Source organism: Dysgonomonas sp. 511 (assembly GCF_010501105.1).
Classification (GTDB): Bacteria; Bacteroidota; Bacteroidia; order Bacteroidales; family Dysgonomonadaceae; genus Dysgonomonas.
On record NZ_QVMQ01000003.1, the window covers coordinates 57,672 to 115,342 of the forward strand.

At 42.2% G+C, this 57,671-nt stretch carries 55 protein-coding genes and 2 tRNA genes (2 of these 57 cut by a window edge); 19 read left to right on the forward strand and 38 right to left on the reverse strand.

What is annotated here, in order from left to right; all coding sequences use genetic code 11:
* The 5 genes from recJ to D0T57_RS02075 all read left to right on the forward strand — a co-directional run.
* Positions 1 to 1,402: the 3' portion of a single-stranded-DNA-specific exonuclease RecJ gene (recJ, locus tag D0T57_RS02055; protein WP_163270380.1), read on the forward strand. It extends 326 nt beyond the left edge of the window; the window shows 1,402 of its 1,728 coding nt (coding positions 327-1,728); the start codon falls outside the window, past its left edge; its stop codon occupies positions 1,400 to 1,402.
* Positions 1,403 to 1,592: 190 nt separating this feature from the next.
* Positions 1,593 to 3,506, forward strand: a complete 1,914-nt coding sequence (locus tag D0T57_RS02060; protein WP_163270382.1) for an ATP-dependent DNA helicase RecQ — start codon at positions 1,593 to 1,595, stop codon at positions 3,504 to 3,506.
* Between the two features lie 108 nt (positions 3,507 to 3,614).
* The gene (locus tag D0T57_RS02065) at positions 3,615 to 4,958 is read left to right on the forward strand and encodes a hemolysin family protein (protein ID WP_163270384.1); all 1,344 of its coding nucleotides are present in this window, start codon (positions 3,615 to 3,617) and stop codon (positions 4,956 to 4,958) included.
* A gap of 10 nt (positions 4,959 to 4,968) precedes the next feature.
* On the forward strand, positions 4,969 to 6,099 hold the full coding sequence (gene tgt / locus D0T57_RS02070) for a tRNA guanosine(34) transglycosylase Tgt (protein ID WP_163270386.1): 1,131 nt from the start codon (positions 4,969 to 4,971) through the stop codon (positions 6,097 to 6,099).
* Positions 6,100 to 6,133: 34 nt separating this feature from the next.
* Positions 6,134 to 7,231: an LptF/LptG family permease gene (locus tag D0T57_RS02075; RefSeq protein WP_163270388.1), complete on the forward strand. Its 1,098-nt coding sequence runs from the start codon at positions 6,134 to 6,136 to the stop codon at positions 7,229 to 7,231.
* 192 nt (positions 7,232 to 7,423) lie between these two features.
* Here the strand turns inward: D0T57_RS02075 and D0T57_RS02080 are convergent, their stop codons facing one another.
* Positions 7,424 to 10,429, reverse strand: coding sequence for a VIT domain-containing protein (locus D0T57_RS02080; RefSeq protein ID WP_163270390.1), 3,006 nt, complete (start codon positions 10,427 to 10,429; stop codon positions 7,424 to 7,426).
* A 722-nt stretch (positions 10,430 to 11,151) separates the two neighbouring features.
* Here D0T57_RS02080 and D0T57_RS02085 point away from each other — a divergent pair.
* Entirely contained in the window at positions 11,152 to 12,150 is a 999-nt protein-coding gene (locus tag D0T57_RS02085) for a malate dehydrogenase (protein ID WP_163270392.1), read from the forward strand.
* 210 nt (positions 12,151 to 12,360) lie between these two features.
* On the opposite strand, the gene D0T57_RS02090 is transcribed toward D0T57_RS02085, so the two are convergent.
* From D0T57_RS02090 to D0T57_RS02200, 23 genes are all read right to left on the reverse strand, one after another.
* On the reverse strand, positions 12,361 to 12,906 hold the full coding sequence (locus D0T57_RS02090) for a 2-oxoacid:acceptor oxidoreductase family protein (protein ID WP_163270394.1): 546 nt from the start codon (positions 12,904 to 12,906) through the stop codon (positions 12,361 to 12,363).
* A gap of 94 nt (positions 12,907 to 13,000) precedes the next feature.
* Positions 13,001 to 13,759 carry a thiamine pyrophosphate-dependent enzyme gene (locus D0T57_RS02095; RefSeq protein ID WP_163270397.1) on the reverse strand — a complete coding sequence of 253 codons (759 nt, stop codon included), beginning with the start codon at positions 13,757 to 13,759 and terminating at the stop codon, positions 13,001 to 13,003.
* Positions 13,760 to 13,799: 40 nt separating this feature from the next.
* On the reverse strand, positions 13,800 to 14,882 hold the full coding sequence (locus D0T57_RS02100; RefSeq protein ID WP_163270398.1) for a 3-methyl-2-oxobutanoate dehydrogenase subunit VorB: 1,083 nt from the start codon (positions 14,880 to 14,882) through the stop codon (positions 13,800 to 13,802).
* Positions 14,883 to 14,957: 75 nt separating this feature from the next.
* Positions 14,958 to 15,188, reverse strand: a complete 231-nt coding sequence (locus D0T57_RS02105; protein ID WP_163270400.1) for a ferredoxin family protein — start codon at positions 15,186 to 15,188, stop codon at positions 14,958 to 14,960.
* 348 nt (positions 15,189 to 15,536) lie between these two features.
* Entirely contained in the window at positions 15,537 to 16,280 is a 744-nt protein-coding gene (locus D0T57_RS02110; protein ID WP_163270402.1) for a GH25 family lysozyme, read from the reverse strand.
* Positions 16,281 to 16,325: 45 nt separating this feature from the next.
* Complete coding sequence (locus D0T57_RS02115) at positions 16,326 to 17,447, reverse strand: aspartate aminotransferase family protein (RefSeq protein WP_163270404.1); 1,122 nt, start codon at positions 17,445 to 17,447, stop codon at positions 16,326 to 16,328.
* Between the two features lie 8 nt (positions 17,448 to 17,455).
* The gene (locus D0T57_RS02120; protein ID WP_163270406.1) at positions 17,456 to 18,796 is read right to left on the reverse strand and encodes a hypothetical protein; all 1,341 of its coding nucleotides are present in this window, start codon (positions 18,794 to 18,796) and stop codon (positions 17,456 to 17,458) included.
* 96 nt (positions 18,797 to 18,892) lie between these two features.
* Positions 18,893 to 19,861, reverse strand: a complete 969-nt coding sequence (gene argC / locus D0T57_RS02125; protein WP_163270408.1) for an N-acetyl-gamma-glutamyl-phosphate reductase — start codon at positions 19,859 to 19,861, stop codon at positions 18,893 to 18,895.
* Positions 19,862 to 19,913: 52 nt separating this feature from the next.
* Complete coding sequence (locus D0T57_RS02130; RefSeq protein ID WP_163270410.1) at positions 19,914 to 20,288, reverse strand: GxxExxY protein; 375 nt, start codon at positions 20,286 to 20,288, stop codon at positions 19,914 to 19,916.
* Between the two features lie 39 nt (positions 20,289 to 20,327).
* Complete coding sequence (argG, locus tag D0T57_RS02135) at positions 20,328 to 21,536, reverse strand: argininosuccinate synthase (RefSeq protein ID WP_163270411.1); 1,209 nt, start codon at positions 21,534 to 21,536, stop codon at positions 20,328 to 20,330.
* Positions 21,533 to 22,132 (reverse strand): GNAT family N-acetyltransferase, encoded by a 600-nt coding sequence (locus D0T57_RS02140; protein WP_221412271.1) that lies wholly within the window; start codon positions 22,130 to 22,132, stop codon positions 21,533 to 21,535. Before D0T57_RS02140 ends, argG begins: the two co-directional genes overlap by 4 nt.
* Before the next feature lie 46 nt (positions 22,133 to 22,178).
* Positions 22,179 to 22,637, reverse strand: coding sequence for an arginine repressor (locus tag D0T57_RS02145; RefSeq protein WP_255490458.1), 459 nt, complete (start codon positions 22,635 to 22,637; stop codon positions 22,179 to 22,181).
* 376 nt (positions 22,638 to 23,013) lie between these two features.
* Complete coding sequence (locus D0T57_RS02150) at positions 23,014 to 23,610, reverse strand: TetR/AcrR family transcriptional regulator (protein ID WP_221412272.1); 597 nt, start codon at positions 23,608 to 23,610, stop codon at positions 23,014 to 23,016.
* A 380-nt stretch (positions 23,611 to 23,990) separates the two neighbouring features.
* On the reverse strand, positions 23,991 to 24,242 hold the full coding sequence (rpsT, locus tag D0T57_RS02155; RefSeq protein ID WP_163270419.1) for a 30S ribosomal protein S20: 252 nt from the start codon (positions 24,240 to 24,242) through the stop codon (positions 23,991 to 23,993).
* Positions 24,243 to 24,285: 43 nt separating this feature from the next.
* A tRNA-Glu gene (locus tag D0T57_RS02160) sits at positions 24,286 to 24,357 on the reverse strand.
* Between the two features lie 234 nt (positions 24,358 to 24,591).
* On the reverse strand, positions 24,592 to 25,851 hold the full coding sequence (locus tag D0T57_RS02165; protein ID WP_163270420.1) for a DUF5103 domain-containing protein: 1,260 nt from the start codon (positions 25,849 to 25,851) through the stop codon (positions 24,592 to 24,594).
* A 455-nt stretch (positions 25,852 to 26,306) separates the two neighbouring features.
* Positions 26,307 to 28,598 (reverse strand): DUF5682 family protein, encoded by a 2,292-nt coding sequence (locus D0T57_RS02170; RefSeq protein ID WP_163270421.1) that lies wholly within the window; start codon positions 28,596 to 28,598, stop codon positions 26,307 to 26,309.
* Positions 28,595 to 29,113, reverse strand: coding sequence for a transposase (locus D0T57_RS02175; protein ID WP_163270422.1), 519 nt, complete (start codon positions 29,111 to 29,113; stop codon positions 28,595 to 28,597). Before D0T57_RS02175 ends, D0T57_RS02170 begins: the two co-directional genes overlap by 4 nt.
* A 12-nt stretch (positions 29,114 to 29,125) precedes the next feature.
* Positions 29,126 to 30,223 carry an AAA family ATPase gene (locus D0T57_RS02180; RefSeq protein WP_163270423.1) on the reverse strand — a complete coding sequence of 366 codons (1,098 nt, stop codon included), beginning with the start codon at positions 30,221 to 30,223 and terminating at the stop codon, positions 29,126 to 29,128.
* 30 nt (positions 30,224 to 30,253) lie between these two features.
* Complete coding sequence (locus D0T57_RS02185; protein WP_163270424.1) at positions 30,254 to 32,095, reverse strand: HEAT repeat domain-containing protein; 1,842 nt, start codon at positions 32,093 to 32,095, stop codon at positions 30,254 to 30,256.
* Between the two features lie 18 nt (positions 32,096 to 32,113).
* A complete protein-coding gene (locus D0T57_RS02190; protein WP_163270425.1) occupies positions 32,114 to 33,556 on the reverse strand; it encodes an SWIM zinc finger family protein in 1,443 nt (480 codons plus the stop codon).
* 240 nt (positions 33,557 to 33,796) lie between these two features.
* Positions 33,797 to 34,228 carry a hypothetical protein gene (locus D0T57_RS02195; RefSeq protein ID WP_163270426.1) on the reverse strand — a complete coding sequence of 144 codons (432 nt, stop codon included), beginning with the start codon at positions 34,226 to 34,228 and terminating at the stop codon, positions 33,797 to 33,799.
* 230 nt (positions 34,229 to 34,458) lie between these two features.
* On the reverse strand, positions 34,459 to 34,974 hold the full coding sequence (locus tag D0T57_RS02200; protein ID WP_163270441.1) for an ECF transporter S component: 516 nt from the start codon (positions 34,972 to 34,974) through the stop codon (positions 34,459 to 34,461).
* 213 nt (positions 34,975 to 35,187) lie between these two features.
* On the opposite strand from D0T57_RS02200, the gene kdsA reads away from it, so the two are divergent.
* The 5 genes from kdsA to D0T57_RS02225 are packed head-to-tail and all read left to right on the forward strand — an operon-like array spanning position 35,188 to position 38,200.
* Complete coding sequence (kdsA, locus tag D0T57_RS02205; protein WP_163270443.1) at positions 35,188 to 35,982, forward strand: 3-deoxy-8-phosphooctulonate synthase; 795 nt, start codon at positions 35,188 to 35,190, stop codon at positions 35,980 to 35,982.
* Complete coding sequence (locus D0T57_RS02210; RefSeq protein ID WP_163270445.1) at positions 35,982 to 36,701, forward strand: 2-phosphosulfolactate phosphatase; 720 nt, start codon at positions 35,982 to 35,984, stop codon at positions 36,699 to 36,701. Before kdsA ends, D0T57_RS02210 begins: the two co-directional genes overlap by 1 nt.
* A gap of 3 nt (positions 36,702 to 36,704) precedes the next feature.
* Entirely contained in the window at positions 36,705 to 37,070 is a 366-nt protein-coding gene (locus D0T57_RS02215) for a YraN family protein (protein WP_163270447.1), read from the forward strand.
* 6 nt (positions 37,071 to 37,076) lie between these two features.
* Positions 37,077 to 37,448 carry an MmcQ/YjbR family DNA-binding protein gene (locus D0T57_RS02220; RefSeq protein ID WP_163270449.1) on the forward strand — a complete coding sequence of 124 codons (372 nt, stop codon included), beginning with the start codon at positions 37,077 to 37,079 and terminating at the stop codon, positions 37,446 to 37,448.
* Entirely contained in the window at positions 37,445 to 38,200 is a 756-nt protein-coding gene (locus tag D0T57_RS02225; RefSeq protein ID WP_163270451.1) for a biotin--[acetyl-CoA-carboxylase] ligase, read from the forward strand. The genes D0T57_RS02220 and D0T57_RS02225 overlap by 4 nt, the downstream gene beginning before the upstream one ends.
* 63 nt (positions 38,201 to 38,263) lie before the next feature.
* Here D0T57_RS02225 and D0T57_RS02230 read toward each other — a convergent pair whose 3' ends face one another.
* The 14 genes from D0T57_RS02230 to D0T57_RS02295 all read right to left on the reverse strand — a co-directional run bounded on the left by D0T57_RS02230 (position 38,264) and on the right by D0T57_RS02295 (position 51,635).
* On the reverse strand, positions 38,264 to 39,652 hold the full coding sequence (locus D0T57_RS02230) for an NADH-quinone oxidoreductase subunit N (protein WP_163270453.1): 1,389 nt from the start codon (positions 39,650 to 39,652) through the stop codon (positions 38,264 to 38,266).
* An 18-nt stretch (positions 39,653 to 39,670) separates the two neighbouring features.
* Positions 39,671 to 41,107, reverse strand: coding sequence for a NuoM family protein (locus D0T57_RS02235; protein ID WP_163270454.1), 1,437 nt, complete (start codon positions 41,105 to 41,107; stop codon positions 39,671 to 39,673).
* A 14-nt stretch (positions 41,108 to 41,121) separates the two neighbouring features.
* Positions 41,122 to 43,011, reverse strand: coding sequence for an NADH-quinone oxidoreductase subunit L (gene nuoL, locus D0T57_RS02240; RefSeq protein WP_163270456.1), 1,890 nt, complete (start codon positions 43,009 to 43,011; stop codon positions 41,122 to 41,124).
* 6 nt (positions 43,012 to 43,017) lie between these two features.
* Positions 43,018 to 43,341 carry an NADH-quinone oxidoreductase subunit NuoK gene (nuoK, locus tag D0T57_RS02245; protein WP_163270457.1) on the reverse strand — a complete coding sequence of 108 codons (324 nt, stop codon included), beginning with the start codon at positions 43,339 to 43,341 and terminating at the stop codon, positions 43,018 to 43,020.
* Between the two features lie 4 nt (positions 43,342 to 43,345).
* Positions 43,346 to 43,849, reverse strand: a complete 504-nt coding sequence (locus tag D0T57_RS02250) for an NADH-quinone oxidoreductase subunit J (RefSeq protein WP_163270458.1) — start codon at positions 43,847 to 43,849, stop codon at positions 43,346 to 43,348.
* A gap of 70 nt (positions 43,850 to 43,919) precedes the next feature.
* A complete protein-coding gene (locus tag D0T57_RS02255) occupies positions 43,920 to 44,453 on the reverse strand; it encodes an NADH-quinone oxidoreductase subunit I (RefSeq protein ID WP_163270459.1) in 534 nt (177 codons plus the stop codon).
* A gap of 9 nt (positions 44,454 to 44,462) precedes the next feature.
* Positions 44,463 to 45,521 carry an NADH-quinone oxidoreductase subunit NuoH gene (nuoH, locus tag D0T57_RS02260; RefSeq protein WP_163270461.1) on the reverse strand — a complete coding sequence of 353 codons (1,059 nt, stop codon included), beginning with the start codon at positions 45,519 to 45,521 and terminating at the stop codon, positions 44,463 to 44,465.
* Between the two features lie 87 nt (positions 45,522 to 45,608).
* Complete coding sequence (locus D0T57_RS02265; RefSeq protein WP_163270463.1) at positions 45,609 to 46,652, reverse strand: 2Fe-2S iron-sulfur cluster-binding protein; 1,044 nt, start codon at positions 46,650 to 46,652, stop codon at positions 45,609 to 45,611.
* A 166-nt stretch (positions 46,653 to 46,818) separates the two neighbouring features.
* Positions 46,819 to 48,174, reverse strand: coding sequence for an NADH-quinone oxidoreductase subunit NuoF (gene nuoF, locus D0T57_RS02270; protein ID WP_163270465.1), 1,356 nt, complete (start codon positions 48,172 to 48,174; stop codon positions 46,819 to 46,821).
* A gap of 115 nt (positions 48,175 to 48,289) precedes the next feature.
* The gene (nuoE, locus tag D0T57_RS02275; RefSeq protein WP_163270467.1) at positions 48,290 to 48,808 is read right to left on the reverse strand and encodes an NAD(P)H-dependent oxidoreductase subunit E; all 519 of its coding nucleotides are present in this window, start codon (positions 48,806 to 48,808) and stop codon (positions 48,290 to 48,292) included.
* A 96-nt stretch (positions 48,809 to 48,904) separates the two neighbouring features.
* Complete coding sequence (nuoD, locus tag D0T57_RS02280; protein WP_163270469.1) at positions 48,905 to 50,140, reverse strand: NADH dehydrogenase (quinone) subunit D; 1,236 nt, start codon at positions 50,138 to 50,140, stop codon at positions 48,905 to 48,907.
* A gap of 15 nt (positions 50,141 to 50,155) precedes the next feature.
* Positions 50,156 to 50,689 carry an NADH-quinone oxidoreductase subunit C gene (locus D0T57_RS02285; protein WP_163270471.1) on the reverse strand — a complete coding sequence of 178 codons (534 nt, stop codon included), beginning with the start codon at positions 50,687 to 50,689 and terminating at the stop codon, positions 50,156 to 50,158.
* A gap of 7 nt (positions 50,690 to 50,696) precedes the next feature.
* Positions 50,697 to 51,248 carry an NADH-quinone oxidoreductase subunit B gene (locus D0T57_RS02290; protein ID WP_163270473.1) on the reverse strand — a complete coding sequence of 184 codons (552 nt, stop codon included), beginning with the start codon at positions 51,246 to 51,248 and terminating at the stop codon, positions 50,697 to 50,699.
* An 18-nt stretch (positions 51,249 to 51,266) separates the two neighbouring features.
* Positions 51,267 to 51,635, reverse strand: a complete 369-nt coding sequence (locus tag D0T57_RS02295; protein WP_163270475.1) for an NADH-quinone oxidoreductase subunit A — start codon at positions 51,633 to 51,635, stop codon at positions 51,267 to 51,269.
* 476 nt (positions 51,636 to 52,111) lie between these two features.
* Between D0T57_RS02295 and D0T57_RS02300 the strand changes: the two genes are divergently transcribed.
* The 8 genes from D0T57_RS02300 to D0T57_RS02335 form a co-directional block, all read left to right on the forward strand.
* Positions 52,112 to 52,188, forward strand: a tRNA-Asp gene (locus tag D0T57_RS02300).
* A 188-nt stretch (positions 52,189 to 52,376) separates the two neighbouring features.
* A complete protein-coding gene (locus tag D0T57_RS02305) occupies positions 52,377 to 53,072 on the forward strand; it encodes a hypothetical protein (RefSeq protein WP_163270477.1) in 696 nt (231 codons plus the stop codon).
* A gap of 173 nt (positions 53,073 to 53,245) precedes the next feature.
* Entirely contained in the window at positions 53,246 to 53,530 is a 285-nt protein-coding gene (locus D0T57_RS02310; RefSeq protein WP_163270479.1) for a hypothetical protein, read from the forward strand.
* A gap of 5 nt (positions 53,531 to 53,535) precedes the next feature.
* Positions 53,536 to 54,744 (forward strand): VapE domain-containing protein, encoded by a 1,209-nt coding sequence (locus D0T57_RS02315; RefSeq protein WP_163270481.1) that lies wholly within the window; start codon positions 53,536 to 53,538, stop codon positions 54,742 to 54,744.
* Positions 54,745 to 54,980: 236 nt separating this feature from the next.
* The gene (locus D0T57_RS02320) at positions 54,981 to 55,904 is read left to right on the forward strand and encodes a toprim domain-containing protein (protein WP_255490461.1); all 924 of its coding nucleotides are present in this window, start codon (positions 54,981 to 54,983) and stop codon (positions 55,902 to 55,904) included.
* 140 nt (positions 55,905 to 56,044) lie between these two features.
* Entirely contained in the window at positions 56,045 to 56,344 is a 300-nt protein-coding gene (locus D0T57_RS02325; protein ID WP_163270483.1) for a hypothetical protein, read from the forward strand.
* Positions 56,345 to 56,348: 4 nt separating this feature from the next.
* Complete coding sequence (locus D0T57_RS02330; RefSeq protein WP_163270484.1) at positions 56,349 to 57,287, forward strand: relaxase/mobilization nuclease domain-containing protein; 939 nt, start codon at positions 56,349 to 56,351, stop codon at positions 57,285 to 57,287.
* On the forward strand, positions 57,271 to 57,671 hold the 5' portion of the coding sequence (locus D0T57_RS02335) for a hypothetical protein (protein WP_163270486.1). The gene runs 19 nt beyond the window's last position; the window shows 401 of its 420 coding nt (coding positions 1-401); its start codon is at positions 57,271 to 57,273; the stop codon falls past the right edge of the window. The genes D0T57_RS02330 and D0T57_RS02335 overlap by 17 nt, the downstream gene beginning before the upstream one ends.

Sequence of the window (57,671 nt, forward strand, 5' to 3'; positions counted from 1 at the left end):
AAACCTCGATTACTATATCCCCGACCGTTACGACGAAGGTTATGGTATCTCCGAGCAGGGAATAGACTACGCCGAACAGACAGGTGTAAAACTCATCATAGCCCTCGATTGCGGAATAAAGGCCATCGAAAAAGTAGCATATGCTAAAAGCAAAGGAATAGATTTTATTATTGGCGACCACCATATGCCCGATGATACTCTGCCCGATGCTATAGCGGTAATAGATGCCAAACGTACCGATTCTACCTATCCCTACGAACACCTTTCCGGTTGCGGAGTAGGCTTCAAACTGGCGCAGGCATTGGCGCAAAACAACAAAATAGCATTCTCGGAACTGACCGACCTGCTCGACCTTGTCGCCGTAAGCGTTGCATCCGACATTGTGCCCATTACAGGTGAAAACCGTGTGCTGACCTACTACGGATTGAAACAGATAAACTCCAATCCCAGCTTGGGGCTCAAAGGCATTATCGAAATATGTGGGCTTACATACAAGAATATCACTATCAACGACATCATATTTAAAATAGGCCCGCGCATAAATGCTTCGGGACGGATGATGAAAGGGAAAGAAGCTGTCGACCTGCTTCTTGCCAGTTCGATAGAAGATGCCCGCAAAAAGAGCACCAATGTAGACCATTACAACGACTTTCGCCGCGAACTGGATAAACGTATTACCGACGAGGCTATACACTTCATAGACGAAACATTGGATATGAAGAAAAAGAAAAGCATTGTAGTCTACAACGAAACATGGCATAAGGGTGTTATAGGCATAGTGGCCTCGCGCCTTACCGAGAAATATCTACGGCCGGCGGTAGTGCTCACCAAATCGAACGATCTTATTACAGGTTCGGCACGTTCTGTTATGGGCTTCGATGTCTACAAAGCTATAGAGGCATGTAAAGATATCCTCGAAAACTTTGGAGGCCATACGTATGCAGCAGGCTTATCGCTGAAGGAAGAAAACCTTGCGGAATTTAAACGCCGTTTCGATGCCATGTCGATGGATATGATTGCTCCGGAAATGATGCGTCCGCAAATCACGATAGATGCCGGACTGACATTCAAAGATGTAACTCCTAAATTTATCGACGACCTGAAAAGTTTTGCTCCATTCGGGCCCGAAAACCTCAATCCTATTTTCGTATCGTGCAATGTGATGGATTATGGTACAAGCAAACTTGTGGGCAAGAATAATGTACACATTAAGCTGGAAATGATAGACCGCAGCAGTGCGCACCCTGTCAATGGCATAGCTTTCCGTCAGAACGACAGTTACGAACGCGTGAAAAGCGGAGAGCCGTTCGATATATGCTACACACTGGAAGAGAATGTGCACAATGGCAAAACGAACATCCAACTCTATGTAAAAGATATAGATACCGGACAAATGTCATAAACCAATAGATTCTTCAAAAATGAAACAGGTAGAATCTGACAAAGACACGAGAGGAAAAGCCTTGGATGGTGTTGATATGAAAATAGAAGTACAGCCGATAAAGAATTAATTAGTTAATATGCCAATGTGCCAATTGTTTAATCAAATCTTATTGGCATATTGGCACATTAATTAATCAGCATATTAAACGATGGATACCTTTCACAAAATATTGAAGCAATATTGGGGCTACGATGAGTTCCGCCCTTTGCAGGAAGATATTATCCATTCGGTAAGCAACAAAAAAGATACACTGGGGCTGATGCCCACAGGAGGCGGCAAATCATTGACCTTCCAGGTGCCAGCAATGGCTATGGAGGGTCTTTGCATTGTAGTTACCCCCCTTATAGCCCTGATGAAAGATCAGGTGGACAATCTACGCGAAAGGGGGATAAAAGCCCTTGCCGTATATTCGGGTATGACGCGGCAGGAAATTATCACCACGTTGGAAAACGCTATTTTCGGCGACTTCAAATTCCTGTATGTATCGCCCGAACGGCTTGCCACCCAACTATTCCTGAGCAAGTTGAAAGATATGAATGTCTGCCTGCTTGTGGTAGACGAAGCGCATTGTATCTCGCAATGGGGTTACGATTTCCGCCCCTTATACCTTAAGATATCCGAAATACGGCAGCATATCCCCGAAGTACCCGTACTGGCACTCACAGCCACAGCTACGCCCGAGGTAATAGACGATATACAAGCCAAACTTCATTTTGCAAAAAAAAATGTTTTCCAAAAAAGTTTCGAGCGGAGAAACCTCACATATACTGTCAGAAATACGGAAGACAAACCGGGCGAGCTAGTCAAGATATTAGAAAAAGTAAAAGGCTCGACAATAATCTATGTACGGAGCCGGCAAAAGACTAAAGAAATTTCGGACTACCTGATACAAAACGGTTTCTCGTCCGACTTCTACCATGCAGGGCTTAGCAATGCTGAGAAAACCAGGAAACAAAACGCATGGAAGACCGGAGAGACCCGTATTATAGTGTCCACCAATGCGTTTGGAATGGGTATAGACAAACCTGATGTACGCCTTGTGGTACATATGGATTTGCCAAATTCCATTGAAGAATATTTTCAGGAAGCCGGACGTGGCGGACGTGACGGAAACAGATCCTTTGCAGTCATATTATACCACAAGAATGATACGGCAAAACTGGAAAAACGTGTCCGTGACGAATTTCCCGACAAAGAATTTATTCACCATGTGTACGATTCATTGGCATACTTCTTTCAGGTGGCAGAAGGCTATGGAGTGGGTATGATTCACGATTTCAGTATCAGGCAGTTTTGTGCCGTTTACAAGCTTCCCCTTCTGCCAACCCACAACGCATTGAAAATACTCGATCTGGCAGGGTATATAGAATATACCGATGAGGTAGACAATCGTTCGCGGCTGATGTTTACCATATATCGCGACGAACTTTACCATTACAACTTTGAGAAGGAGGTAGAAATGGTTATCAATACCACTTTGCGCCTCTATACAGGCTTGTTTGCCAATTATGCCACAATAGACGAAGAAGAAATAGCACGGCGTACCGACAGTACACGGAGAGATGTATATGAGATACTAAAGCAACTTTCGAAAAAGAACATTATAGATTATATTCCCCATAAGAAAACGCCCCTGATAGCCTATACCCGTCCGCGCATGGAAAGCAGGCACTTGATGATTCCGCGTATAGTAAACGAAGAACGGAAAAACCGTTTCGAAAAACGTATCGAAGCAATGAATCACTACGCCGGACAAACAGATATTTGCCGCAGCCGCCTTCTTTTAACATATTTCGGCGAAAAGGAAACAAAAAACTGCGGATTTTGCGATACCTGTAAAAGCAAAAATGCAGATAAGCTGTCAGATGCGGCATTCAACGAAATAGTACTAGAATTGAAAAAATTGCTGGAAGACAAGGCTATTCCTATAAAAACTATAATTTCAAGCTTATCCCAATATCAGGAAAAACATATTATTGCAGTTATCCGTTTTATGATAGACAAGCGGGAATTGAAAATGGACGGGGAACGCATTTCCCTTACAAGCCATGAAAATAAGTAATAGTCCCTGCCTTATATTTTTTCTCTAAAATAAGATAGTTTAAATAGTTTTTTGTTAAAGGAATACACATTTATATTATCTTTGCATCATTATCATTCATATCTAAATATGGACATTTTTTTATCGGTATTAGTTACTTTTCTTTTCGTATTTTTTAATGGTTTCTTTGTTGCCGCCGAGTTTGCAATAGTAAAAGTGAGGTCTTCGCAACTGGAATTGAAAGCCCAGGCAGGCAGTAAAACTGCAATATTATCTAAACACATAGTAAGCCATCTGGATGCCTATCTGGCAGCTACACAGTTTGGCATCACTCTATCCAGCCTTGCATTGGGATGGATAGGAGAACCTGTGGTTTCCAAAATAATAAAGCAACTTATAGAAATCTTCAATATTACACTACCCGATAGTACATTGTCGTGGATATCTCTGGGAACAGCTTTTGCCATTATTACCATACTTCACATCGTATTAGGAGAGCTTGCTCCAAAATCGTTGGCAATCCAGCGTTCGGAGCAAACAACACTTGCCATAGCATATCCTCTTCATGCTTTCTATTGGATTTGCCGCCCGTTTATATGGGTGCTGAACGGTATAGCCAACCTTGTGATTAAGGCAGTAGGGCTGCACGTTGTCTCCGAACAGGAGGTATATAGCAGCGATGAATTACGCTACCTTGTCGATCAGGCAAAAGAAAGCGGAAAAGTAGACGATACAGAGTTCGACATCATACAAAATGCCTTTGATTTTTCGGAACGCACCGCCCGTCAGGTGATGGTTCCGCGCACACAAGTAGTTTCTATAGATGCAAACGACTATAATGAAAAGACGCTGGAGTTCGTTATCGAAGAAGGCTATTCGCGCATACCTTGTTACGAAGACAGTATTGACAATATCATCGGAGTAGTACACTTGAAGGACATCTTAAAGAAAATGCGCATCAATGGCTCTGTAGATATCCGTTCTATCGTACGCCCAGTATCATTTACTCCGGAGACTAAACGCATTGGCCAACTCCTCAAAGAATTTCAGGTAAAACACCAACAAATAGCAATCGTTCTTAACGAATATGGAGGCGTAGAAGGTATCATCACGATGGAAGATATCCTCGAAGAACTTGTTGGCGAAATACAAGATGAGTACGACAACGAAATCCCATTTGTAGAGCAGACTGGCGAATACACCTATTCGGTAATAGCCACAGCAGCCATATCGGATATAAACGACGAGCTTCCCCACCCTATCGACAAAGACAAGCAATACGACAGCCTTGCCGGATACCTGATAGACAAATTCGGAAGGATACCAAATACACACGACAAGTTGGTAGACGATGATTATGAGTTTACCGTACTCAAGAAAAATAAAACATCCATTGTCGTTGTTCAGATGAAAGACCTTATAAAGAAAGAAGAAAACGAAGAATCCGAACAACCGAAGACAGCACAGATTTGAGGATTAAATAATGGATTTTAAACTACAATATACCGACAGCCAATCTAAGGCCAGAGCCGGACTTATCACTACCGATCACGGACAAATAGAAACCCCCATCTTTATGCCGGTTGGCACACAGGGTGCAGTGAAGGCTGTGCATATGACGGAACTGAAAGAAGACATCAAAGCCCAGATTATTCTGGGTAATACATATCATTTGTACCTGCGTCCAGGACTGGAAATATTAAGGCAGGCCGGAGGACTTCATAAATTTAACAGTTGGGACAAACCTATACTGACTGATAGCGGTGGTTTTCAAGTCTTTTCGTTAGCCGAAAACCGTAAACTGACAGAAGAAGGTGCTGTGTTCCGTTCCCATATCGACGGGTCGAAGCACATATTTACACCTGAGTCTGTGATGGATATCCAACGCATAATAGGAGCAGACATTATAATGGCATTCGACGAATGCACCCCAGGCGATGCCGATTATGCATATGCAAAAAAATCGCTCGGGCTGACAGAACGCTGGCTCGACCGCTGTATTACCCGCTTCGATGAAACGGAATGCGAATATGGCTATAAGCAAGCCTTATTCCCTATTGTTCAGGGGTGTGTATATCCCGACCTCCGCCGTCAGGCAGCCGAAAATGTAGCTTCGAAAGGTGCTGACGGTAATGCGATTGGTGGACTGGCAGTTGGCGAACCGACTGAAAAAATGTACGAAATGATAGAGGTAGTAAACGAAATACTGCCCGAGGATAAGCCTCGCTACCTGATGGGCGTAGGCACTCCTGCCAACCTGTTGGAAGCAATAGAACGTGGCGTGGATATGTTCGACTGCATAATGCCTACCCGCAACGGGCGCAATGGACAGATATTTACCCGCAATGGCATAATGAATATGCGGAACAGGAAATGGGCTGATGATTTTTCTCCGATAGAAGAAAACGGAGCCTCATTTGTTGATACTTTGTACACAAAAGCATATCTTCGTCACTTGTTTATTACAGATGAAATATTAGCTTTGCAGATAGCTTCCATACACAATCTGGCATTTTACCTGTGGCTGGTTGGCGAAGCACGGAAACATATTATTGCAGGAGATTTCTCTGTTTGGAAAAAATCTATTATCGATGATGTGTCCAGACGGATATAACGACAGGCTATAGAATAAAGCATTTTATTGAAACATGAAATTATTATCAATACTCGATAAGTATATTATTAAAAAGTTTTTGGGAACATATATATTCTCAATAGCCCTTATTATATCCATAGCCGTAGTATTCGATATAAATGAAAAGCTTGACAAATTTCTCGATAAGAAAGCTCCGCTGACTGCAATCGTTTTCGATTATTATTTCAATTTCATACCATATTATACAAACCTGTTCAGCGCGTTGTTTGTTTTCATCGCTGTTATATTCTTCACATCGAAACTTGCTGACAATTCCGAAATTATAGCTATGCTATCCAATGGAATGAGTTTCAAGCGGTTGATGAAGCCATATATGATATCGGCAGGAGTAATTGCCATTTTTTCTTTTACTTTAAGCAGTTTTATCATTCCACCGGCAAATGTAACCCGCATTGATTTCCAGAATAAATATGTAAAGGATAAAAGTGTGGAATACGCCACCAATATACAACTGCAAGTGGATAGTGGGGTGATACTCTACATCGACAACTTCGACAATAAGACGCGCAAAGGAACAAACCTTGCCTTAGATAAATTTGAAGATAAAGAATTAAAATCGAGGCTGATAGCCAAACGTGTGGAATACGATACTGCCTACAACTGGAAGTTGAGCAACTATTCTATCCGCGATTTTGAAGGTATGAGGGAAATTATTACCACAGGAACACAAATGGATACAACGATAAATGTGGTTCCGAATGATTTCCTTGTGTCAGAAAACGATTTCGAACAAATGACAACTCCCCAGCTATATCATTATATAAACCGACAGAAAGCCAGGGGGATAGCCAGTGTAGGAGAAGTAAGTATAACTCAGTTTGAAATAGAATTTCATAAACGTTTTGCATCCATATTTTCCGCATTTATACTTACCATAATAGGCGCATCCCTATCGGCGCGGAAAGTGAAAGGTGGAATGGGACTGAATATCGGTATCGGACTGGCTCTCAGTGTGTCTTATATTATGTTCCAGACTGTGAGCTCCTCGTTTGCTGTATCGGGAGTAATGACACCTATGATGGCTGTATGGATACCCAATATTGTGTTTATATTCATTGCGGCATATCTATATACAAAAGCTCCGAATTAGGATTAGTCTACTCAATCCTGTAAGGACAAGGCTGTTAAGCAAAACAATTGAAAGAGCTATTCTGTAAATAATAAAAAGGGTTATTTTATGTAACGCTATTTCAGGACGAGACAAATAGACAAAAACAAGAGGGTGCCAAAACAAGAAGTGAAGCGCACTCTCTTGTTTTTGTCTATTTTGCTATCATCCTGTTTATTCCCAGATCAATTCTCCTACATCAAACATATTCCCTTTAGTAGTATTCGGATGCACGGCAACTATTGTCCGTTGCTGTTGTGGCGTACCAAAGTTCTTATAAACCTCTACCATAATCATAGCCGGACCAGCTATTTTCTGTATATTATCGCCCCAATAATTGGTTTGTATCCTATATGTTCCTGCCACTCCCTTGCGCTGTATAAATTCGCGAGGGCCATATCCGCCGGCAAAGTCTGTCGAAAACTGTCCGCCTGTGGTAGTAGTCATATGGCGGTAGTCGCAGCGTTCGTTGTTCGGGTCGGTCATATGCAGGTCGATATACGAATCGGCCAGGTTCCAGCTAAGTATCACGCGCACATTGGCATCCACAGGCTTAATATATTGTTTGAACCGCTCGTCTACTTTCAGGTTCGGGTAGCGTGCTACAATTCCGTTTATATCAGTAAAGAATATTTCCTGCACGCCGTTGAACAAGCCCGGGATATTAGCTGCATACTTACGGGTGATACCCTCTATCAGCATATCCAGCCCCTCCTGATGCTTGCCTTCGTCTACAAGCGAAAGCCCATAGTCGCGATATGGCTGAGGCTCCATCGGACGCCATGTAAGCACCTTCTTGAACGCATAGCTTGCGGCATGATGTTGTCCCATTGCTTTTAGCTTATATCCCAGTCCCTTGTAAAGTTCGTAGTTCTCCTGATCGAGTTCGGCAATATTAGAAAGTATTCGTAAGGCAAGCACCATCTCGTTCCTGTCGGCAAAGAACTGTGCTACATCGAAGTAGAACTTGGTAGATGTATTATACTCCTTCCTGCATTCGAGATATGCCTTGTAGCTGTCATCGGCATTCTCTATGATGGAGATATATTTCTTTTCGCCGGCAACATGGGGTTTGAAACCGCTGGTAGGAGCATTATTCTCCATTATCTGAGGCTGAACAGTATTCTCTGTTTGTATCTCTTTCGATACGGATTTGTCTGCGTTGGTAACAGCAACACCAGCCACTTTTCCTTCTAAAGCACTACTTAATTGCGAACCGGAAACCGATGCTACACTACCTGTCATTACTTGTTTCTTCTGAATGCCATAGCCCATCACTACCACCTCCTCGAGTACTGCATTATTATCTTCCATTACAAAAGAGGCCTCCGAAACTTCACTATCTGCTACAATTACAGGCGGTGCCGACGATTTTACTTTATTATTGGATATCCTTTCTCTTTCTATAACAGGAGCTTTCCAATTATACCATTTTTCCAGGCGTCCCGGCAAATAGCTTAGATTGAAAGTTGACTGCTCTATATTGGTATTTCTATTAGGCGTCCGGCCTCTCAACCGGTCGTATTCGGCCTGTAGTTCTGCCGGAGGGTCAATATTGTAGCGTATATAGTCGCTTACCAATTCGAGTACCATCAACGATGTATTGCGGGTTACAATGCCATGTCTCCTGCCTAGTTCTTCTATTTCTTTTTTGTTTTTGTCATAATCCAAATCCAGCTCTTCTATCTTTTTAGCTGCCCATATCCTGGCGAGGTTTATCTTGTCGTTCGACTTGCCTTTGACCTCTATCACACGCTCTACAGTTACTTCATTGTTGTACCCGAATTGAAGGGTGATTTGCTGCCCGTAATTGCCTACACATCCTGCAAGCAGCAGATTGTTGGATACAATAGTAGGAATGGACGGATAAAACTCATTTGCATTTTTGGCAAGCAAAGAAACAGTTGAATTTCCATTGCTATCCACCTCTTTTACTCCTAAAAATTTGAAAACCTGGTTGCTCAATATCTCAAGAGCCTGCTTTGTATCCAGTGTATTAAGGTTGATAAACTCGCCTTTACTTTTCAGCGCAATGCTTTTCAATGCCGTAAAGTTGCTTTTGGGTGTAGATGCTATAGTATAGACTACTGTTTTGCCCGTTTTCAGTTCTTCGCCTACAAAGTTGGCAAGTCCATCGCTGAAAAGGATAAATTCGTCAGTCTTATATTTTTTTAGGTTTAATGGTGCATAATTAGTAGCACCATCGTAGGTAGTTTCCTGAAGGCGTTTTTTCAGATCGTCCCAGTTTCCTCCACTTGTACTATAAGTTTTATCCTCCACTATATCGTTGCTGAAAGCTATGAGGCGTACACCCTCGGGGCGCATATTTGTTATATACGAGTCGAGAAGTTCAAGTTCTTTTTCCAGATTGCGGTTTTCGCAACTGAGCGACTGATCCCAAAGGATGGTAATATGCCGTGGGTTGGGCTTCACTCTTTTCTGGCCTTCTATCATTACATTTGCCAGAAAATAATAATTGTTGTTTTCCTTTTGTATGATTACTTCGGGTATCTCCCTGTTTTTAGGGATAACTACATTGATAGGGCTGCCGGGTGTATAGTCTTTAAAAGTCTTGCTCAGGCTATAGGTCTGTTCTGCTTTGTCGAAAGTAAGCTGATTGTTATTTAATACTTTGGGTGGCAATGCGCTTTCTATAACATCTATATTGATGGTAAATTCTTTTAGCATTTCTTTGAAGGCAAGTGGTATATTCATTTTCAGCATGTTGCCTTCCATTGCCAACTCCTCGTTGAACCCGATGGAAACCGTGCGTGTGCTTCTTCCATTTATCGGGTACACGCGTGTACGGAAACTGTTCCCTTCCACCTTTTCCAGTATTCCAGGGTCTACTCTCCTACGTGATATGTCTTCGAAGACGGTGGTTGCTTTTGCTTTTTCTACAGGAACCGCATTACGCATCTTTCCGTTTATGTCGATGGCATAGTTATCTACGGCAATACCTTCGCCCAACGGGAAAGTAAGGTTGCCTTCCATTGTGGTGTACGACTTGTTTTCGAAAGTCATTGTCCACGTCGACGAAGCTACGTTGCCTACTATTTTGACATCTATCCTCAGTTTTTGGAATACTACTGCATTATCGGTGCTGGTTATCGAGGGCATTTGTGCAAACAAAGGGTTTGCGCAAATAAGAACCAGTAAATACATCAGGTACTTTTTCATGGCTATTATTGTTTGTGTGAATAATTTATTAATAAAGAGCAAATAATTATATAAATTCCATAATTCCGGCAGTTTCGCTTTTGCCTTTTACCTTAAGACAACAGTGAATTGTGTTACCCCCAAAAAGGTATGGATTTTTTTTAGAGCCTGCTTCATTGTTACTTTTCGCCATACAATTAACATCCGAACCTTCACAAACCGCATAAAATTAACCCAAATTCACAATATATAGTTAAAAAGTAACATAGGTAACACGTTTTAGCCATTTTTTCAATGTTACTTTTTCTTGTCTTGGCTTCGCCTTAAAAGTCCCCCGTAGGCAGGGCGGTTAAGTTCTGATTTTTTATTACACTGAGAAACATTGAGTATAACAGTGAGGTTCACTGAGATTTTTTCTCTCTCAGTGTTTCTCAGTGGCTTCTTCGTGTATCTCAGTGTCATGTTTTATCCTTTTAAAGTATTATTTCGTTTAGAACTTAACAGTCCTACCCGTGGGGATTGAGGAGGCTCCTTATATAGATAAACTTTTCTGTTGCCGATTGGCATAAACGATAACGATGAAGCCGTCTCTGCTTTTTATTTAACCACGGAGTGAAAAGGAGTTCGCCCCTGTAGTTAAAAGTCAAGAGAAATCCTATGAATAAAATGTACGATTTTTCATTATTCCTCTAAACTATACATCATAAGGTTTGTTTCATATATATTACCAATAACAAAACAATATGAAATTTTTAACATCAGAAAAGCTCACAATAATAGGGGCAGCCGGTATGATCGGCTCTAATATGGCACAATCGGCAATACTTATGGGATTATCTTCCAATATTTGTCTGTACGACCCTTACAGCAAAGGACTGGAAGGTGTTGCCGAAGAATTGCTGCAATGCGGTTTCAACGGCGTAAATATTAGCTATACCGACAATCTCGAAGAAGCATTGAAAGGAAGCAAATATATTGTCAACTCAGGTGGGGCTGCCCGCAAAGAGGGAATGACCAGGGAAGACCTGCTGAAAGGGAATGCCGAAATTGCAATCCAGTTCGGAAAAGACGTAAAACAATATTGCCCCGATGCGAAACATATAGTCGTCATATTCAATCCGGCTGACATTACAGGGCTGTTGGTTCTTCTATATTCAGGTCTAAAACCATCGCAAGTGACTACCCTTGCAGCATTGGATAGCACAAGGCTACGGAACGAATTGTCGAAGCATTTTGGTATTGTTCCCGACAAAGTAGCAAATTGCAGGACGTATGGTGGACATGGCGAGCAAATGGCAGTATTTTCGTCGACAGCAAAGATAGATGGCAAACCGCTGAATGAACTTATTGGTTCGTCTGCCCTTACCCTTGAGCAATGGGAAGCCCTGAAGCAAAGAGTAATACAGGGAGGCAAGACGATTATCGAATTGCGTGGACGTTCTTCGTTTCAAAGTCCCTCATATCTCTCTCTGGAAATGATAAGGGCTGCAATGGGCGGCGAGAATTTCGACTGGCCTGTAGGTACTTATATATCTGATGGTGAATTTAGCCATATCATGATGGCAATGGAAACAACGCTGAATAAAGAGGGTGTCCATTATAAAAATATAGAAGGAACGAAAGAAGAGAATAATGCCTTGAAACAAAGCTACAAACATTTATGCGATTTAAGGGACGAACTAATCAATTCGGGAGTTATCCCGCCAATCAGCGAATGGAAAAAGATTAATAGCAATCTATAAAAAAGACCTGAGCCCTCAGAATATTAATAATCCGAAATAGCTTCGAACAGGTCGAAGCTATTTCGGATTATTGATTAGGTTTGTTGCGATGTTTTTTGCTATTATCTTCAAGCAAAGCATATTCTGGATAATGAGCCTCAAAACTTATAGCAAATTCATTATATAAATAAAAAACATCTGTAATCTCACAAACACATACTCTAAAAAAGCTTAACCCACCTTTTCTATTATTTCCATTCCTTTAAGTATGGCTTGCTCGTTCATCGGCAGCAATTTGTGGTGACGTTCCGGCAGTGATTTCTTCAGCCCCAGCATCACATTTTCCAGTTTTACCATAGGAATCACTTTTAGCAATCCACCCAGTACAATCATATTGAAAGCCTTGTTGTTTTGCATCAAAGTAGCTGTGTCTATTGCTTCTATTTTATATATATTTATATCCTTGCGCGTAGGCGGATGTTGAAACCCGTTAGGGTCGTAGATCAATATACCTCCCGGTTTGACCTGCGATTCGAATTTTTCCAGCGATGGCTGGTTGAGTATAATGGCTACATCGTATTCGTTTACTATGGGCGAACTGATAGGGCTGTCGCTAAGGATAACGGTCACATTGGCCGTCCCTCCGCGTTGTTCAGGCCCGTAAGACGGAAACCACGATACTTCCTTGTTTTCCATCAGTCCCGAATATGCCAGAATTTTACCCATCGACAATACTCCTTGTCCACCAAAACCTGCTATTATTATTTCCTGAGTCATAAATAAGATTTCAAGATTTGTAAATTTCAAAATTTAAAGATAGATGCCTGTAACTCGTAACTGCCCATAGGCCGCAGTAACTTGTAACTATTTATCATTCATTTTTCAAGTCACCCATCGGGTATTCAGGGAACATATTTTCTACCATCCATTCGTTAGCCTGTGCCGGGGTCATTTTCCAGCCCGAACTACAGGTAGAAACAATTTCGACAATCGACGTACCTTTGTTTTGCATCGAGTTTTCAAATGCTTTCTTAATCATCCGTTTCGTTTTCTTCACTGCGGCAGCCGTGTGTACGCTTTGTCGTGTGGCAAGGCATACACCTGGCAACTGCGATAGCAAGTTTGTAATTTTCAACGGATAACCATTTTCGTAAATTTGTCGTCCGTTAGGGGTTGTGGAAGTCTTCATGTTGAGCAATGTGGTTGGCGCCATTTGTCCGCCCGTCATACCATATATGCCATTGTTGATAAATATGATAGCAATATTTTCGCCTCTGTTGGCTGCATGAATTGTTTCTGCTGTACCGATAGCAGCAAGGTCACCATCGCCCTGGTAGGTAAATACCATTCTGTCAGGCAGCAGCCGTTTTACGGCTGTGGCTAAGGCCGGAGCGCGTCCGTGTGCTGCTTCTTGCCAATCTATATCGAGGTAGCTGTATGCGAATACGGCGCAACCCACGGGGGCTATGCCTATAGTTTTTTCTTTGAGTCCCATTTCGTCGATAACTTCGGCTACCAACTTATGCACTACACCATGCGAACATCCGGGGCAATAGTGCATCTCGGTATCGTTCATCAATTCAGGTTTGGCATAAACCAGATTTGCAGGGTCTATTATATTTGTACTCATAATGTTTCCTTTCTTGGTTGTTGATACAAAAGGCTCTTGATCAAAGCCCGAATTTATTTTCCAATGCTTCTACCACCTCGGCAGGTGTAGGCACAATGCCACCCAGACGGCCGAAATGCTCTACCTTTACTTTGCCGTTTACCGCCAGGCGCACGTCTTCTACCATCTGCCCGGCATTCATTTCCACGGTGAGTATTCCTTTTACGTTCGAAGCATATTTCTCTATTTCGTTAGCAGGGAACGGCCATAGCGTGATCGGGCGTATAAGCCCCACCTTTATGCCCTTGGCGCGTGCCAACTCCATCGCTTTCTGGCAGATGCGGGCAGCCGAGCCGAATGCTACCAACAGATAGTCAGCATCTTGGCAATCAACTTCCTGATGCATGATGGCCTCTTCTTCTATCTTTTTATATTTTGCTTGTAAGCGGAGGTTGTTGACCTCCATCTTATATGAGTCTAGTTCGAGCGTGGTGATAACATTGGGCTTGTTTCCTTTTGGTTTGCCTAATGTGGCCCACGGGCATTGTTTCCTGATTTCGTCATCGGTGCGTCGTGGTTTTTGAGGAGGCAATGTCACTTTCTCCATCATTTGCCCGATTACGCCATCGGTGAGTATCATTGCCGGAGTCTGGTATTTAAAGGCGAGATCGAAGCCGAGAGCCACAAAATCGGCCATTTCCTGTACCGAACTTGGGGCAAGGGTTATAAGTTTGTAGTCGCCATGTCCTCCGCCTTTTACTGCCTGGAAGTAATCGGCTTGCGATGGTTGTATTGTACCCAGACCGGGCCCCCCGCGCATTACGTTTACCAATAGGCAGGGCAGTTCGCCTGCTGCTATATAAGATACCCCTTCGAGCATGAGGCTCATGCCGGGGCTCGATGACGATGTCATTACAGCTTTGCCGCAACCGGCTCCGCCATATACCATATTTATAGATGCAGTTTCGCTTTCGGCCTGAAGTACTACCATCCCTGTGGTTTTCCAGGGGGCTTCGTCCATCAGTGTTTCCATTATTTCCGATTGCGGTGTGATAGGGTATCCGAAATACCCGTCGGCGCCGTAGCGGATAGCGGCATGAGCTATGGCTTCATTGCCCTTGAGTAATAGTATTTCTTCTGACATAAGTTTTGTTTAAATTTTCGTTACTGAAACGTTTGTTGCATACAAAATCGCCTTGTGTTTGCTTGCGGTTTTTCCTTAGTCAAACTTTTTCTTATAGACTGTCAGGCAGCCATCGGGGCAAACATAGCCGCAATTGGCACATCCTATACAGGCGTCGGGGTTTTTCATGTATGCATAGTGGTAACCTTTCTGGTTCACAAGTCTGGGTTGTAGTTCGAGTACGTCGCTGGGGCACGATACTACGCAGAGGTTACAACCTTTGCATCGTTCCTCGTTGACAACTACCATTCCTTTGATTTTGGCCATACTGATATTAAATTATTTAGCTCATTGTTTTTAGTTGATCTAAGCCGCTGTTTAAATTTTACACGAATATTTTATTATTCCTTTTTCTTCCTTCATTTATGGTCTGTTTTCGGCTTGTTTTCCCCTTCGCTCAACTCAAGTAGCCCGCTACTATCGCTTCGCGGAAGGAAAAATTATCTCAAAAACAATTCTAAAAATCAGAATGAATAAAATTAAAACAGTTACTAACTGTGCACAAAGTTATATCTAATTGCAGTATATCTTTGTTTTCGGTTCATAAAGATATATAAAAAATAGCACAGTACATGATAAAAAACAGGAATAAAGATCAATAATCGGCCTGTTTTTTTAGTCATTTCCGGCAGATAGAGTATGGAGTAGTTTTTCGAAATCGGCCCTACTGCCATTGAACGCGTTGAGGTCGACGGGCGTATTAATTCCTTTCACCTTGCCTCGGTTGGTATATTGCCAGAAAAGCCAGTTGCGTCCATCGGGAAGGCTCGGAGTCCTTACTATATCCCTTATCCAGATAGGATTATCGGGCAGTTGGTTGATAAGGTAGTCGCGGTAAAACTCGTGAGTGGTATATATGATGACTTTACACTGGTAATGGTTTTCTATGATTTCGAGGAAACGGGTTATTTCGGTTATCAGGTCTTCTTTGCGGTTTTCTTTGCAGTTGCCTCCATATTCGAGGTCGATGATAGGAGGAAGGTTTATACTGTCTTTAGGCACATAGTGTATATAGTTACGTGCTTGCTCGTCGCCGTCTTTGCAAAACGTGAAGAAATGATAGGCGGCAACAAGTATGTTGTTGCGGATAGCTTCGCGCCAATTGTGTTGAAAGAGTGAGTCTTTATGGTTGCCTCCTTCGGTAGCTTTGATAAAAGCGAATTGCACGGCCGCTTTGTCTATATTCGCCCAGTCTATTTGTTGCTGATGATGCGATACGTCTATACCCTGAACCGGATACTCCTCGAAAGAAGGGTAGTTCATGCGTATATGTCCCCTGTTGTATGCATAATACAGTCCGGCTAAAGATAAAGCTACAATAGCCAGAACTGTAATTGTAAGTATAATGTACTTTCTCATAGGAAAGTTAAAGGTAGTAATATTAAATCATTAAAGGAAGATTTCTCACAGAATCTTTTTGAATCTTTCTAAGAAAATATCAGCCTGTTCTTTAGTGAGGCAAAGCGGCGGGAGCAGGCGGAATACATGTGTTCCGGTAGCGCCTGTAAATACCTTTTCTTCGAAAAGAAGCTGCCTGCGTTTGTCTTTGATCGGCTCGTCAAACTCCATGCCTATCATAAGCCCTCTTCCGCGTACTTCCTTTATCTGTGGTATTTTAGATAGTTCGTCCATCAGGTATTTCCCTATATTATTAGCATTCTCTACCAGATTTTCAGTCTTCATTATATCCAGCACGGCAATAGCAGCAGCACATGCCAGATGATTGCCGCCAAAGGTAGTGCCCAGTTGACCGTAAACGGCTTTAAACATCGGGTTGATAAGTACACCCGCCATCGGGAAGCCGTTGCCTATACCTTTGGCTACGGTGATGATGTCGGCTTCGATACCAGCATACTGATGGGCAAAGAATTTTCCGCTGCGCCCGTATCCCGATTGTATTTCATCGAGGATGAGTATAGTGCCTGTTTGGGTACAAACATCGCGCAGTTGTTTCATAAAACTGTCGTCGGGTATCTGTATGCCGGCAACGCCTTGTATGCCTTCGATGATTACTGAGCAGTATTCACCTGTTGCGAGTTCTTTCTTTACGAAATCTATATCGCCGAACGGTGCAAAGGTTATATTCGGGTTCTCATTCACCGGTGCCGAGTATGACGGGATGTCGGTTGTAGCTACTGTAACGGATGTACGCCCGTGGAAGGCTTTCCTGAAGGCCAGCACTTTCTTCCTGCCATTGTGGAACGAAGCCAGTTTAATCGCGTTTTCGTTGGCTTCGGCGCCCGAATTGATAAGGAAGAGATGGTAGTCGGGATAACCGCATTGCTCGCCAAGCTTTTGGGCTACTTCTTGTTGCAGTTTGTTTATTACCGAATTGGAATAGAATCCTATTTTGTTCAACTGGCCGGTAACCTTCTCTACATAGTAGGGGTGGGTATGCCCTACCGAAATAACGGCATGGCCGCCGTAAAGGTCGAGGTATTCGTTGCCTTTGTCGTCGTAAACATAGCAACCGTCTCCTTTTACAATATTGATGTCGAACAGTGGAAATACATCGAATAATTTCATCTTTTATCTTAGTGTTTTATGTTATTTATCAAGTCTATAAGTCCTTCTTTACGGATAATGTACATTCCGAGCCGCACGTCCGAAACTCCTTTTTTCAGTTTGTATGTATACGCCGGATGCCCGTCCTGCTGCTGTATGTCGAAGTACGAAAACTGTATGCTTTCTCCGGTTTTCAGCTCTTCGGCTACTTCTACTATATGGGTGGATATAATGAAAAAGGAAGTCCTGACCCGGGCAAATGCCGATACGATGGCTAGTGTGCCGTCATAAGCGTCTTTTACATTGGTGCCACGAAAAAGCTCGTCGAAAAGCACCATCATATTATTGTTTGTTTCCAGTTTGCGGGCGACATCTTTTATCCTCATCACCTCTGCATAGAAGTGGCTGTAGCCCGAACTGAGGTTGTCGGATATATTGATGGTAGTCGACAATCCCGAAAGCACGCTGATTTTCATACTCTTTGCCGGAACCGGAAAGCCTGCATGTGCCAGATATACTGCTATACCCAATGCTTTGAGGAATGTCGATTTTCCCGCCATATTAGGTCCCGAAATGAAGAGGAGGTTTGCCGAGCGGTCGAAACTGATATCGTTGGCTATGGCATTTTCGACGAAAGGATGGAATATGCTTTCTATTTCGAGACAGTTTTCGCTGCTTGGCACTATCTCAGGGTACGAAAAATTGTACATCTGTGCCGTTTGGGCTATTGCCTGAAAAGCATCGTATTCGTATATCAACTCCAGAAGAAACAATGTGTCGTCTCTATTGGTATTGCGAAACACATGGTCGAGGTCGGTTATATCGTGTGCTTTCAGCTTGTCCTTTTTCAGAATGTCGATATATTCGGGTTGTGAGAATATCTCTTTGAGCTTCTCATTATTCTCTTGCAGGTGCTTCGGCGGTTTCTCATCTTTCAACCTGTCTTGCAGTGACAGGAAAAAAGCATGGATGGTTTTCACCAGCTTGAAGGTGGCTATGACGCCCGTCTCGGTCAGGTAATATTCGTTGTTTTGCGAGAGTTTGCTGAACAGCTTCTTCTCCATCGCTACAAACCGGGAAATGCGCCTCGACGACAAGCTGCTATGACGGATATAATATTCGGCAAAGTCGAGAGAGTCTTTGTCTACTTCCATTCCTGCCGGAAAGTGTGCCTGAAAAAAGGCAATGGATTCTTTGCGTTTGGTTATCTCTTCGATATCTGCCAATGGTGCTGAGAGGAAACTGTATAGCTTTTGCCTGCCGCCAACACATTGGGTGTGGTCGAAAAGGCTGACTACCGATTTTCCCCCTTTAACGGTATCGAAGATTTCGAGATCTTTCTTGGTTTGTTTATCTACTTCAAATTTCATTGCTTCTGTATTATAAGGTTATAAACAATAGAGTACTGCCGGCTATTGTTTCCATAAACCTTATAGCGTTCTTTCTCTTCTTGATACTGGCTGTGGCTAAAAAGCACTGGCTTTCAACATCAATCCTTCTGTTTCGTCTAACCCGAAGATCAGGTTCATATTATGTACAGCTTGCCCCGAAGCCCCTTTTACCAGATTGTCGATACAGGAGAGGATAAGCAGCTTGTTGCCATGTTTTTCCAGATGGATAGCGCATTTGTTAGTGTTTACCACTTGTTTGAGGTCGATATTCTTTTCGGTGACAATTACGAAAGGGCTGCCTTTGTAAAACTCATTGTATAATGTTGCTGCATCTTCCAGTGTGCCATCGTATTTGAGATAAGTGGAGACGAAGATGCCTCGCGTAAAATTGCCTCGTACGGGTATAAAATTGATTTCGGGCAACTCCGTTTGCTGCAATTGCATAAGCGACTCGCTTATCTCCTGCAAATGCTGATGTCCGAATGCTTTGTAAACCGATATATTATTCTCCCTCCAGCTGAAATGAGCAGTTGCCGATGGTTTTACCCCTGCACCTGTCGAGCCTGTTATGGCATTTATATGGATATCCGACTTAAGCAAACCTGCTTTTGCCAAAGGCAGCAATCCCAGTTGAATGGCTGTGGCAAAACATCCGGGGTTAGCAATACGGCTGGCTTTCTTTATCTCGTTCTTATTCAGTTCGGGTAAGCCATATACAAATTCATTCTCTTTGGCTTTGTGGCGGTAGTCAGTCGATAGGTCGATGATTCTCAGATGTCTTGGTACATCGTTGGCTTCCATGAATTTCTTCGTATCGCCGTGAGCCGTACAGAAAAACAGTACGTCTATCTCATTGTATGGCAACTGGTCGGTGAAGCTCATTTCTGTTTCGCCCAATAGTCCACCGTGTACGTCGGTCAGCTTGTTTCCGGCGTTGCTGGTGCTGTTTACGAATATAAGTTCTACTTGCGGATGGTTGAGTAGTATCCTGATCAGTTCGCCGGCTGTGTAGCCTGCTCCGCCTATTATTCCTGCTTTTATCATAATATGAAAGAAACCACGGTGTAACACAGAGTTAACACGGAGTTTTTATTTTTTATAAAACAAATCTTTTAATTCCTGATTTTAATGACCTCACATTAAAATTCATTAGATATCCAATTTTACATTCTGCTAATTTAAGATAAGTCAATAATTGCGCAGTGTGGATATCAGTTAATTCTTCAACGGATTTTAATTCCAGAATAACACTGTTTTCAACGAATAAGTCAATCCTGTAACCGACATCAATCTCCACTCCTTTGTAGCATACAGGTAGTTCTACCTGTTTCTCTACATATAGCCCACATTCACGTAATTCGTAAAATAAGCAAGCCTCGTAGGTCTTTTCCAACAACCCCGGCCCTAACTCAGAGTGTACAGAGTATGCACATCTTAATATTTTTCCGGTTAATTCTTTCTCGTAAAACATAAATATTCTTACTCTGTGATAACTCTGTGTTGCTCCGTGTTACTCTGTGGTTTTCGAATTTCGTTCCTGCACGCTATGAAAAATCTTAGTAGGAATAGAATATATCTTCGTAAAGCCCTTAGCATCGTCCGAAGTCCATGCCTTATTTACTTCGCCATATTCACCAAAGTCTGCTTTCATCAGGTCGTAATCGCTTTCTATGCCTACCAGCGTATAACGATAAGGGTGAAGTTCTACAATCACTTTTCCTGTTACATTCTGTTGCGAACTATCGAGAAATGCCTCTATGTCGCGCATTACTGGCTCTAGGTATTGCGCCTCGTGGAGGAACATTCCGTACCAGTTGCCCACCTGATCTTTCCAGTATTGCTGCCACTTGGTAAGCGTATGTTTTTCAAGCATCTTGTGTGCGTTGATTATTACCAATGGTGCAGCAGCTTCGAATCCTACGCGCCCTTTTATACCTATAATCGTGTCGCCGATGTGCATATCGCGCCCGATGGCATATGCTGATGCTATTTCTTCTATTTTTTGTATCGCTTTTACCTTATCTGTATATTTCTCGCCATTCACTGTCGCTATTTCTCCATGATGGAAGTCGATAGTCAATGTTTCCGAGCCTTGCTTTTCCAGTTGCGAAGGATAAGCTTCTTCGGGTAGGGTTTGATCAGACTTTAATGTCTCTTTTCCACCTATGCTTGTACCCCAAAGCCCTTTGTTGATAGAATATTCCATCTTAGTGAAATCTGCTTCGTACCCATGTTCTTTCAGGTAATTGATTTCATATTCGCGGGTAAGAAGCATGTCGCGCGTAGGGGTGATAATTTCGATGCCGGGAGCAAGCACATCGAAAGTCAGGTCGAAACGCACTTGGTCGTTCCCTGCGCCTGTACTGCCGTGAGCTACTGCATCGGCTCCTATTTCTTTTGCATAATTGATAATGGCAATTGCCTGAAAGATGCGCTCTGAACTTACGGATATAGGATAAGTGCCGTTGCGCAGTACATTACCATAGATCATGTATTTGATGCTCTTTTCGTAATATTCCTGCGTGATGTCGAGGCTAATATGCTTTACAGCACCCAACTTGTAGGCTTTTTCCTCTATAGTTTTCAGTTCGTCCGGCGTGAATCCTCCTGTATTAGCAATAGCGGTGTAGACATCGTATCCGAGGTCTGCCGACAGGTATTTTGCACAGAACGATGTATCTAACCCTCCACTGAATGCTAAAACGACTTTTTTCTTCATTTCAATTGCTTTTTTATATCTTTTATTATTGCTTTTATTTCTTTCTTGTCTTTCTGTTTTTCAGGATCGAACAGCATGGCTGTACAGATACAATATTTGCGCTCGGTACGTGTCAGTATGTCGTAGTTGACACATCCTTGGCATCCGCGCCAGAATGCTTCGTCGTCGGTCAACTGGGCAAATGATACAGGCACATATCCCAACTCGGTATTTATCTTCATCACAGCCGCACCCGATGTTAGCCCGAATACTTTAGCCTCGGGAAACATGGTCCTCGCCAAAGAAAAGGCATGCTGCTTAATTTTCTTGGCAAGCCCATGCTGGCGGAACTTATCGACGACAATAAGCCCCGAATTGGCTACAAATTGCTTGTTGCCCCACGATTCTATATAACAGAACCCTGCAAATTCGTCGCCCATAAGCGCAATTATGGCCTTACCTTCTTTTATTTTCAATTCAAGATATTCGGGGCTACGCTTGGCAATACCTGTTCCGCGTACAGCGGCCGCAGCTTCTATAGTGTCGAGGATAGTCTGTACATACTTCAGGTGAGTATTATTGGCTATCCGTATGGTGATATGTTGTTCTTGTTCCATTGGTTTTTCTAACACAAGTTCGTCGGTAATGTTCATTGTAGTAACGTTATTGAATGTTTGGAATAAATGCAGAGAGAGAAGCCAATACTTCGTCTCTGCTTACATTTTCTCTGGGAATGAGCAGTATGGTATCGTCTCCGGCTACCGTACCCAATATATACGCTGAGGCTTTACTGTCTATTTCGCTGGCTATCGCCATTGCATATCCCGGACGGGTTTTCATAACAGCCAGTTGCCCGGAAAATTCAATAGTAACAGACCCGAATGAAGATAATACCGGTTCTTCTTCGTTTTGAATATTCTGCATATTTTCGGGCAATTGATATACACTGCCTTTGTCTGTCGGCACTTTAACTATTTTAAGTTCATTTATGTCGCGCGACAAGGTAGCCTGTGTAACCGAAAATCCTTTTTCAATCAGTATATTCAATAATACCTCCTGATTGTTTACCTCGGTAGTTTGCAAGATATCCTTTATTGCTTTATGTCTGCCCTTTTTTGTCATTTGTGAATAAATATTCAATAAAGATGCAAAAATATACATAAATATGCATATGTGAAATATATTTGATATAAAAATTCATTAGTGTCCACTAAAAAATCACAATCGTTCTTTGAAATATTTGAAATATAGTTAATAACTAACTTTTAGAAATTTGAGCATTCTTGGCATCAACCAATTCCATAATAGCAGAACTATTGCGCTAAATACAGCCGCCATTACGAGGAAGCCGACAGGCATTAAAAATCTCATTCCCAAACCTCTTGTTGTCATAGTTCTCTATTTTTTATGTTTTACAATTTATTGTTTTAAGAGCTCTCTACTTATGAAGACAACTGAAGTCGAAAAATATTTTATGAAAAAGGAGAAAAGATATTTTTTATTTGTTTGTTTTCAGCAGACTGTATAAGTTATCCCAATCACGTTCCATTTCTTTGAGTAATGCTATGTTATCTTCCTTTGATATTGCCTGATCTATGACAATACCATCGCTTATTTTTAGAAAAAGACTTGCCAATTCTTCGTTCTTGATGTTGGTCTTGATTTCCTTATTTCTTTTAGCCGTTTCTATTATTTCTGTCCACGCCCAGCGTTCTTTCTTGCGTTGAGCCGTATGTATTTCTAAAAAGTCCGGAATTCGTTTAGCGGCGTCCGACAGAAAAGTAAATATATTCATACCTCTGTCTTCTTCTATTTCATCGAAATCATCCGGTTCCTGAAGTACATTCAGATAATGCTTATAAAATTCCTCTAAAGACTGTTTTGGAAAATTGCTGTAATTAGCGATAATAGCATTGTTGTAGAAGTATTTTACAACCTCTTCAAACAGTTCGTCCTTACTGCTGTAATAGTGATAGAACGCGCCTTTTGCCAGGCCGACTTCGTTTACGATGTCCCTAAGAGAAACTTCTTTATAAGAGTTCTTCAAAAACAGCTTTAATGCTGTTTGCAAAATTTGTTTTTTAGAATCCGCCATAATACCTACCGTTTGGTATGCATAGATAGTCATTCCGGCTCACCCCGGAAAGTTGTGAAGGGGAAAACAAAAAGATATTTTTTTTTATTTAACAAGGAGCTTTATATGTAGAGCTGGCATATTTCACATCCACAGATCACACTTATTATCAGTCACTTATCACAAAAAACTCTTTAATTGATAGTATATTCTATTTCTTCTCGCTCGAAAGATTAAATTCGTCTCCACAATTTTCCGAGTGAGTCATTAAAAGCGGCCTATAAACTAACGATGCAACTAAAAAGCATCCATCATACCACCAAGGTTATACATCCCCATACATACAAAAAAAAGACCAGATATACACCTGATCTTTTTTCTATTTTTAGTTATTTATCTCCTTACAAAGAATTAACATGTGCAGCTAATTTCGATTTCAAGTTACCAGCTTTATTCTTGTGGATAACATTTTTCTTAGCTAATCTATCAAGCATAGAACATACTGACGGATATTGCTTTTGAGCTTCTTCTTTATCTGTAACTGCACGAAATTTTTTCACTGCATTACGAGCTGTTTTAGCCACATATCTATTTCTCAAGCGTCTTACTTCTGCTTGTCTGATTCTTTTTTCTGCTGATTTATGATTTGCCATTTTGACTAATCCTTATATTTTTGTGTATTATACTTACTATTTGTAGCCCATAGGGGAGTCGAACCCCTCTTTCCAGAATGAAAATCTGGCGTCCTAACCGATAGACGAATGGGCCATCTTCGAGTTTCCTTCTGTTTCCAGTGTCTGTTTCTCTCTCGATTGCGGTTGCAAAGGTAATCCATTTTTGATTACTTGCAAACTTTTAAATATATTTTTTTCATGATTATTTTAATTTATTTTATATCATATTGATTTTCAACATTGTTTTATTTGATATTTTTTTAGAATAATTTTATCTATAAAGAAGATTAAGCAATCTTTTCTCAATTGACAAGATGAGAAAACAAAATTATTTCTCTCGCGAACGTATTATTTGTGTACCGATAAGGCTATCGTAACGCTGTCCTGATGGACGATAATAGACATAGATAGAATATTCGTTTTCGGTTTCAAAATAGTTACCTTCTATTTTTGCTGTCGAAAATTTGTAGTAATTGCTCCGGGTCAAATACTGATAATTATACAATCCTTGCTTTAAAAGCAATGAAAGCCTGTATTCTTTTTTTTCGGCATCGTATTTCATTTTATATTTTTCGGAGAATGTATTATAGGTGAATTGCCCGTTGATATATACATCTTCGCTAAAAGGAGTATTAGCTGCTAAAGTGAAATTTGTTACAAAATAATCGGCTTCTGTTCGTTCATAGTCACTCTCATTGGTCCGGACATAGAACTTTCCGTTTTGGTCTTGATCGTAACTATACGACTTGCCCGCCCGGATCTGATTGGCTACAATATCCATTTCGTAACCGGGACGCACATATTCTATATGCCCTACATTCATGCCATTGTAGCGGTAGCTCGATGTCTCGAAACGATGATATTCATTTCCAGCTTCGAATATAAGGTTTTTATTATGTTCGTATACCAACTTGCCGGGATTGATATAAGTAGGCATCAGCTTAACCCGTTCATTATCCAGCCGTTCGTTCTGGCGGACAAAAACAAATAATTCGGAACGGGGATCGCGTATATTCAGGCTAGGATGGTTGATGGTAAATGATAGTTGCTGATGATGCCGGTTGAAATCGATATCGGTGTTCGATGTTACAGCTGCGCCAATGCTCAATGATGGATCCACTACAGAATAGCAGGCGGTTAGCAATGTCGATTCGGGATAATTTTCTTCATATATTTCTACCACATAGTTACCCGAGAGCTTCATGCCTACATCATTGTTTGGTATCTGCAATTCGAAATGGGTGTAATCTACAGTGGTATTGAGAGATGGAGAATAGTCATCGACAAAATTATCGTTGAAACCATCGAGGTAATCTATCTCCGAAACCCCAATGGATTTGTTCCAGAAAGCATCGCAATGGAAAATCCTGTATCGTAACCTGTCGGCAGAGTTGTCGGATATACGGTCGAACGAAATAGTTATATATTCGTTTCCAGCAAGCCTTATTGCGGGCTCTACGCTTTGTAAGCCATTGGCACTTACCTGCAAGGTGTATATTTCGGGTGAGATCGGCTGAGTTCTGTACGGCTGGGCTCCCGATAATACACTAATGAACAAGAAGAAAAGGATAAATACATATTTGCACATGGTGATTGGCGTTTATGGTCGACATATTACTGCAAATATATGAATTAAATTGTGAGGAACATTGATAATTTTTTCATCGCCACAACAAGTTAGTTCAGGTAATGTCCCGATGGCCAATCGACAGATAAAAACAAGTCTTACTAGTCTTCCGGCTTAAATTCTTTAATATCTTTATATTCCATGTCCTCTCATTATTTTAATAGACTATATTTCTTCGTTTTCATTCTCATTTTCATTCTCATTTCTCTTACAAACTTGCAGGAATAGCCAGTATAACAATATCGTTATAAAAAGAGGTGTAAACGAATCCCCTGAAGATATTCCGATATGCTCCGTAGTAAAGATATCTATAATAAAATAAAGAGCTACAAAGAAAAAGATTATTCCCCCTACGATTTTTAAAACTACTAGATTTTTCATTGAGCTATAATCTATGTAAATTTTTATATTAGTGCTTAAAATTCAAAATCAAAATCATTCAATTCATCCAACTTCTCAACCTCCGTTTCCGACAGCTCCCCTTGTAAGGTTTCGGCTGTAAGTTCTGCTCCTGTACCCCATATATCGCCTAATAGTTCGGCTATACTGTTTTTCTGGTTTGGCTCAAATTCGCCGAAAGCACGGCGCAGGAAAACTACCGAACGGTAAAACTCGTCGTCGTCCAACTGTTCCACATATTTATCCAACTCTTTCCACAACGATACACGGGAGAGTAAGGCATAACGGTTGCGCCCCGATAAGCCTTCGAACCAACCGGCTCCCAGATCGGCAGGTACGCCCGGCGACAAGCGGCGCGATACTTCTTTGGCACAATCTTCTTCTGTGGCTAGATTATGTTCCAGCAGAATAGAAAATGCGACACCCGAAAGCTTGGTATTCAGATCGTCGCGCCATGCCAGATGTTCCAGTTGCTTTTGCCAGGTTTCTACATCTACCACATCGTATTGCTGCTGCGAAATAAGCTCCATTACATTAATACCTTGCGCTATGCACGATGCCGCTTTATCGTCGCACGATGCTGCATCTACCAATAGCAGGGATGAGCGCAGGAACAGTTGTTGCAATATAGGAATCAATGGCTCTAGGTTGAACTGCCGCAGGTCTCCATATTGTATCAATACCGAAAGTTCGTGGGCTGCATTCGCTGTTTCCCTGAAATTGTTTGAGTCTACCAGCAATTGCTGCAATGTACTCAGTGCGTTATCGAATATATTAGTAAGGTGGCATTCGCAAGCCTGACGTATGATTCTGGCTGCAAGCGACACATCCGTACATTCATTAAGTTGTTCTTTCAGTTCGAAGGCAGCTGCGATCTCCAAGGTTTCGCCTTTCAGATTGGCCTCCACTATTTCTATCTCTACTTCGGGAGTCCAACGCAACGACCATTTTTCTGCCCATGTAGCGCTGTCTTGCGAAACCCGTATTTGTTCGGCAAAATGAATATTCAGCACCTTTAGCCGGTGAAGAAAAGTGGAGCGGTTGAGGTCTATAAATGCTGCTTCTTTAGTCTTTACCTTCAGGTTTTCGCGCAGGTCGAGTGACAGTTCTTGAGCAACAGCCGATTTGTAGGTTGTCAGTTTCAGCCGTTTAAGTTCCTGGTTCATATCTTCCTGCACCGGGGTCTGGCTGACTCCTTCGGGTAGTGAACCAATAGCCGTTCCTATATCCACCCTGTTGATAGCCTCGGCTACAGGAGGCAGTTCTCCTCCTCCAAAACAGGTGATCACGGCATCGTGTAAGTCTTTCAATACAGGCTGACTGCCACCACGCATTGCCGTGAGTGCGTTTGCCAGCCTTACGCCTTCTATTACGCTAGCCGATGATGCGTTATCCCCTTTTTGCCGCAATGCTTTAGCTACTTTAGATAGGTAAACTGCAGACAAATCGCCCAACCTGCCTTGCTGTATAGCTTTCCACATCAACTCGAAGTAGTAAGGAGCAAGATTTCCGGCACCATAACCTGTACGGCTGCTAAGCCGCAGATAGGAATATGGCATAAGGGTCAGCTGTGAAGTGCTACCGGGTATATCCTTCAGTTCGGCATCTGACATAGGCGGCAAATCCGACTCTATTCCCGACACATGATATGCACCTACTACTACAACTATATCTTCGGGCTTTGCACCTTCATCTATAACCCGCTGTATCTCGCGGCGCATATGTGCTTCTCGGATAAGGTTGTACGAAAAGTCGAAAGGTGCAGATTCATATTCCTTATCCACCACCATCTCTCTTATTTGCCCCGATTGGAAAGCCAACCCCTCCCGGAATGAACCATCATTGAGGTTGTGTTCGAAATTCCGTTCCCAGTAGCTTTCATAGTTATCCTCATCGTACGATCGGGCGACCTTATCATACAGGCCGTTATGAAAAGCGTAAAAGGCATCTGCGCCCTCGTTCCCCTCTTTATTGCGCTCTTGCCTCAGTTTGAGCATAATATGGGTAGGCAAATCAACAAAACGCACCTTCGCTTTCTTCTTCACTCCCCAACAGATAGCTTGATATTCGGGCGAATAAGCAGCGAAAGGGTATAATATAGTTTCGATAGGCAACTCGGTAGTATATGCCAATAATGCAATCGGCGGCTTTACCTTCCGGTCGGCTATGTCGGGTATCAGCCTGGTAGCATCGGCAGGCCCTTCGATGAGTATATATTTTGGCTTTTTCTCTTCCAGGTATTTAAGCAAATGGTAAGATGCTCCGGGAGAGAGATGCCGTACGCCGAATATGTTAAGTTTATAGGTCATTTGTAGTAATCATCTGTTAGCCAATTCCCAGGATTTTCATAGATATATTCAGTTATTTTCTGATATGATTCATCGTTACGGATTATATGTTCGTAGTAGCTGCGTTGCCATATTGATTTCACTTGTAGATATTCTTTATACCATTTCATTACACCAATCTTTAATCCCCTAATTATGGAACCAATTGTTCCAGACGGAGACCTAAACAAAGCCTCATTTTCGGGCGAATGATAATTCGCCCCTACAAATTCTCCGATTTCAATAATACCATGTATATGGTTAGGCATTATTATATACCCATGTAATACCACATATGCATAATGCTCAGGTATAGCCAACCAACATTTCTTTACAATATTTCCAAATTCATTCAAAACCATATCTCCATCGACAACAGTGCCAAATAAACACTCTTTATCTTTTACACAAATGGTAACAAAATATAATCCTCCTTGTGAATAATCATATCCGTGAAGACGAATACTTCGGCGGTGAGGTAGATTCTCTTCAACCATTCTCAAATCATATCACCCGTTTATATCGCTACATGTATTATACAATCCACGCCACGACGCTCCGCGCTTTTTCATTACATTTTCCAGATATTCTTTCCATACCAGTTTATCTTTATCCTCATCCTTCACCACTGCGCCTTGAAGCCCGGCGGCAAGATCCTCGTCGGTAATAGTGCCATTGCCAAAGCTGGCGGCAAGAGCCATACTGTTTGTTATTAAGGAGATGGCTTCGGCAGTAGAGATTACCCCGCTTGGCGATTTCAGTTTTTGCTTTTCGTCCAATGTCATGCCCTGACGTAGTTCGCGGAAGATGGTTACAATCTTTTCTATCGCTTCGTTTGTCGGAAGATTGGCTTTAAGCTTGTAGTTGTTGGATATTTCTGCTACACGTTTGGTCACAATAGACACTTCCGTATCCAGATTAGCCGGAGCAGGAAGTACAATGATATTGAAACGGCGTTTGAGTGCCGACGACATATCGTTGACGCCCCGGTCGCGCGTGTTAGCTGTAGCTATGATAGAGAACCCGCGCTTTGCAGGCAATTCGCGCCCCAGTTCGGGGATAGCTATTGTCTTTTCCGACATGATAGAGATAAGAGCATCCTGCACTTCGGATGCGCAACGCGATATTTCTTCGAAACGGGCTACCGACCCTGTTTCCATAGCACGGTATATAGGTGATTTTATCAATGCCTCGTTCGATGGGCCGTTTGCCAGCAGCATGGCATAATTCCACGAATAGCGGATATGTTCCTCGCTGGTTCCCGCTGTACCCTGTATTACCTTTGCCGAATCGCCACAGATAGCAGCTGTAAGATTTTCCGACAACCACGATTTTGCCGTTCCCGGTTCGCCAATCAGCAATAGCGAACGGTCGGTAAGCAAGGTAGCTATAGCGATTTCGACCAGACGGTTGTGCCCTATATATTTAGGGGTGATGTCAACATTGCCGGCTTTGCCCCCTACCACAAATTTGAGGACAGCCTTGGGCGAAAGTTGCCATCCTGCGGGTTTTTCTTCGTTTTTGTCTTCTTGGCGAAGTGCTTCCAGTTCGTGAGCGTAAAGCAGTTCGGCAGGCAACCGCAATACGTCTTCCTTCTTTTCTGCCATGTGTTATATGTAGTTTTTTATTGTTGTCTATTATTCATTATTTTCTATTTCGCCGGCTATGTCTTCAAATATTTCTATTTTATTCTTCTTGGCAAGCTCCCTGTACTTTCCGGCATATTCTTTCGGGAATTGTGTCCAGAAACCAATACCGGCAAGCCTGTTCAGATAATAATAATATGTATTGGGAGCATAAGCCGACATTGTTTTGTATATGATTTCGAAACGGTTTTCAATCTTTCTGTCCATTATCAACCTGAATGGTATTACCTGATTATTTGGCATTGCATATTTCAGCAAGCCAATAATGGTTTCGTCCAGTTTTTTACTTTGTGGCTCGCAAGCGTGAAGCAGTTGTAACGCTTGGTCGTATTCGTAGTTCCATTTGCGTTTTTTACCATCAAAAAAGTGATAAAAGTAGGTTAGCCATCTCTTATCTATATTATCGGTATCTATATCCAACTTACCACTGTTATGGTATCCGTAATAATCTTGTTCATTCTTATTATATACATCGAATAAGTCTCTTAGGGCAAGTATTCCTTTATCAAATACTTTGCTGAAAATATCATAAACTTTTTCTTTCGCACAACCCTGTCTTACAGCCAATTGAAGATAGCTATTCCACACAGGATACTTCGAACTTACCTCCGGTATATCATTTACATGCTTATTGTAGAACGCCAATGCTGTATCATCGCCCAACCCCTCAAGGCTTTCTGCCATCTTGCGCGATATAGAATAAGCCAGCGTTTCCAATAGGCTTTTCTTTGCTGACACCAAATCATTATAATTCTTATTCTTAAGTATATAAGCATAAAAATCGAATATGCGCTGATCGTTTTTACCATTCAAAACAGTGAATACAGTATCGAACTTATCCAGTTTGTCGTAAAGCACTTTATCGGCCTCCTCCTTATCCAAGGCTACAAATTCTTCGAATGCCTGAACCACCTGATCAAGAATTTCCTGAAAAAAAAATGGAAGCTTAGAGGTAGCAAGCGCGGTAACAATAGATGGCAGATGCGTCTTATTTTTATTCGTGAGGTAGACATCCTTAAGCTTTTCGAGGCTAGCCCGTGTATTTAAGGTTGCCAGTGCCTTATATGCAGAATCGCGCACAAGTTTGTTTCTATCGTCTGCCAGTTTGATTATCAGCTCTTCGTTTTCGGGATTATTAGCCATTATCAATATAGCTTCGGCTTGTAAGGCGGGAAGCGACAACGACATTATTTTCTCCACCATTTCCTCTACTTGCTGATAACCTAGCCTGAAAAGCAACCTCAACCGTCTGATATGTTCTGTGCGGTCTTCATACCTGAATCCTTGCAACAGGAACGGCAGCATTGGTTTGCCAACCTTCGGGATAATGGTTTTCTCCACATAGTCGCACAGTTCGGCATATTTATCCGCCAATGCTATATCCAGGTATTTATAGGTACGCGAATCTTTGAATACATTGCGTCCCAAAGCATCGCGAAGGATTTCCAACCTGCCCGAATTACTTATAGTCAGGGCTTCCATTACCGGTTTCAACTGCAAATAGGAATATTCTGTATTTACTTCCTCCAGCGGGATATTTGGCGTCTGGATATCTTCTTCCACGTCTTGTTCTACCAAATCGCCCTGCGTGTAAAGTACAGAATAGAGCAAGGTAGAAATAGCCATCAGCTTTTCTGACGATTGCTGTGCGTCTGCAACCAGGAGGTCTTCGATATCCGTCGCCAGTTTTTTGAACACAGGTGCTTTTTCGCCCAATTTATTCAATACGGGGATATGTTTCTGCAATCGCGGGTCGCCCTTGGCAAATTTGCTTCCGGCAATGAATAAACGGTTTATCTCTTGTTGAAGGTCGTATAGTGGTTGTAGTCTCATTGTCTTAGATTTAGGGTATTAATACATTAACCTGACAATTTTTTCAGGTGTAATCAACGACATTGGTTGCGCCGACAGAAGCCCTGTTTGCACATCGTTGTTTATCATCACCGTCAGGGCAAACCCTTCGGGATTGGTTGGCAGAATGGCTTTCAGATTAGTGGTGGAGGATATATTTTGTTCTTCTATATCTTTTAGTGTAAGCTTATTGCCCAAACTATCTTCCACTACCAGATTGCCGCCATTGATATATGCTTTGTGCAAAGAGACCAATACAACCGGATGCTTGTCCATCAGCGGGTTTTTGATTGTACTTTTCACCTGTTTGATAGTTTCTGCATAGTTTGCCGACGCAAAAGCAAGTATAGATGCTATATCTTTCGTCTCAGCCTTGCGTTCTGTTACTACTCCTGCCTCCCAACGGATGCGCGGGTTCTGGTCGCCGGGATAAATATACATTTCCTTTAGTTGCAAAACATCGAACGCACTGTTATCTTCTTTTATATATTTGGCTGCGCGGTAAGGACGGTAGTTTTTAGTCTTATATATTTTACCCGTTTTAAGGTTCAGCCAGATTCCTTCGTCTACATATTCCCTGCGGGCGGGATTGTCGTAGCTATTGAAGGAAAGTTGTACCAGTTCGCCGTTTTCTTCATATAGCCCGTACTGCATTAGTTCTATCAATTTCCATACATAACCGATCTGCTCTTCTATGGCTGAGTTTAGTTCAGGGTCGGCTTCGGGATCTTCCTTCCGTTTGTTAATGTAGTCGGTACTTTTTTTCAGGAGAGCCGATATGTAATTTATCTGGTCTATTACATGGGTATATTCCTCATTTTTTGCATTGTTCATTTCCAGCAAGAGGTCGTTGAATGCTGTTTGAACACCATTTATATAATAGTTACCCAGTTCTTTGACCTGCGCCTGCAAAGTCTTCATTATTTTGGCATCGATTGACGAAAGTCCTGTCTGTACTATATCTTTCAGTATCTTGCCTGCTATTTCTATACCGGAGAGTTGGGCATCGGCTTTTTTCACAAAAGCAGCTTTGTTCACCTTTTTGGGCTTCTGAGCCTTTTCTTTTACCGATTCTTTTTCCTGGGCTTTCTTCTCTTGTTTCTTCCCTATCTTCTCCCTTTTGGAAGTTATATCTTCGGGAACATCATCTGTAACGAAACTAGCGTTGTTGGCTTCGTATGCATATAGCAGTCCCAAAGCATGTTTGCACGGGAATTGCCTGCTAGGACAGTTGCACCTGAACACCGGATTGTTTTCTTCGATATAGTCGGCAGAGCAATAATAGGGATTCTTACCACTTCCGGCACATTCGCCCCAGATAAGATTTTTTTCTGAAGATATTTTAAGGTTCGAAAATTTATTTTTCTTTACAAGATCGCGCCCGTTTTTTGCAGCAGCAGCATTGGGAGCTAACTCCTCAATCTTCCGTTGAGTTATTTCCATGTCGTTTTATATAGTATGTTTTGTTTGGTGTTCTTTACCGCAAGTACAAATATATAATTTTATGCGTAAAACGAATAGTTTTCGCATCCTTTTTTTTAACATTTATATGGATAATTGTTATTTCCCCTATAAATCCATACTCACCCCTACCCTGACTAAATACATCTTCACGATAAGCTTAGTTCAGGGATTTAAACATCCAGCTATACCCTCTTCGACCTGAGTGCTTAAAAAAGCTGCTCAAAAATTACTCATAACGGCAAGGAAAACTACTACTATGGCTAATACAAACACTATTACATATATCAGTGCAGCATAATACAACCAGTGGGTTATGCGGGAATCCAGTCTCTTTTTATAGTTTGCCAATGCGATTCCCAGCATTACAAAGGGTGCGAGAAGGATAGCATACATACATGCAAATACCGAAATATCTGACCAAAGATCGCATATAATGATAATGATAATAGACAAAACCACGATGTATGTAAACCCGACCAGTATGAGGCTGACCCACGATGTAATACCTAATGTGGCATAGTCTGTCCCTTTTATCGTTTGTACTGCATTCTTTAGCTTTGCCCATATATTAAACTTTATGAACAAATAAATACCTCCCATTGCTACAATGAAAGGGACTATAATTGCTATTAATACTTCATTTTCTATCATGGCTAAACTTTATTTGTTTTTACGCAGCAATACAATAAAAAGAACTTTGAATTACAAAGTTAAAATAAAACGCACATGTATTGTCCTTTTTGATGAATATTTTTACAGCAAATGAAATTGCTTATTATCCTTACCACACAGGATTAAGCTTGCGCGAACATAAGTTTATTGCACATCAGACATATAGAGATATTTTCTATGCAGGATGACAGGTATGTATTAGTATTATATCAAAGCTTAGCGATCAGTCTCAATAAGAAATATCCTCCGATTATTTGAACCAGCAGCCCCGGTATGCCTATCACAAAATCTTGTGTAACCGAATAAAAATCTTTGATCAGCAACCATTCGGCAAAACGCCCCGCCACCTGATAGAATACCACAATCGCAGTCAAGGCTTGTATGGATATTTTCTTATGATGATGGGCAACACATGCAGCCGTTCCCGCCAAAAACATAGACCGGATAAGAATAGACAACAATTCACTGTTGGGCGGCATGCCCAAAAAGATATTATTGATAAGTGGCGAAGTAATAGCTGTCAACAGACCGACATTCAACCCATATTTATAGGCGGCAATCAAAGTGAAAAAGTAGACAGGCAACCACATTTGTCCTCCACTAGGTATTAGATGGCACAAATATGGAAAAAGCACATTGCAGGCTATAAATAAAATGGTAAGAATATAAGTTTTCGTCTCCTTATAATTAAGGGAATAGAGTTTTGTGGCGATAGCTGTTTTCATGTTCAGTTCGAGATCCGCAGTTTATTAAGAGTGAGTATAGATATTTTTCTATATGCAAGTATAAAGAATATTCTTTTTCCGAACAAAAATCAAAAGGTTTTTTTTCATATTTTACTAAAACTTTTGTCACTAAAACTATGAACTTTACTATAAACATAAGGTATAATATTTGTATCTTTGACATAATATATTAACATCTTATAGCACTTTGACATGAAATTAACAGATTTGAAGAACGATAATTTTTTCCTTCTCGCAGGTCCCTGCGTCATCGAAAGCGAAGATATGGCACTCCGTATAGCCGAAGAAGTGGTAAAAATAACCAATAGGCTTAATATCCCTTATGTTTTCAAAGGTTCGTATAAGAAAGCCAACCGTTCGCGCGTAGATTCTTTCACCGGTATAGGCGACGAAAAAGCCCTGAAAATATTGAAGAAAGTGGGCGAAACATTCGGCATACCTACTGTAACCGACATACACGAAACCCACGAAGCCGCTATGGCTGCCGAATATGTAGACGTATTGCAAATTCCGGCTTTCCTTTGCCGTCAGACAGACCTGCTGATTGCAGCCGCCAAAACGGGCAAGATAGTAAATATAAAGAAAGGACAGTTCCTTGCCCCAAGCGGAATGCAGTTTGCAGCACAGAAAGTTGTAGACTCGGGCAATGATAATGTCATTCTGACAGACAGAGGCAGTTCGTTCGGATATTCCGACCTTGTAGTCGATTTCAGAGGCATACCTGAGATGAAAGAATTTGGATTTCCTGTAGTACTCGATGCCACGCATTGCCTGCAAAAACCAAATCAAGCCTCCGGCGTAACAGGTGGACAGCCCAAACTGATAGAGACTATGTGCAAAGCGGGTATTGCCTCAGGTGTAGACGGATTGTTTATCGAAACACACTTCGATCCTGCAAATGCAAAATCAGATGGTGCAAACATGCTACCTCTCGATCAGCTTGAAGGATTGATGGAAAAACTGGTCAGGCTAAAAGCTGCACTGTAATGAAAGTAGATATATGCTTCTCCCCTGCCCTATACCCATACTATAGCGATGGCGAAGAGGGCAAAATAGTGGTTGTAACCGATATTTTCAGGGCTACCACCACAATGTGCGCCGCCTTGAAAAACGGAGCAAAAGCCATTATCCCTGTAGCATCCATCGAAGAGGCCAAAGAATATAAAGCCAAAGGCTATCTGGTGGGTGCCGAACGCAATGTAAAAAGATGCGACTTTGCCGATTTCGGCAACTCGCCTTTCGATTACACTGCCGATAAAATAGACGGGAAAGAGGTAGTCTTCACTACCACAAACGGTACGCAGGCTATAGAGATGGCACGGAAAGCAGATACGCTGCTCATTGGTGCATTCTCGAATATTGGTGCTGTCGCCGAATTTTGCATCAAACAGCAAAAAGACGTAATCGTACTTTGTGCCGGATGGAACAATAAGTTCAATATCGAAGACACATTGTTTGGCGGGGCATTGGCTCAAAAACTGATAGACGGAGGTTATACGCATTCTTCGGATGCCACACACATTGCCCTTTCGATGTGGAAGGAGGCAAAGAAGGATATCAGAGGTTACATTGATAACACCGAACACATCAAACGACTCGTAGCCAACAATTTGCAGGATTCTGTAGAATATTGTCTTACAGAAGACACGGTCAATCTGGTTCCTGTCTACGATAAAGAAAAGAAGATTCTCGTAACCTGCAGCTAACAAATGGCAGAGCATAACGATCTGGGACAAAAAGGTGAATCGGCGGCAACTAACTATCTGGAACAAAACGGCTACCGGATAATTGAGAGAAACTGGACATACGGCAAATACGAAATAGACATAATAGCTGCCAATAACGAATTTCTTGTCTTTGCTGAAGTAAAGACAAGAAGTTCGAGCTATTGGGGCAATCCCGAAGAAGCCGTATCGAAGAAGAAAATAAAATATATAGTAGAGGCAGCCGACTATTATATCAAAGAAAACGATATCGAGCAGCCTGTCCGTTTCGATGTTATCGCCGCCATCTGGAATGGTAAAACATTTGAAATAGAACATATTGACGACGCATTTTTAGCACCTGTAAACTAAACGACCATGAACATAGAAGAAGCCCGCGAAGCCTGCCTTACGATAAAAGGAGCTTCCGAATCTACGCCGTTTGGCGACGATGTTTTAGTATATAAAGTTATGGATAAGATGTTTGCCTATGTAGGGCTGACACGGCACGAGGGTTATTTCCTGCTGAACCTGAAATGCGATCCCGAAAAGGCTATCGAGTTAAGGGAAACTTATCCTGACATCGTACCCGGGTACCATTCCAACAAAAAATACTGGAACAGTGTCAGGCTCGAAAGCGGTGTGCCCCGTTCGGTCATCAAAGAACTGATACAACATTCGGTAGATGAAGTCGTTAAGAAACTACCCAAGAAGAAACAGGAGGAATATAACAACCTGAGGGAAGAATGATGGATGCCAAACGAATCCATATGCAAGCATGTTCGTCTACCAATACCTGCCTGTTGGAGCTGGCTGTAAGCGGACAGGTGAAGAAAGGTTCTCCCCTGCCCGAAGGCAGCATCATATGGGCAGAGTATCAAACAAGCGGAAAAGGGCAACAAGGAAATAGCTGGGAGTCGGGAAAAGGCGAAAACCTGCTGTTTAGTATCATATTTTACCCTACGATGATAAAGGCCAACGAACAGTTTATAATATCGCAAATGGTATCGCTGGCTGTTGCCGAATGCCTGCAAAAATACGTGGCGGATATTTCGATAAAGTGGCCAAACGATATTTACTGGAGAGAAAAGAAAATCTGCGGGATACTGATAGAGAATAATCTGCTGGAAAATACGATAAGCCAATCGGTTTGCGGCATAGGTATCAATATCAACCAGGATGAATTTGTAAGCAATGCTCCGAATCCTGTTTCATTGATGCAGATAACGGGAAAAAGCTACGATCGTGAATCTGTATTGGACGAAGTAAATGAACTGATACTTACCTACTATCAAAGAGTAAAAGAAAATGATTACCAGCCAATAACAGAAAAATACAAATCGCTGCTCTTCCGGCGAAACGGTTATTATAAATACAGCGATAAAACGGGCGATTTCCTTGCAAAAATAAAGGATATAAAACCCAATGGGCTGTTAGTCCTCGAAACAAACCTGGGCGAAGAAAAGTTGTTTGCATTTAAAGAGGTGAAGTATGTTTTATGAGAACAAAAAACTGCCCGGAAAAACAACGTCCCCGGACAGTCTCCATATTTTAATATACCAGTTCTACAAATTCAGGCCCATAATTAGCGAAGGGAATATACCCAACAAGATATTCAGGCAAATAGCTGTTATGGCAACAGCTTTATACTCAAAAGGTATCCTCAGTTTTTCCTCCGATTCGCTTTCCTTGGTTATCATCACATTGGCCACTCCCAGATAATAATATACTGCCATCGCAGAATTTAAGATTCCGAAAAGTACAAGTATTATATGTCCTGCCTGCAACATTTGTTCGAATACAAACAGCTTGGCAAAGAATCCGGCAAAAATAGGAATACCACTCAGCGACAGCATTGCGAATGCCAGTACAGCCACCATTAGCGGCTGATGCTTTCTCAACCCGAAGAAATGAGATATATCTTCATTCTCCTTTCCTCGGCAAACACCCAGTATAACTGCAAAGGCAGCTATCCCTGCCAGGCTGTAAGCCGATGCGTAATAAAGCACAGCATTGGCAGAACTGCCTACAGCAAGCAATGTCATCATCATAAAGCCGGCATGCGAGATACCCGAATATGCCATCATACGCTTGATGTTGCGTTGCTTCATCGCAGTAAGGTTACCTACGGTCATCGTAAGGATAGAGAGTACTATCAAGACTATCTGATAGCTTGGTGTAACAGCAACCGACAGTATGCTTATCACTTTGAATAAAGCAGCTATAGCCGCCACTTTTACCAAAGTGCTCATCATTGCCGTTACCAGTGTAGGCGAACCTTCGTACACATCAGGCGCCCAGAAGTGGAACGGAACGACAGATGCTTTGAACATCAGCCCTACTGTGAGCATTATAAAACCAATATGGAACCATACCGGCAACGAAACTGCCTGTGAAGTCGCGTTTGCTATCGCCGAAATATCAAACGATCCGATAGCACCATATATCAGGGCGATACCAAACAGGATGAAACTGGAAGCAAAAGCCCCCATAATAAAATATTTCATACCTGCCTCGTTGCTTCTTTCGCTTTTCGGATTGCTGGCGGCAAGTGTATAGGCACATATGGAAAGGACTTCGAGACCAATGAAAAACATAGCAAAATTCCCGAACGAAACCATTGCTACCGCTCCTGCCAGCATAAATACCTTGAGCGATATATAGTCTGCAATTTTTACAAAATTCTGTTGGTAAAATTTCGGGCTCATTGTTATTGCCAGAATAGCAAGGACAATAAACAGTATGGAAAACGCCTGCGAAAAGCCGGTATTCTTCACCATGTTATATTTATCTGCTTCGATAAATGCTTCGCCGAGATAAAACTCCGTTACCCCCATACCCAGTATAGCTATCAACCCTAAAAGGACAACAGGTACAAGTACCTTCCTCAGGTTGAATATTTCTAACAACAGGCTGATAATCCCTAATCCCGAAATGGCTATTAATGTGCTCATTATATATCTGTGTATTTTTTATCTGTTAATATACATCACTATTTCCGACAGGCTCGAACCTACCAGGTCTGTTACCGGCTTCACATACACCCCGAAGAAAAACAGTACGAGGACTATAATGCCGAATACTGTAGTTTCTGTTTTCGACAAGTCGAAGAACGAACCTTCGTAACGCGGGCCAAGCATTACCTGCTGGAACATACGAAGCATAAACAAGGCTCCAAGGAAAAGCGATGTACCTATTGCAATTGCATACCACATACCTACCTGATACAGTCCGTACATGATTGTAAATTCGCCAATGAAATTGAATGTCAGCGGCACTCCTATCGAAGACAATATGCTAAGGAAGAATGCTACTGTAAATTTAGGAGAACCCGAAGCTAACCCGCCCAATTTGGATATAGAAAGCGTCTTCGTCCGGTGCTGTATCACATCTACCGAATAAAACAGGGCTACTATACCAAACCCGTGCGCAAGTATCAGTACTACAGCCCCCTGCATAGCATCGTAAGTCAGCGCATACGCTCCCGCGGCAACAAAGCCGACATGCGAAAGCGAGGCATAGGCCATAAAACGTTTGAGGTCATCTTGCCTCAATGCCATTATCGCCCCATACACCACACCGATTATACAAAGGATAAGGATTACCGTGCGCAACTCTTGTGCTGCATAAGGTGCAGTAGGTATCTGCCAGCGCATTACACTATATGCCCCCATTTTCGACATAAGCCCTGCAAGCAGCATCGTACCCACTGCCGGAGCCTTCTGGTAGACATTTGCCTGCCATGTGTGGAAGGGAAAGATAGGTATTTTGATAGCGTAAGCAAGGAAAAATGCGAGAAATATGCATATTTGCTCCGTATTGTTCAAATTGGCTTTGTAGAAATCTTCGAGCAGGAAACTGCCCACTTTGGTGTACATATAGATAATAGCACCCATCATAAAGAGCGACCCAACAAACGTGAACAGGAAAAATGTCATGGCTGCCTTACGGCGTTTTGCCATTTCGCCATTGCCCCAAAGCACTATGATGAAATAGATAGGGATCAACGACATTTCCCAGAACACATAATAAAGCAATGCATCGCTACTCAGGAATGCGCCTGTCATGGCAAAAGCCATAAACATGATAAGGGCGTATAATAGTTTCTCGTTCTTAAACTCACGGTTGAGCGAGGCCAGTATTATCACAGGCAACAGTATAGTCGTAAGCAATACCATTGCAATGGCAAGTCCATCCGCTTTCAACGAAAATGTTATATTCGGATTGCTAATCCATCCGGTGCTGAAATTAATAGTCCCGGTTTCCCCGTATTTAAGATATAAAGCTACGGAAAATACAGCTGCGGCCACGCTAAACAATATGGCAGCCTTCGAGGCAAACCTGTTGCCGCAAAAATATGTAAAGATTGCTCCTCCCAGCAGTATAATCAAGATAATTACAATATTCATATTTCCTTAAAATTTTATACGAGAAATAAACAAATGATTAGCGCACTAAACCCTAATACAAAGAAAAAGAGATAAAAACCAAGGCTTCCGTTTTGCATCCTTTTAGCAGGCACAGACAGTACTTCCACCAGTTCGCCGGCACCTTTGAATACATTCTTGAGCAGTTCTTCTACAACCCGGTTGAAAAAGTTGGCTAAAGCATAGATTGGTTTTACAAACAATGTGTTATATATCTCGTCGATGTAGTATTTATTGTAAAGCACTTTCGAGAATCCGGTTATCTTATCATCCTCAGCAGGTACAGCAGATTTCTTCACATAGATATAATACGCCAACCCCAGACCGGCGAAAGCTATAATGGTAGAAATAGCCATCGTCAATGCCTGTTCGCCTATCGGCGGATGTTCGGCAAAGGCTATCTGCGGTAATACGGGTTCGAGATATCCGTTGAGCCAGCTAAAGCCAAATGGCATGCTGATAATCCCTCCGAAGAATGCAAGGAATGCAAGGATCATCAAAGGGATAGTCATTGATTTAGGCGACTCGTGCAAATGGTGCTTTTGTTCTTCCGTCCCCCTAAAATCTTTGAAGAAAGTAAGGAAAAGCGCACGGAACATATAGAAAGCTGTAAGCAACGACGCCAATAATGCTATAAACCAAAGTATTTTATTCTGTTCGAAAGCCACCATCATTATCTCGTCTTTGGATACAAACCCGGCTAAAGGCGGAATACCTGCTATGGAGAAAGTTGCCGTAATGAATGTAAAGAATGTAATTGCCATCACTTTTTTCAGGCCACCCATACGGCGCATATCCTGTTCGCCACCCATTGCATGTATCACCGAACCGGAGCCAAGGAACAGGCAGGCTTTGAAGAATGCGTGTGTAATAACGTGGAATACTGCCACATGATATGCTCCCAATCCTAGAGCTAGGAACATTAGCCCCAATTGCGAAACGGTAGAATAGGCCAGTACTTTCTTTATATCGGTCTGTGCAATAGCTATCGAAGCGGCAAACAAGGCCGTTACTGCTCCCACTATTGCCATCAGCATTTGAATATCGGGAGTGAGGTCGAACACAAAATTGAGGCGCGTAACCATAAAGATACCCGCAGTAACCATCGTAGCAGCATGTATCAACGCCGATACGGGTGTAGGGCCTGCCATTGCATCGGGCAACCATGTATAAAGCGGTATCTGCGCACTCTTACCCGTTGCACCGATAAACAACGCTAAAGTAGCCACCCCCAAGAGGGAAGATACTTCCGGATTTGAAGTACTCGAAACAGCTTCGCTAAGTGTAGCATAGTCTACTGTATTGAACAGATAGCCGAGTGTAAATATACCTACAAGAAACCCCAAGTCGCCGATACGGTTCATAATGAAAGCTTTCTTTGCGGCATTATTGTTTTTATGGTCGCGCGACCAAAATCCGATAAGCAGGTAAGAACACAATCCTACGCCTTCCCATCCGATGAACATTACCAGAAGGTTGCTTCCCGATACCAGTACAGTCATAAAAAATATAAACAGGTTGAGGTAAGAGAAGTAGCGGTCTATATTCCTGTCGTCCTTCATATACCCCATCGAATATATGTGTATCAGGGTACCGATTCCGGTTACGAACAGCAGCCAGATAAGCGACAGTTGGTCGAAGGAAAACGACATATCGGTGGTGAACTCACCCAAGGCTATCCACTGGAAGAAGTTGATTTCGACGACTTCGCCTGTAGAAAGCAGGCGGATGAAAAATATACATGTTACAACAAAGCTGATAAGGACAGCCGTTGTGCCTATTATACCCGTCATACAACGCCCGGTGGTTGTCTTGCCTACCAAAAGGTTGATAAGAAAACCCACGAACGGACTAAGCAGAAGTAATAATACTAATATTGTTTCCATCCGTATCTATCCTTTTAAGTTTTTTAGTTTGTCAATATCGGTTGTCCCTATATTGCGGAATACCGCTACCAGAATAGCCAACCCGACTGCTACCTCGGCAGCGGCTACAGCCATCGAGAAAATAACAAATACCTGTCCGCTGGTATCCTGATGATACACCGAAAACACCGTGAGCAGCATATTGGCAGCTGCCAACATGAGTTCGACCGACATCAGCATGACTATCGTACTGCGGCGGTACAGTATTCCTATCGCCCCCACTGTAAAGAGGAGAATGGAGAGGTAGATGTAGTTGTTTATCCCTACTTGTTCTAACATATTATCCAACATATCTTTATGCGTTTTTCTCTTTTTTCGAAATCAATACAGCGCCTATCATGGCGGCAAGCAACAATATGGCGGCAAACTCGAAGGGTACGAGGTATTCTTCGAGCAATACTTGCCCGATCACACTCACCGACTGGAAATCGGCTCCTTCTGCCTTATAGCTTTCTATCACCGGTGTAGATTTCAGCATTGCAGCCAGAAGTACAAGCCCCATCAGGCATGCCGATACGGTAGCGGCAATGCGGCTCGCCACCTTCTTTTTCGGTTCGTGCTGCTCACTTAGGTTCATAAGCATCAGCGTGAAAAGCAACAACACGATAATAGCCCCGGCATAAACCACAATATTGATTACTGCCAGAAACAAAGCGTTGAGCATCAGGTAGTGCCCCGAAATGGAAAAGAAGCAGATAATCATATACACGGCACTATGTATGGGATTCTTCGACAATACAGTCAGAAGTCCCGTGCCTAATGTTATAGCTGCCAGAATGTAAAAAATTATTGTAATCATATTTCGGTTACGAGTTACGAGTTACAAGTTACAAGCGATTCATAACTTATAATTCATAATTTATAATTATTTAATCGTATTTTCTTGCCTTAGCGTCTTCTACGGAAATTACAAGTTTGTCTTTTCCATAGATAAAATCTTCCCTTTCCAGTTTCGGCTTTACCAACAGTTTCGATTTGGTGAGGAAAATAGCTTCTTTCGGACAGGCATCTTCGCACAATCCGCAAAAAATGCAGCGCAACATGTTTATTTCGTAAACAGCCGCATATTTCTCTTCGCGGTAAAGATGTTCTTCTCCTTTTTTGCGTTCGGCGGCAACCATCGTAATAGCCTCGGCCGGACATGCCAGTGCGCACAACCCGCAGGCAGTACAACGCTCCCGTCCCTCTTCGTCGCGCATCAGTACGTGCTGCCCACGATATACGGGGCTGAACTCGCGCTTTTGTTCAGGATATTGTACTGTATTCTTTTGGGCGAAGAAGTGTTTTATTGTAATACCCAGACCTTTTATGATAGCAGGCAGGTAGATACGTTCGGCAAAGGTCATTTTTTTATCAGAAACCTCTACTTTCTTGCCCGACAACGATATATTTTTTATATCCATTAGATTTACTTATTTGAATATCAGCGTAAAAATACCAACAAGGAATATGTTTGCTATAGCCAGCGGCAACAGTATCTTCCATCCGAGGTTCATCAGCTGGTCGTACCTGAATCTTGGTATTGTCCAGCGCACCCACATATAGAAGAATATAAAGAATGCAGTTTTGCCAAGCATCGCCAACACTCCTATACCGCTCGCAATGTTCATTCCCCAGTTTTCGCGTACCCAGTCGATAAACGGATAGTTGTACCCGCCAAAGAAAAGCACCGAAATAAATGCCGATGAGAAAAACATACTTGCATATTCCGAAAACATGAAGAATCCCATTCCCAGTGAAGAGTATTCTGTATGATGGCCGTTAACCAGCTCCGACTCACACTCGGCAAGGTCGAACGGCGTACGGTTGCATTCGGCAAACGAACAGACAAGGAAAATAAGGAAAGTCAACGGCTGATAGATCACATTCCATTGCATACCGTGCCATCCGCCTTGTTGTTCCGATATGTCTACCAGGCTAAGCGAGCCTGTCATCATTATCAGGGCGATGAGCGAAAGCCCCATAGCTACTTCGTAGGATATCATTTGCGCACCTGCACGGATACCTCCTATGAGCGAGTATTTGTTGTTCGATGCCCATCCTCCTATTATTATGCCATATACACTGGTGGAAAGCACAGCTACTATATAGAGTATGCCTACGTTTACATCGGCTATATATGGTTTTACTATATACGATTCGAGCAAGCCGGGAATGGAAATAATAAATTCTTCTCCCCACGGGATGAGAGCCACACCCAATAGTGAGACTATCATAGCGATAGCCGGGCCGCAAATAAACAATATCTTGTTGGGGGTATTGGGCATAAACTCTTCTTTAGCGAAAAGCTTTGTTCCGTCGCAAATAGGTTGCAACAGCCCGAATATTCCGGCGCGGTTTGGCCCATACCTGTCTTGCAGGAAACCCGCTACTTTTCGTTCGGCATAGGTGGAATACAAGGCAAAAAGCATTGTGACGGCAAATACCAGAACGATTAAAATAAGTTTTTCAATAATAATTGCAACTTCCATATTTTTTTAATAGTTACGGGTTACGAGCTACGAGTTACAAGACAACTGACTCTTAAGACTCGTTTACTTGTAACTTGCAACTTGTAACTATTTTTTCGTTTTCTTTATAGCTTCCAACTCATTAGCATCGTAAGGCACATCCTCCATGCTTATCTTTTTACGGTCTTCTTCCCTACCCTCCAATATAAATTCGTCGGTATCTATTTTCACCTTGCTTTGCGGGATAGTATAATTGTTGACATTGTTTACTGAGTATTTCTGGAACTGGCGAGGCCCTTCTATCGTCCAGTCGTCTACATTCTTGTGTTCGAAGCGGCATTCATTGCAGATAAAGTCTTCGGCTTCGTGCCACTGGTCTTTGCGTACTGTTACACGCAATACGCTATCGCCAAACATCCACAGGGTAACTTTTCCCGAACACTTGGTACAGTGGCGATGTGCATCGAATTTCTTGGTAAACCATACACGCGACTTGAAACGGAATGTCTTGTCCGTCAGTGCACCTACAGGACAAACGTCTATTACATTACCCGAAAAATCGTTATCTATCGCCCTTTCGATATGTGTAGAAATCTGCGCATGGTCGCCCCTGCCCAACACTCCATGCACGCGTTCGGGCGTCAGCTGGTCGGCCAGCCTAACGCAACGGTAGCAAAGGATACAGCGGTTCATATGCAACTGTATATACGGGCCTATGTCTTCGGGCTCGAAAGTCCTTTTCTTTTCTACGAAACGCGACTTAAAGTTTCCATTATTGAATGCCAAATCCTGCAGGTCGCATTCGCCTGCCTGATCGCAAACAGGGCAATCGAGCGGGTGATTGATAAGCAGAAACTCAGAAATGGCATTACGGGCTGTAACTGCACGTTCGGATGTGGCACTTTTCACCTCCATTCCTTCCTGAACGGCTGTAACACAAGATGGTTGCAGCTTAGGCATCGGGCGAGGGTCGCGTTCGCTACCTTTGGTTACTTCCACCAGGCAACAACGGCATTTACCTCCGGTTTGTTGCAGCTTGGAGTAATAGCACATAGCAGGAGGAACACATTCGCCGCCAATCATACGGGCAGCTTGCAGGACTGTAGTCCCCGGCTCTACATCTATGGTTTGTCCGTCTATTGTAATTTTCATATTTCAGTTACATGTTACGAGTTACAAGTTACAGGTCAGATACAAGTTGACAAGCAGACTAGTAAACGAGTTAAATGTATTTTATCTTTATCTTCATTTGCTAATTATACTAATTCCCCAATTTACTCATTGTATCGGCACATTGGTATATCAGTACATTAAACCATTAGCCTAGCAGGTGTCTTACCTTTTCCATCGGTTCGTCGGCAAAGTGATCCCTGTTCTTCACCTTTTCGGGGAAGCGCACATGGTATTCAAACTCTTCGCGGAAATGGCGGATAGCAGCAGCTACCGGCCACGCGGCAGCATCGCCCAACGGACAGATGGTATTTCCTTCTATCTGGCTCTGTATGCTCCACAGGAGGTCTATATCTTCTTCGCGCCCCTGACCGTTCTCGATACGACGCAATATGTTGTCCATCCAGCCTGTTCCTTCGCGGCAAGGAGAGCATTGCCCACAGCTTTCGTGATGGAAGAAGCGTGCAAAGTTCCATGTATTGCGAACGATACATGCAGAATCGTTATATACAATGAATCCACCCGAGCCAAGTGACGAACCTGTAACAAAGCCTCCGTCGGACCACGATTCGTACGACATCAGGCGGTCTTCGCCATTTGCTGTTTTAAAAATATATTGAGGTGGCAGGATAGGCACGGATGCTCCACCCGGAATAATGGCTTTGAGTGGACGGTCGTCCATCATCCCGCCGCAATATTCATCAGAATGGAAAAATTCGTCTACAGTCAGTCCCATTTCTATCTCATAAACACCGGGATTCTTGATATGCCCGGATGCCGAGATAAGTTTAGTGCCTGTAGATTTACCGATTCCTATTTTGGCATATTCTTCGCCTCCGTTGTTTATTACCCATGCTACGTTGGATATAGATTCTACATTGTTGACAACGGTAGGTTCGCCCCACAACCCGCTTACGGCAGGGAACGGCGGTTTGATACGCGGATTTCCACGCTTGCCTTCAAGCGACTCTATAAGGGCGGTTTCTTCGCCGCAAACATATGCTCCTGCACCACAGTGTACATGGAGGTCGAGATCGAAGCCTGTGCCAAGTATGTTTTTGCCAAGCCATCCGTTTGCATAAGCTTCTTTTATGGCTTTTTCCAATATCTTGTATATCCACATATATTCGCCGCGGATATAGATATATGAGAGATTGGCTTCGAGGGCATAGCTGGATACGATAGCCCCTTCGATGAGAAGGTGCGGAAGATGATGCATCAGGTGACGGTCTTTAAATGTACCCGGTTCCGATTCATCGGCATTGACTACCAGATGACGGGGTTTTCCCGATTGCTTGTCTATAAAGCTCCATTTGAGCCCCATAGGGAAACCGGCTCCTCCACGTCCGCGAATACCCGAAGCTTTTACCTGTTCTATCACATCGTTGGGCGACATGGTTTTCAGGGCTTTCTCTACCGCAGCATATCCTCCGTTTTTGCGATAAACTTCGTATTCCTGTATTCCGGGAATATCTATTTTTTCGAATAATATCTTTTTGGCCATTTTTATTAGTTACGAGTTACAAGTTACGAGTTACAAGTCAGATACAGGTAGACAAGTAAACGGGTTATTTGCTAATTTGCTAATTAAAAAAACAGCATATTAGCTTACCGGCACATTATATCATTGACACTTTACCTTGTTTACAATCTTCTATCAGGGCGTCTATTTTCTCTTTGGTAAGATGTTCGTGATAGTTGTCGCCAAGCTGAAGCATAGGTCCATAACCGCAAGCTCCCAGACACTCAACACCTACCACGCTGAACATACCGTCGGGTGTAGTTTCACCTTCTTTTACGCCCAACTTCCGACATGTATATTCCATCAACTCTTCGCCCTTGCGCAATGCACAACATGATGTGCGGCAAAACTCGAACATATATTTAGCTACCGGTTTTGTATTGAGCATACTATAGAAAGTAGCCACTTCGTAAACTTCGATAGGTTTTACTTCGAGTATTTCGGCAACTTTGTCCATCAATTCCAGGCTGAGCCAGTTGTCGTGGGCATCCTGAACGGCATGAAGGACAGGCAGCATCGCCGATTTCTTTTTGTCGACGGGATAACGGCTCAACAGTTCGTTGATACGCGCCATCAAGGCGTCCGATAGGTTTATTATTTGTTTGTATTCTCTCATTTCAGTTAACACTCAATAGTTAGCAGTTAACAGTATATTAATTAAAACAATTTTTATAATCTTCTTAATTTGCTAATTTTCGAATTAGCAAATTAATTATGCATCCAATTCTCCTGCAATAACATTTATACTCGAAAGAGTAGCCAGTGCATCGGAAATAGTTTCTCCTTTTATCATTTCGCGGAATGCCTGATAATATATAAAGCATGGACGGCGGAAATGTACACGGTACGGAGCACGCGAACCATCGGTTATCATGTAAATGCCAAGTTCGCCGTTGGCAGCCTCTACTGAGTGGTAGACTTCGGCTACAGGAACAGGCACTTCTCCCATCACTATCTTGAAGTGGTCGATCAACGCTTCCATTTTTGTATATACTTCATCTTTAGGAGGGAGGTAATAATCAGGCACATCGGCGTGGTAAGAACCTTCGGGCATATTATCACGCGCCTGACGCATTATCTTGAGACTTTCTTTTATTTCGGCTGCACGTACACACCAGCGGTCGTAGGTATCGCCGGACTGGCCTACAGGCACTATAAAATCAAAGTCTTCGTACGAACTGTATGGTTGGGCTACGCGCACATCGTAATCGACACCTGTAGCACGGAGGTTAGGCCCTGTAAATCCGTAATTGACAGCCTGTTCGGCACTTATAGCACCTACCCCTATCAGGCGATCCATGAAGATACGGTTGCGCATGAGAAGCCTCTCGAGCTGATCCCATGCTTTAGGGAATCCTTCGAGAAATTCGTCTATCTTGCGCCATGCTGTTTCTGTAAAATCGCGTTCGAAGCCGCCTATGCGTCCCATATTGGTAGTCATACGCGCGCCACAAATTTCTTCGTATATTTCGTAAGCCAGTTCGCGATATTTCATTACATAGAGGAAGGGTGTGTATGCGCCCAAGTCGACTCCTAGTATGGAGTTACAGATAAGGTGGTCGGTAATACGTGCCATTTCCATGATGATGACCCGCATATATTGTGCGCGTTTAGGCACTTCTACACCGAGAGCCTTCTCTACTGCCATCCACCAAGCCATATTGTTGATCGGCGCAGAACAATAGTTAAGACGGTCGGTTAGCGTAGTTATCTGGTAGAAAGTGCGATGTTCCGCTATTTTTTCGAAAGCCCGGTGAATATATCCTACAGTGGTATCGGCATCGAGAATTATATCTCCGTCCATCAATAGGATATTTTGAAATACACCGTGTGTAGACGGGTGTGTAGGCCCGAAGTTAAGGACGCTCAACTCCCTGCCGTCTTTCTGGTCTTGCTCTCGTACTATCTTTGCAAAGGGGTGTTCCTGATTATTTAGCTGATCTATCATTTCCTTACTTTGCTTTTAGTTATTTGGTTCATAATTATGAGGTGTACGTCCAAAAAACCTGTCGTCTTTATCGGTACGTCCGGCATCTTCGAGTGGATGGTCTTTACGCATAGGGAAAGAAATCATACCCTCATCGTTTAAGATACGCTTGAGGTTAGGATGTCCGGCAAAGATGATTCCATAGAAATCGTAGGTTTCGCGCTCCATCCAGTTTGCCGACTGAAATATTCCGGTTACCGAATCGGTTTGAGGATTATTTCCGTCAAGAAATAGTTTTACCCTTACTCGTACGTTGTCTATCCAATTGTGCAGTAAATAGACTACTGCAAATTGCTCATTTTGGGGATTATCCGGATAATGTACGCCACACAGGTCGGTAAGAAAATTGAACCGTAGGGTTTCATCTTCTTTCATAAAGCGGATGATTTCTTTGCCCACCAACGGGTTTGCTTCGAAAGTCAGTATATCCTGTTCCATTCTGAAATTAAAGACATCAGAACCGAACTTTTCATTTATCTTATTTTCTATTGCAGTAGTTTCTAGTCCCATGTGTGGCTTAGTCTAGTTTATATGATTTCAAGAGTTCTTCATATCTTTCGGAACTCCGGCGATATATAGATTCGTGTTTTACAAGTTCCTGCAACTGCATAACCCCATCGAGAATTTGTTCGGGACGCGGCGGACAGCCCGGCACATACACGTCTACCGGTATTATCTTGTCGATACCCTGCAATACGGAGTATGTATCGAAGATACCTCCCGACGAGGCACAGGCTCCAACAGCGATCACCCATTTAGGTTCTGCCATTTGTTCGTAGACATGGCGGAGGATAGGCCCCATTTTTTTAGAGATAGTCCCCATCACCATTAACATATCGGCCTGACGTGGGGAGAAGCTGTTACGCTCGGCACCAAATCGCCCCATATCGTAGGTGGAAGCCATAGTTGCCATAAACTCGATACCACAACAAGAGGTGGCAAAGGGCAATGGCCATAAAGAGTTCGCACGTGCAAGCCCGATTACATAATCGAACTTAGTAGCGAAAAAACCTTCTCCCCTATATCCTTCGGGAGCCGGCACTACTTTTATATCTGATGATTTGCTCATAATCTTATTTCTCGTCTTTTATTTCTCCCAATCTAAAGCTCTTCGTTTAACCTCGTAAAGAAGGCCTACTATAATTATCGCTATAAAGATGCCCATTTTCCCAAATCCTTCCCACGAGAGTTCCTGAAAGTTTACTGCCCAAGGATACATAAAAACAATCTCTATATCGAAAAGAACAAATAATATAGCTACCAGAAAATAGCGAATATGGAACGGGCGGCGTGCATCCCCTATCGGATCAAGTCCGCATTCGAAATTGGCCATTTTCCGGGCATTTTTACGCTTGGGACCGATGAGGTTTGAAACAAAAACTATAGCAAAAACGAAAACTACAGAAAATGCAACCTGCATCAATATGGGTAGAAAGTCATATAGATTAGATGTCATAATGATATTTTTAACACACTTTGTTTTTACAGCATCAAAGATACTTGAATTATTATCAATAACGAACAAAAAATCTAACATATTTCGCTAAAACAATAATAAAAAGTATCTATAAGTCAGCATTTTCGCCGTTTTGCTTAGTGAAGTTTACAAATTCACATCAAAATGCTGTTTTTTCACCTAGTGCATATTTCAATTTTTAATATTAAAAAAAATACGTTTATTTTCATACTCTATTTTAACAAACCAAATAATGAAATAGTTGTCGATTCTTTTGTTATCATATATCATTTTTCATTTACACAAAAGGTCTTTGGTTGTAATTCTCCATCCATATAAAAAAAACACATATTTTAATTAACTGATAAGCAGCACCCTGCAAAATAATTTAAAAAAATATTGTGTCAACTATTGCAAGATTGAAATACTTGCCATATCTTTGCATCGCATTTGAGAGAAAATGCTACTAAAAAAATGGTGTGGTAGTTCAGTTGGTTAGAATACCTGCCTGTCACGCAGGGGGTCGCGGGTTCGAGTCCCGTCCATACCGCCAAGGAGCCTGTTAATCGATTGATTGACAGGCTTTTATTTTTTATTGTATTGCACTTGTGTTGCAAACCTGCATTTGTTCCATTCCTTTCCTGCTATTACGCAATACAGAAAAATATCCGCAAACTGGATAAATTTCACTAAATTTGCTCCCGATTCAATAATCATCGTATGCAAAACAAGTACCGTAAAATGTATAATGAGAATTTGTTGGGGACATCGGATGTTTCCATTCTTAAATTCTATTATGCCAGTTTTAAGTTACAATATAGCAAAGGTAAAATTACCGATGTAAGCCGCTTTTTGGATGATTGTGCAAAAATATCCGAAGATACAAACCTTATATTGAAACTGTCCGGTTTAATTCCTTTTTTCAACTTGTTCTTTGGAACAGGAAGAGAACAGAAGCATATTGCTGAAATAATCAGAACTAAACGTGAAGAGGTTGAAAAACTATTCATGCAAGATGATATTTCTGATGAGACTATAAAGTCTTTGTTATATGGCATATCACCTCTTACACACGCTGGTAGTTTAACAGAAGAAGATGTCCTGCAATTAATTAAAGAGAAAATCCTTAAATGCTATTCTATTAAGGGTAAGAAGCAGTTGGGCGACCGGATTTTCGGCTATCTGCTGGCTTCGGAGCTACTTCCAGCATATACGCCTGATGAACGTTTGGAGGCATGGCATAAGCTGGTCGGTACGGATATCGCTCCCTCGGATACCAAACTACACGCAACTCCCTACCTGAACCGGAGCAATGTCGATACACGGACACTACTCAAACATCTGGACTCTATCCGCGAGTTTTACAGTGAAATCGGTTTGATGAAAACCGTTCTTATTATCCAAAAAGATATGGATAAACTGTCCGGAAAATCCTGATTTTCGCCCCTCGTACCGATTTATTTCCCCTTGTTTTACTCTCTGCCATAACAGGCTGACTTGTCCCATTCTGTGAAGCCTTGTCCCGTATTGTCCCGGAGACGCAAGTTGCTTATTCCCAGAGAAATTACATTATATATTTGTCTTTCGAAATTTCTAAAATTATTAGTAAAATGAGAAAGACATTCAAGAAATTCTGGTTAAAATCAGAAAATGAGGAAGCTGTTGAGAACAGCATTCCTGAAGAACAAGCGTCGTCTGTTGACAAGGCGATGAGTAACCTAATCAAGATGAAAGAGGCTACCAAACTTCTAAAAGCCTCTGCGCCCACCGTCCGTAAATACGCCCGGCTCGGTTATTACAAAGAATACCGTTTTGGGGAGAAGCTCGTCTTCTATGATAAAGAGGAGATTTTAAACTTTATCCTAAATAGATGTAGAACGACAGAAGAATCTTGATCCCGATGAAAGAGAAAACAGATTCTTCTGTCCGTCAATCCAAAAATGAGCGGATTGAGGCATACTTGCAGGAGAAATACGATTTCCGTTTTAATGTGATAAAATCCAAACCGGAGTATCACACAAAGAATGACAATAATCCGTTTCAGCCTGTTACCAAGTTTGCCCTCAATTCTTTCAAACGACGGATTGATACAGAGCTGGGCATTTCTACATCGGCAGACAATATTCGAACTATCCTCGAAAGCGACTTTTCGCCAAAGGTGCATCCGGTTAAAGACTATTTCCGGCAATTGCTACGTATAGAGCCTGCCATAAACCAATATATCCTCCAATTAGCGCAGACTGTAACCACCGCCAATCCTGAAAAATGGAACGAATACCTCACAAAATGGTTAGTGGGCGTGGGTGCCAATGCTCTGGAAGATGTGGGCTGTCAGAACCATACTTGTTTGGTATTGACTGGAGAACAGGGGCGGTTTAAGACAACATGGTTAGACCATCTTTGTCCGCAGTCGCTAAAGAGCTATCTGTTTACCGGAAAGATAGATCCACAAAATAAAGATGTATTGACGATGATTGCCGAATACCTGTTTATCAATATCGATGACCAGTTAAAAGCCCTGAATAAGCGGGATGAAAACGAATTAAAGAATCTGATAACGACTCCGGCTGTTAAATATCGTCGTCCTTATGATGTGTATATTGAAGAATATCCACATTTAGCCAGCTTCATGGCATCGGTCAATGGTAATGATTTTCTGACTGATCCGACTGGCAGTCGTAGGTTCTTGCCGTTCGAGGTTATCAGTATCGACATCAAAACAGCGGAGCAAATCAATATGGATAATGTATTCTCCGAAGTGATGTGGCTTTTGGATAATGGCTATCGCTATTGGTTTGTCGAGGAAGAAATTACGGAGCTGCACAGGCTTAGCCAACAATTCCACGTACAGACTACCGAATATGAAATGCTACTGAAAGGATTCGAGAAGCCGGAAGCCGATGAAGAATGTTATATGACTACTTCGGAGGTATTAAGCTACTTGCAGGCATATACATTGGTAAAACTGTCCGAAAAGCGAATGGGCGAAGCTCTGCGTAAAGCTGAATTTGAACGGCTCTCCAAGCGATTGACGAAAGGAGCTAATCCGGTTCAATGCTACCGGATAAAGAAAATCAAGCCGAATCCATTCTTCGACCGTGATTTATAGAAATATAGATATGGATTATTCTTCTTACTACCTTACTACAATCATATATAATCCAGTGAAAGAAAAAGGATTAAGTCGTAGTAAGAAGCAAAAATCGCATCTTACTCTCATCCTACTACCTTACTACAGAGTAGTAGTTACTACAAAATATAATCATACTACATAAATATAATTGATTATCAGTTTAATACATAGATTCATTTGTGTAGTAAGTAAAACTGCTAAAAAATAAGAAAATGAAAAATTCAAATTATATAAGTATAAAGCAATACCTTGATAATAAAGGAATCTATCCGGTAAAAGACCGGGGATATTACGGAATGTATCTCTCCCCTCTGCGAAATGACAGTAATCCCAGTTTCAAAGTTGATTATGATAAAGATTTATGGTATGACTTCGGATCGAATGAAGGCGGTTCAATAGTTGACCTCGTGATGAAGTTGGAAAATTGTTCGCTGGCAGAAGCACTCCGACAATTGGAAAATTCTTTTTCCTTTCATCGGAATGACACTCTGCCTATTTCTCCTAAACTAGAAAGCCGAGAATCGGCACTAACCATTACGGATATAAAACCGCTCGCTCACCCTGCTTTGCTTGATTACCTGAAAGAACGGAATATAAATACCGACATCGCGAAACAATATTGTTCGGAAATCCATTATTCCATTGCGGACAAACCTTATTTCGCAGTCGGCTTTCGGAACGATGCCGGAGGATGGGAGCTTCGGAACAGATATTTCAAAGGAAGTACTACTCCAAAGAATATAACAACCATAAACAACGGTAACAATGCAGTTATGCTATTCGAGGGTTTCATAGACTATCTCTCTTATCTCTCATTAAAACAGAACGCTTCGCCAACAATTGACTCGGCAATATTGAACTCAATCTCCAATCTTCCGAAAGCGATTCCGTTTCTTCAAACCCATCAAACAATACACGCCTTTTTGGATAACGATGAAGCCGGAAAGCGGGCTGTTCAGAGTTTAAGCCCGGTATGTAAAGAAGTAATCGACCAGTCTATTTTCTATCGAAACCATAAAGACCTGAACGATTACTGGCGGGATAAATCCAACCTACAAAAACAGCCTGAAAAGGATAGAGTCACCGTCCAGATTAAGCGGCAAGTTCCAATGAAAAAGAAAGGGCGCAGCTTATAAGCTAACCTTTGTGCGAAGTGCATTGCAAGACGTCAGTTTGTTACCACAAACTGCGCTTGCCGCCTAAACCGCTTTCGCTGGCGGGGAACTGCAATCGCTTCGCTCTCGACAGTTTTTTGAACCAAATAATAAAAGAAAAGATGAAAAGTACTTATATAAAATTCCGATGTACAGAATCAGAGAAAGAGAGAATCGAGGGTCTGGCTGAAAGGTCGGGAGTAACCCTTTCCGAGTATTGCCGGCAACAATGTCTGACTGGCCGGATACTTGCCAGCCCAAAGCTAAGCCCGGAAGAGATTTCATACTTCCAGGAACTGAAAGAACATAATAATGCCATTGCCAGGCTCGCCAATCTTATAAGAAACAAAGACCCGCAATTAGTAATCGCTATTGCGGAATATCTGGAACAGTCCCGACAGTTGTATAACCGATTCTTTTAGGCGTATGATTGCGAAAGGAAAAGCGATAGCCCATGGAGGCAATGCGATTGATTACGCTTTGCGTGAGGGTAAACTTGATAAGATAGTTGGCAGAAATATGATTGAGAGTGATGCGCCTGCCGACATTTTCCGGGAGTTTGAAATGGTTAATCAGCATAACTACCGATGCAAAAACAAGTATATGCGCTATGAGATAGGTATATCTCCACAGGATATAGATAAGCTAAAGCCGGAGGATATGATTAAAATAGCTCGGATGTTTGCCAGTAAAATGGGATTACAGAATCATCAATGGATAGCCTGTACTCATAAAGACACCGGGAAACCGCATATCCACCTGATTGCAAACCGTATCGGAGTTGATAGCAAAGTGTTCGATACAACCTTTGTGAGCAACCGTTCGGCAAAGATTGCAGAAGAAATAAGCCGTGAAATGGGATTGACGATTGCCAAAGATGTTCAGAAACAAAAGGAACATCAGAAAGCTCATACAGACCCCGCACGGCAACAGACGAAAGAGAAGCTCCAGCGAATTGCTTATTATGAATTGTTTAAGAATACCTGTTTAGAGGGCTTTTTATATGGATTAAAGAAAGAGGGTGTCGACATCGAACCAGCGAAGAATAAACAGGGGAAGACCTATGGAATCCGATTCACTTACGAGGGGCAAACATTCAAAGCTTCGGAGATCGGACGGGAGTTCGGATTCCGATCGCTTGCGGGGAACTTTTCTTCTTCACTGGAAGAGAATCATTCGCAACAAGTTCAGCATGTCCATAACCAAGATACGAGTAATCAACAATCCTCTTTGGGAGTAACTTCCGGTATAGTTTCACTATTAGCCGACCTGTTTACTCCAAATGGACACAATCCCGAAGAAGACAATACATTGAAACATAAAAAGAAGAAAACCAAAAAACGATATTATGGACGACAACAATAGGAACTCTAAACGTAGAAATAAGTTTGCAGGGAAAGAGGATATTTCCCGAGAAACGGCAGATAGCATCCTATCTGCTCAAATTGACCGGCTTCGAGAAATATCCCGAACAAACGATGAAACGGCAAGCCAAGTCAGGGAGAGTGTAAATATCTTATATGAGAAGCAAATTTCAGTTGATACAGCAAAGTTCGAGCAACTGAATCGGCACTTCATTAATGAAATGGAGAACAAGCTTCGGAAAGTAAAACAACCATCCAAAGGCTTGAAGTGGTATATAGCAATGTGGGTTATAACGCTGGCATCAACATTTCTTGCCGGATATTTCATTCATGAATACAGGGAGTGGAAAGAGAAAGCTGTGTATTGGCATCAGCGGTATGAGGA

What these genes read in the sequence shown, in the direction of transcription:
- D0T57_RS02060 (WP_163270382.1), top strand. Translation starts at nt 1,593, where the DNA reads ATGGATACCTTTCACAAAATATTGAAGCAATATTGGGGCTACGATGAG.
- D0T57_RS02065 (WP_163270384.1), top strand. Translation starts at nt 3,615, where the DNA reads ATGGACATTTTTTTATCGGTATTAGTTACTTTTCTTTTCGTATTTTTT.
- tgt (WP_163270386.1), top strand. Translation starts at nt 4,969, where the DNA reads ATGGATTTTAAACTACAATATACCGACAGCCAATCTAAGGCCAGAGCC.
- D0T57_RS02075 (WP_163270388.1), top strand. Translation starts at nt 6,134, where the DNA reads ATGAAATTATTATCAATACTCGATAAGTATATTATTAAAAAGTTTTTG.
- D0T57_RS02080 (WP_163270390.1), bottom strand. Translation starts at nt 10,429, where the DNA reads ATGAAAAAGTACCTGATGTATTTACTGGTTCTTATTTGCGCAAACCCT.
- D0T57_RS02085 (WP_163270392.1), top strand. Translation starts at nt 11,152, where the DNA reads ATGAAATTTTTAACATCAGAAAAGCTCACAATAATAGGGGCAGCCGGT.
- D0T57_RS02090 (WP_163270394.1), bottom strand. Translation starts at nt 12,906, where the DNA reads ATGACTCAGGAAATAATAATAGCAGGTTTTGGTGGACAAGGAGTATTG.
- D0T57_RS02095 (WP_163270397.1), bottom strand. Translation starts at nt 13,759, where the DNA reads ATGAGTACAAATATAATAGACCCTGCAAATCTGGTTTATGCCAAACCT.
- D0T57_RS02100 (WP_163270398.1), bottom strand. Translation starts at nt 14,882, where the DNA reads ATGTCAGAAGAAATACTATTACTCAAGGGCAATGAAGCCATAGCTCAT.
- D0T57_RS02105 (WP_163270400.1), bottom strand. Translation starts at nt 15,188, where the DNA reads ATGGCCAAAATCAAAGGAATGGTAGTTGTCAACGAGGAACGATGCAAA.
- D0T57_RS02110 (WP_163270402.1), bottom strand. Translation starts at nt 16,280, where the DNA reads ATGAGAAAGTACATTATACTTACAATTACAGTTCTGGCTATTGTAGCT.
- D0T57_RS02115 (WP_163270404.1), bottom strand. Translation starts at nt 17,447, where the DNA reads ATGAAATTATTCGATGTATTTCCACTGTTCGACATCAATATTGTAAAA.
- D0T57_RS02120 (WP_163270406.1), bottom strand. Translation starts at nt 18,796, where the DNA reads ATGAAATTTGAAGTAGATAAACAAACCAAGAAAGATCTCGAAATCTTC.
- argC (WP_163270408.1), bottom strand. Translation starts at nt 19,861, where the DNA reads ATGATAAAAGCAGGAATAATAGGCGGAGCAGGCTACACAGCCGGCGAA.
- D0T57_RS02130 (WP_163270410.1), bottom strand. Translation starts at nt 20,288, where the DNA reads ATGTTTTACGAGAAAGAATTAACCGGAAAAATATTAAGATGTGCATAC.
- argG (WP_163270411.1), bottom strand. Translation starts at nt 21,536, where the DNA reads ATGAAGAAAAAAGTCGTTTTAGCATTCAGTGGAGGGTTAGATACATCG.
- D0T57_RS02140 (WP_221412271.1), bottom strand. Translation starts at nt 22,132, where the DNA reads ATGGAACAAGAACAACATATCACCATACGGATAGCCAATAATACTCAC.
- D0T57_RS02145 (WP_255490458.1), bottom strand. Translation starts at nt 22,637, where the DNA reads ATGACAAAAAAGGGCAGACATAAAGCAATAAAGGATATCTTGCAAACT.
- D0T57_RS02150 (WP_221412272.1), bottom strand. Translation starts at nt 23,610, where the DNA reads ATGGCGGATTCTAAAAAACAAATTTTGCAAACAGCATTAAAGCTGTTT.
- rpsT (WP_163270419.1), bottom strand. Translation starts at nt 24,242, where the DNA reads ATGGCAAATCATAAATCAGCAGAAAAAAGAATCAGACAAGCAGAAGTA.
- D0T57_RS02165 (WP_163270420.1), bottom strand. Translation starts at nt 25,851, where the DNA reads ATGTGCAAATATGTATTTATCCTTTTCTTCTTGTTCATTAGTGTATTA.
- D0T57_RS02170 (WP_163270421.1), bottom strand. Translation starts at nt 28,598, where the DNA reads ATGACCTATAAACTTAACATATTCGGCGTACGGCATCTCTCTCCCGGA.
- D0T57_RS02175 (WP_163270422.1), bottom strand. Translation starts at nt 29,113, where the DNA reads ATGGTTGAAGAGAATCTACCTCACCGCCGAAGTATTCGTCTTCACGGA.
- D0T57_RS02180 (WP_163270423.1), bottom strand. Translation starts at nt 30,223, where the DNA reads ATGGCAGAAAAGAAGGAAGACGTATTGCGGTTGCCTGCCGAACTGCTT.
- D0T57_RS02185 (WP_163270424.1), bottom strand. Translation starts at nt 32,095, where the DNA reads ATGAGACTACAACCACTATACGACCTTCAACAAGAGATAAACCGTTTA.
- D0T57_RS02190 (WP_163270425.1), bottom strand. Translation starts at nt 33,556, where the DNA reads ATGGAAATAACTCAACGGAAGATTGAGGAGTTAGCTCCCAATGCTGCT.
- D0T57_RS02195 (WP_163270426.1), bottom strand. Translation starts at nt 34,228, where the DNA reads ATGATAGAAAATGAAGTATTAATAGCAATTATAGTCCCTTTCATTGTA.
- D0T57_RS02200 (WP_163270441.1), bottom strand. Translation starts at nt 34,974, where the DNA reads ATGAAAACAGCTATCGCCACAAAACTCTATTCCCTTAATTATAAGGAG.
- kdsA (WP_163270443.1), top strand. Translation starts at nt 35,188, where the DNA reads ATGAAATTAACAGATTTGAAGAACGATAATTTTTTCCTTCTCGCAGGT.
- D0T57_RS02210 (WP_163270445.1), top strand. Translation starts at nt 35,982, where the DNA reads ATGAAAGTAGATATATGCTTCTCCCCTGCCCTATACCCATACTATAGC.
- D0T57_RS02215 (WP_163270447.1), top strand. Translation starts at nt 36,705, where the DNA reads ATGGCAGAGCATAACGATCTGGGACAAAAAGGTGAATCGGCGGCAACT.
- D0T57_RS02220 (WP_163270449.1), top strand. Translation starts at nt 37,077, where the DNA reads ATGAACATAGAAGAAGCCCGCGAAGCCTGCCTTACGATAAAAGGAGCT.
- D0T57_RS02225 (WP_163270451.1), top strand. Translation starts at nt 37,445, where the DNA reads ATGATGGATGCCAAACGAATCCATATGCAAGCATGTTCGTCTACCAAT.
- D0T57_RS02230 (WP_163270453.1), bottom strand. Translation starts at nt 39,652, where the DNA reads ATGAGCACATTAATAGCCATTTCGGGATTAGGGATTATCAGCCTGTTG.
- D0T57_RS02235 (WP_163270454.1), bottom strand. Translation starts at nt 41,107, where the DNA reads ATGAATATTGTAATTATCTTGATTATACTGCTGGGAGGAGCAATCTTT.
- nuoL (WP_163270456.1), bottom strand. Translation starts at nt 43,011, where the DNA reads ATGGAAACAATATTAGTATTATTACTTCTGCTTAGTCCGTTCGTGGGT.
- nuoK (WP_163270457.1), bottom strand. Translation starts at nt 43,341, where the DNA reads ATGTTGGATAATATGTTAGAACAAGTAGGGATAAACAACTACATCTAC.
- D0T57_RS02250 (WP_163270458.1), bottom strand. Translation starts at nt 43,849, where the DNA reads ATGATTACAATAATTTTTTACATTCTGGCAGCTATAACATTAGGCACG.
- D0T57_RS02255 (WP_163270459.1), bottom strand. Translation starts at nt 44,453, where the DNA reads ATGGATATAAAAAATATATCGTTGTCGGGCAAGAAAGTAGAGGTTTCT.
- nuoH (WP_163270461.1), bottom strand. Translation starts at nt 45,521, where the DNA reads ATGGAAGTTGCAATTATTATTGAAAAACTTATTTTAATCGTTCTGGTA.
- D0T57_RS02265 (WP_163270463.1), bottom strand. Translation starts at nt 46,652, where the DNA reads ATGAAAATTACAATAGACGGACAAACCATAGATGTAGAGCCGGGGACT.
- nuoF (WP_163270465.1), bottom strand. Translation starts at nt 48,174, where the DNA reads ATGGCCAAAAAGATATTATTCGAAAAAATAGATATTCCCGGAATACAG.
- nuoE (WP_163270467.1), bottom strand. Translation starts at nt 48,808, where the DNA reads ATGAGAGAATACAAACAAATAATAAACCTATCGGACGCCTTGATGGCG.
- nuoD (WP_163270469.1), bottom strand. Translation starts at nt 50,140, where the DNA reads ATGATAGATCAGCTAAATAATCAGGAACACCCCTTTGCAAAGATAGTA.
- D0T57_RS02285 (WP_163270471.1), bottom strand. Translation starts at nt 50,689, where the DNA reads ATGGGACTAGAAACTACTGCAATAGAAAATAAGATAAATGAAAAGTTC.
- D0T57_RS02290 (WP_163270473.1), bottom strand. Translation starts at nt 51,248, where the DNA reads ATGAGCAAATCATCAGATATAAAAGTAGTGCCGGCTCCCGAAGGATAT.
- D0T57_RS02295 (WP_163270475.1), bottom strand. Translation starts at nt 51,635, where the DNA reads ATGACATCTAATCTATATGACTTTCTACCCATATTGATGCAGGTTGCA.
- D0T57_RS02305 (WP_163270477.1), top strand. Translation starts at nt 52,377, where the DNA reads ATGTATAATGAGAATTTGTTGGGGACATCGGATGTTTCCATTCTTAAA.
- D0T57_RS02310 (WP_163270479.1), top strand. Translation starts at nt 53,246, where the DNA reads ATGAGAAAGACATTCAAGAAATTCTGGTTAAAATCAGAAAATGAGGAA.
- D0T57_RS02315 (WP_163270481.1), top strand. Translation starts at nt 53,536, where the DNA reads ATGAAAGAGAAAACAGATTCTTCTGTCCGTCAATCCAAAAATGAGCGG.
- D0T57_RS02320 (WP_255490461.1), top strand. Translation starts at nt 54,981, where the DNA reads ATGAAAAATTCAAATTATATAAGTATAAAGCAATACCTTGATAATAAA.
- D0T57_RS02325 (WP_163270483.1), top strand. Translation starts at nt 56,045, where the DNA reads ATGAAAAGTACTTATATAAAATTCCGATGTACAGAATCAGAGAAAGAG.
- D0T57_RS02330 (WP_163270484.1), top strand. Translation starts at nt 56,349, where the DNA reads ATGATTGCGAAAGGAAAAGCGATAGCCCATGGAGGCAATGCGATTGAT.